We start from the raw sequence: 45,395 nt of genomic DNA, 5'->3' as shown, positions 1-45,395 counted from the left end.
GTCGACAACGCATACGGCGACAGAAACCTCATCTGCACATGCCCTCCAATGTCAGAATACGAAGAAGCCGCTGAGTGAAAGATAAAACCCCGCCAGCAAACTGGCGGGGTTTTTCGCCAATCGGAAACCTGCGTTCCAATTTGTGCCCTTTTTGGATGTCGTTTTCACCCAACGAAGCGTCTTTTCTGCTTGCTGCGGGTGCAAACTGACCATACCTCTGTCCGTGGGACACCCCTCCCCAACGAGGGGCGTGTATCTGGAAGGGTAATACAGATGACTATCGAACAACCGGCGCCGCAAGACGCCGTGCGCAAACCCGAACTGCGGCCGGCGAACCCGCGTTTTTCTTCGGGCCCCTGCGCCAAACCCCCTACATTCGAACTTAACAAGCTGGCCGACGCCGCACTCGGTCGGTCGCACCGGGCCGCTGTCGGCAAGGACAAGCTCAAGGCGGCCATTGAGGGCACGCGCGAAATTCTGGGTATTCCCGCCGATTACAAGATCGGCATCGTTCCCGCTTCGGACACCGGCGCGGTTGAGATGGCGCTCTGGTCGCTGCTTGGCGAACGCAAGGTCGAGATGCTGGCATGGGAGAGCTTTGGCGCGGGTTGGGTGACCGATGTGGTCAAGCAGCTGAAGATCGACGCGGAGGTCAAGACTGCGGAATATGGTCAGATTGTTGATCTGGCGACGGTCGATTTTGCCAATGATGTGGTGTTCACTTGGAACGGCACGACTTCGGGTGTGCGGGTTCCGAATGGCGGCTGGATTGCCGATGACCGTCAGGGCCTGACGATCTGCGACGCGACTTCGGCAGCTTTCGCGATCGACCTGCCGTGGGACAAGCTGGATGTGACCACCTTCAGCTGGCAGAAAGTGCTGGGCGGTGAGGCGGCGCACGGCATGTTGATCCTGAGCCCTCGCGCTGTGGAGCGGCTGGAAAACTACAAACCGGCCTGGCCTCTGCCCAAGATTTTCCGCCTGACCAAAGGTGGCAAGCTGATCGAGGGCATTTTTACCGGTGCCACGATCAACACGCCGTCCATGCTGGCGGTCGAGGATTACCTGTTCGCATTGGACTGGGCGCGCTCGGTCGGCGGGTTGACGGGGCTGATGGCCCGTGCGGATGCCAATGCCGGTGCGGTGCACGCGTTCTGCAAACAGAATGACTGGATTGCCAATCTGGCCGAGGACGCGGCGACGCAGTCGAATACTTCGGTCTGTCTGAAGTTCACCGACGCGCGCATTCAGGACGGAGCGGGTTTCGCCAAGGCTGTGGCCAAGCGGCTTGAAGCCGAGAATATCGCGCTGGACATCGGGGCCTATCGCGACGCGCCTGCGGGCCTGCGCATCTGGTGCGGCGGAACGGTCGAAACCTCGGATATCGAGGCGATGCTGCCTTGGCTGGCATGGGCCTTCGAGGCTGAAATCGCGGCGCAATCTGAGGCCGCCTGATCTTATTCACCGGGCCACATCCGGCCCGGACATCCCATACAATTCAAGGACCAGAGAATATGGCTCCCAAAGTACTCGTCTCTGACAAACTCAGCGAAACCGCCGTGCAGATCTTCCGTGATCGCGGCATCGACGTGGATTTCATGCCTGACCTGGGCAAGGACAAAGACAAACTGGCCGAGGTGATTGGCCAATATGACGGTCTTGCCATCCGGTCGGCCACCAAGGTCACACCGACAATTCTGGAGAAGGCGAACAAGCTGAAAGTCATCGGCCGCGCCGGGATCGGGACCGACAATATCGACAAGGAAGCGGCCTCGAAAAAGGGCGTGATCGTGATGAACACGCCTTTCGGCAACATGATCACCACCGCAGAACATGCGATTGCGATGATGTTTGCGGTGGCACGGCAAATTCCCGAGGCCAGCACCTCGACCCATGCGGGCAAGTGGGAAAAGTCCAAGTTCATGGGGATCGAGCTGACAAACAAGACCCTGGGCGTAATCGGTGCGGGCAATATCGGCGGCATCGTCTGCGAGCGCGCGCATGGGTTGAAAATGAAGGTCATCGCCTATGACCCCTATCTGAGCGAGGAAAAAGCCGACGCGATAGGAGTCGAAAAGGTCGACCTGGATCAGCTGCTGGCCCGCGCGGATTTCATTACTCTGCACGTTCCGCTGACCGACCAGACACGCAATATCCTGAGCCGCGAGAATCTGGCTAAGACCAAGAAGGGGGTACGCATCATCAACTGCGCCCGAGGTGGTCTGGTCGACGAAGAGGCGTTGGCCGAAATGCTGCAATCGGGTCACGTCGCCGGGGCCGCGTTCGATGTGTTCAGTGCCGAGCCTGCGAAAGACAATCCTTTGTTCAACCTGCCCAACGTGGTCTGCACGCCGCACCTTGGGGCGGCGACAACGGAGGCACAGGAAAACGTCGCGCTTCAGGTGGCCGAGCAGATCTCGAACTACCTGCTGACCGGCGCGGTCGAGAACGCGCTGAACATGCCCAGCGTCACCGCCGAAGAGGCCAAGGTCATGGGGCCGTGGATCAAGCTGGCGGGTCATTTGGGCAGCTTCATTGGCCAGATGACGGATGAACCGATCAAGGCGATCAACATCCTTTACGATGGTGTCGCGGCGGAAATGAACCTGGCGGCGCTGAACTGTTCGGTGATCGCTGGGATCATGAAGAAGTTCAACCCCGAGGTGAACATGGTGTCTGCACCCGTGGTTGCCAAAGAGCGTGGTATCAAGATCTCGACCACCAATCAGGACAAATCGGGTGCCTTTGACGGGTACATCAAGGTCACTGTCGTCACCGAAAAGCGCGAACGCTCGATCGGCGGAACGGTGTTCAGCGACGGCAAGCCGCGATTTATCCAGATCAAGGGCATCAATATCGATGCCGAGATCGGGTCGCACATGCTCTATACCACCAACGAGGACGTTCCGGGCATCATCGGTACGCTGGGACAGACCATGGGCGAGCATGGTGTGAACATTGCCAACTTTACGCTCGGCCGGTCCGAAGCTGGCGGCGAGGCGATCGCCTTGCTCTATGTTGATGAACCCGTCCCGGCCGAGGCGCGGGCCAAACTGGCGGAGACCGGATTGTTCACGCAGATCAAGCCGCTGGAATTTGATGTGGCCTGACACCTGTTGAGAATCTGAGACGCACGGATACCCGCAGGTGCATTCCCGCGGGTATCGGCTTTATGAAAGTCGTCAATTGCGCCAGAACGTTCCCTGTGGTCGTCACCGGAGGATACCAATGACAATGCCAGTTTACGCAGTCGGCGATCTGCATGGGCAAGTGGCCGAGTTTGAACGGGCGATGCAACTGGTCGAGCGAGATGGCGGGCCGGATGCGCGCACCGTGTTTCTGGGGGACTATGTCGATCGCGGCCCGGACAGTCGGGGTGTGATCGAAAGGCTCATTGCGGGCCGCGGTGAAGGCCGGGACTGGATCACGCTGCTGGGCAATCACGATCGCATGTTTGCCTGGTTCATGGAGGATGTTCCCCGCCACGACCCCCATCTGCTGGTCGGGTACCACTGGCTGCACGAGCGCCTTGGCGGCATCGAGACCTTGCGCAGCTACGGGGTGGAGTTCGAGGATCGCATCCGACTTGAAGATCTGCACGCAATGGCCCGTGCGTCGGTTCCGAAGTCGCATGTAAATTTCCTGCGTGATCTTCTTGCCATGTACCAGACCCAACAGGTTGCTTTCGTGCATGCCGGCGTCCGCCCCGACGCGTCGCTGAGCGATCAGAACGAAAACGATCTGGTTTGGATCAGGCAGGCCTTTCATGCGCACAAGAAGCCGTATTCAAAGCTGATTGTGCATGGCCACACACCGGTAGACGGGGCGACCCATTACGGAAACCGGGTCAATCTGGACAGCGGCGCGGGCTATGGAAAAAGCGTGAGTGTCGCGGTGTTCGAAGGTCGAAGATGCTGGTTGCTGACGGATCAGGGACGCGTGGAACTTCTGGCACCTGTCGGATGACGGGCGGGCACGACCTGACCCAGCGGGGCGTGTTTTCGCAACAGCCTCTGGCCGAAACACTGTACCCGCGATTCTTCGCAGGTGAGCTTGCAGGAGATCGATTATGTTCATTGCCACTCTGTTGACCAGCCCCGAGACACGGACGCTGGACCAGGCTTTGGTCGAGTCGTTGCGAAATGCCTGGGGCGGCGGCGAGATTCTGTGGCTCAGCCCGGATGACGTGGCGGAATTCCCGCTGTCAGAGATGCCCGGAAATCGCTGGGACGTCTGGGCGGATTTGCAGCAGATGGGGGTCGATCTGATCGTGCAGCCAGCGGAAGGGCGGCGCAAAAGGATGCTGCTGGCGGACATGGACAGCACCATGATCCAGCAGGAGTGCATTGACGAGCTGGCAGATGAGGCGGGTGTCGGTGAACGGGTCAAGGATATCACGGCTCGGGCTATGAACGGCGAACTGGATTTCGAAGGCGCGCTGACGGAGCGGGTCGGCCTGCTGAAAGGTCTTGATGTCGGCGTCATAGAGAAAGTTCTGGATGAACGTATTACACTGATGCCCGGTGGTAAGACCTTGTTGAGCACGATGCGGACAAATGGCGGTTATGCAGCGCTGGTCTCTGGCGGGTTCACCGCCTTCACCGCACGGGTCGCTGAACTGTTGGGCTTTGACGAAAACCGGGCCAACACGCTGCTGTTCGAAAACGGCAAGCTGACCGGAAAAGTCCAGCACCCCATCCTGGGGCGTCAGGCCAAGATTGAAGCCCTGGAGCAGGTCACCAGCCGCCTGGGCCTGGCCGAGGCCGATGTTATTGCGGTGGGCGACGGGGCCAACGATCTGGGCATGCTGAGCCGCGCCGGAACCGGCGTCGCGCTGCACGCCAAACCCTCGGTCGCTGAGCAGTGCGAGGTTCGCGTCAACCATGGTGATCTGACGGCGCTGCTTTACCTGCAGGGCTACACACGCGCGGAATTCGTCTCGATCTGATCGAGGCTTTCCTTTATTTAACGCATGTGTTAATTATTGGTCATGAACACGCTTCTGACCGCTTTTTCTGCCCTGTCCGACGCCACCCGCTTTTCGATCGTTGAACAACTGATGGAGAAAGGTGAGCTGCCCGCCGGTGATCTGATTGAAGGCCGGGGCATGTCCGGTGCCGCGATCTCTCGTCATCTCAAGGTTCTGCGGGAAGCCGGACTGGTGCGGCAACGGGTGAACGGCACTCAACGGATTTACTCAATCCAGCCCGATGGCCTGCGCGCGATTGCGGAATGGACCATTTCCAAGCGGCAGTTCTGGGAGGCCAGCCTCGACCGTTTGGGCGACATACTTGAACAGGAGAATTCATGGCCGACCTGAAACTCGAACGGGAATTTCCCGTCAGCCCCGAAACCCTGTTTGCCTGGATCAGCGACGGCGCAAAGCTGTTGCGATGGTGGGGGCCGGAAGGCGTACACGTGCCCGAGCATGATCTGGACTTTTCACGAACCGGACCATGGTTCTCGGTCATGCAGAACGATGAGGGCAAACAGTTCAAGGTGTCCGGTCACGTGACCCATGTTGATCCGCCGAAGTCAGTTGGCTTCACCTGGGCCTGGCATGACGATCAGGACAAGCGCGGAGCGGAAAGCCACGTGACCTTTTCCGTTGCAGCGACGCAAACCGGGGCGCGACTGACCGTGGATCACCGCGAGCTCGCGGATGCCGAGGCTGCGGCCAATCACGAGATGGGCTGGACTTCGTCCCTGCGCAAATTGCATGCCCAGTGCACGTAGGTTTTCAAAAAGGGAGGAGCGATATGCCCCAATATTTGTTTGTCTATCACGGGGGAACAACCCCAACCGACCCCGCCGAGATCGAGGCGACCATGGCCGCATGGGGTGCCTGGTTTCAGGGCATGGGCGATTCGCTGGATATCCCCGGCAACCCGGTGGGTCAGTCCTATACGGTCAGCAACAATGGCGTTGCCGATAATGGCGGCACCAACCCCGCCTCGGGGTTCACTGTGGTTCGGGCCGACAGCATCGATGCCGCGACAGAAATGGCCAAAGGCTGTCCAATGGTCGTTAATGGCTCGGGCTCGGTCGAAGTGGCCGAGGTGCATGAGATCGAGATGTAGCGGGCTTAGCCGGGAAACTCCGGTGCAGGTCTGATCACGCCGCATTCCAGCCCACGGCGGCTGTATTGAATGGCGTTCATGAACTTGCGGGTGGCCGGGTGATCGGCCTCCAGCACACCGAGGCTGACCAGAATCGCGGCGATGGCGCACTCGCTGGCGCGGGTTGTGCCATCGGTGATTTTCAGCGCAACGCCCATTCGTTTCTCGGGGATGATGGCGACAAAAACCGCCTCGGCCCCGGTTTTGATTGCAGCGCGACCATTCATGGCGCGCATCAGTTCGGTACAGGCCCGGGTTTCGCCGGCAACCAGTTCAGGGTGCGCGAGCATGGCCTCGGTCAGTTGGCGCGCGGCATCGCTGGCCCGGTCAGATCGGTCCGCCGCCGAGGCGAACCACGCCATCGACCGCGCCAGACCCGAAAGTGTTGTTGCGAAATTCGGGGCGGAACACCCGTCAATTCCAAAGGTCGGGCTGGATTCACCCGTGGTTTCTTCAAAGGCCGCCAGGCAGGCCTGCTGAACCGGGTGATCGATTTCAAGATATTCCGGCCCGGCGCCCATATGCTGCGCCACCGAAAGGAACCCGCAATGTTTGCCCGAGCAGTTGTTGTGGATCTGGCACGGCGTATCATCGGCCAGGATCAACCCATCCCGCGCGGCCATGTCCTGCGGCTCTTGCGGGCCGCAGCGCAGGTCAGGCTCGGCCAGACCCAGATGATCCAGCCACGCCGACACACGATCAGTGTGAATCGCGGCACCGCTATGTGACGCGCAGGCCAACGCCAGATGTTCGCTGTTCAACCCGTATCTGGCTGAAGCACCCGAGGTGAGCAGCGGCAGAGCCTGGATCATCTTCGCAGACGACCGCGGATAGATAACCGCCTGCGGATCGCCCCAGCTTTTTACGATCTGGCCACTGTCGTCACAGATCACTGCATGGCCCAGATGCAGGCTTTCCAGCAGCGAGCCGCGCCACAGTTCTGTCATTGCCACGGGCTGCGTCATGTTATCCTCCGAAATTATGCGCAAATTTCTGCCAATCGCCCTTTCGCCTGTGGCGAAACCTGCGTTAGTGTGTGTATGTCGGCAATTATCGGAATGCGCAACATACGAGAGACGGACCATAAGGGTTCGCGGGCGCGTCCGATCGGTTTGGGGTATGGGTCGGGCTAGGAGGCTGGACAAATGGGATCAAGACTAGTCCGCGCAGTTGCGGGCTTGTGCATGGCCGGGATGGCAACAACCGCAACGGCCCAACAGGCAAGCAGCACCAACAGGGTTGCGGCAAAAACCGACTGGAGCGTTTTTGTCGAAAGCGATCCGACGGAATGCTGGAGCGTTTCTGCGCCAAGGGAAACGGTCAACACACGCGGTGGCCGAGTGGTTTCGGTGCGCCGCAGCGATATTCTGCTGTTTGTGTTCTTCCGCCCCAATGCCGAGGTTAAAGGGCAGGTCACGTTTACCGGCGGCTATCCCTTTGCGCCTGGATCGACGGTCAATCTGAATGTCGACGGGACCGAGTTTGAACTGATCACCGAGGGCGAATGGGCCTGGCCAGCAACTGAAGGCGAAGACCTTAAGGTGGTTGCAGCCATGAAGCGCGGCACCGAGGCGGTTCTGACAGCCCGCTCGGAACGCGGAACTCAGACCAAAGACACGTTCTCGCTGCTGGGGTTCACCGCAGCGATCGAAGACGCCGAGAAGCGCTGCACCAACTAAGCGCTCACTTCACGTTCATGCGGCCCCGTCATCCGGCGGGGCTTTTTCGTGAAAAGGTGCAATGCAGTCTTTTCCTTGACGCAACGTTCGATCCTGAACTTGATCCGCATCAAGGCAGGCTACCCGCTTTTTCTGAACTAATCGGTTCAGGAATTGAGAAGGAACCTGCCAATGCTGAACAAATCACTTGCCGCGCTGATGATGGCCGCGATGTTGCTGAGCGCGTGTGAAAAGACCGCCGAAACATACCCTGTGACCGGTGAACAATGTGGCCCGGAAGATCCCGTACAAACCCTGGACGCTGCGGATTGCGATATCCTTCCCCCGGGCGTTTGACGTATTCGCCTGATCTGAAACCCTGAAAGCGAAATGTACTTGTTTCGGTCGCATCGACATGGTCTTTGCGACCGAACTGCGATTGGGACGCCGGGAAAACACGTGCTACTGTGCCCTGATGTAAGGGTTCACATGTGGAAACGATGATGCGTTACGTCTTGATAGCAGTGCTATTCTCATCCGCAGCGTTGGCCGACCCCAGCCTGGAATGCTCTGACGCGGGTTCGCAGGTTGAGATCGGGTCTTGCGTCGGGAAAATGGAAGAACGCGTAAACATGGCAGTGAAGGCCAGTTACGATTTTGCCATGCAGACAGCGGCAGAGTTGGATGAGGTGACAGGCCGCGTGGCCGCGCAACCCGCACTTGAGGCCGCACAAAAAGCTTGGACTACGTATCGCGATATGCAGTGTGACGCCGTAGGTGCGTCGTATGGCGGGGGGTCTGGAACCGGGATTGCCATCGCGTCCTGCCGCATTGATCTGGGTCGGGCGCGCGTGGACGAATTGCTGCGCATGGCAAATTAAGCCGCACGATTCCTTTTGATCTTTGCGCGCAATCCTATATAGAGGCGCATCCCAAGCCAGAATTCTTCGAGATAGCCACATGTCGCCCAAAGCGCCGATCACTCAGGATGTCATGACCATTCCCCGCAAATTGCCCGAGGGGAAGGTGAACCTTGTCGGTCTGACCCGTGACCTCTTGCGCGAGGTTCTGATCGAACACGGGACGCCGGAAAAGCAGGCCAAGATGCGCACCGGCCAGATCTGGCAGTGGATCTATCAATGGGGCGTGCGCGACTTTGCCGAGATGACAAATCTCGCCAAAGCCTATCGCGCGCAACTGGCCGAGCATTTCGTCATCGAGATTCCCGAGGTCGTGACCCGTCAGGTGTCCGAAGACGGCACCCGCAAGTACCTGTGTCGCATCGCCGGCGGGCATGAGGTCGAAGTGGTCTATATCCCCGAAGAAGACCGGGGGACGCTGTGCATCTCGTCTCAGGTCGGCTGCACTCTGACCTGTTCGTTCTGTCATACGGGCACTCAGAAACTTGTGCGCAACCTGACGGCGGCCGAGATTGTAGGTCAGGTAATGATGGCCCGCGACGACCTCGAGGAATGGCCCGTCCCCGGCGCGCCCAAGGACGAAACCCGTCTGCTGTCAAACATCGTTCTGATGGGCATGGGTGAGCCGCTGTATAATTTCGACAACGTGCGCGATGCGATGAAGATTGCCATGGATCCCGAAGGGATTTCCCTGTCGCGCCGTCGCATCACGTTGTCCACATCGGGCGTGGTGCCGGAAATTGCACGGACTGCCGAGGAAATCGGATGCCTGCTTGCGATCTCGTTCCACGCGACCACGGATGAAACGCGCGATGTGCTGGTGCCGATCAACAAGCGCTGGAACATCGAGGAACTGTTGGCAGCGCTGTCCAGTTATCCGAACGCGTCGAATTCCGAGCGGATCACCTTTGAATACGTCATGCTGGATGGTGTCAACGACAGTGACGAGGACGCGCACCGCCTGATCGACCACATCAAGCGCCATAACATACCGGCAAAGATCAACCTGATCCCGTTCAACGAGTGGCCCGGCGCGCCGTACAAGCGCAGCTCGAACAACCGTATCCGGGCGTTTGCGAATATCATCTATCAGGCGGGCTATGCCTCACCCATCCGCAAGACGCGGGGTGAGGACATCATGGCGGCCTGCGGGCAGCTGAAATCGGCGACCGAACGCGCGCGGAAGCCCCGCAAGCAGATCGAGGCCGAGGCCGGTCTGGGAACCTGACCCTGACACTTGCAACCCTGCCGGTCGCGAGAATTAATGTTCCCGCGCCTGTTCTTTATATGCGCGATTTGTTATGTTTCATCTTGTCAGCGCCCGGGGGGTTCACGCGTGTGCACAAGGCGGTGAAAGCCATGGACCGGTTGTGGCAGGTTTATTTGCGCCTGTTATGATCGAATCTGATGCAGGTGCGCTGAAACAAGGCAAGCCTTTTTCAACTCAGGTGGGTCATCCAGTATGATTGCACGTTACCAGATTCAGTTTTTGAAACCCCTCGTTTTCCTGATCATGGCAACGGCCCTGCCATCTTTCTCGGCGGCTCAGTCCAGTGATGCAGACGCGCATCTGGCCATCGAGAACCCGGCGGATTTGTCGAAAAAGGATGCGCGCAAGTTCTATAAGTCCCTGCAAAAGCGTCTGGCGCGCGGGTACGCGGCTGCGCAGATGGATTTGATCCGGAACTATCAAAGCTGGCCGCTGTTCAACGATGCGCCTTATATCTCGGCCACACACGGTCAGCGCTACGTGAACAGCTACGCCAATCGCATGGCGCATAATTACGGAACCCTTCAAGAGGGCGAAGAGTTGCCGATGGGGTCGGTTCTGGCCAAAGACAGCATGACGGTCACTGATACCGGCAATCTGCACCCGGGTGCCATGTTCGTAATGGAAAAGCTGGCCAAAGGCGCCAGCCCTGAAACCGGCGACTGGCGCTATATCATGGTTATGCCGGACGGATCGCTCTTTGGGGACACGATGGGCACCCGGTCAGAAGCTGTTTCCTATTGCCACGACTGCCACGAGGCCGTGGCGGATCGGGATTACACGTTTTTCGTGCCGGAAGACTACCTTGTGAACAACTGATCGCCGATCACCTGCGACCAAACCGGGCCGACCCGATGACCTCGATCAGGGTTTGGCGCACCGGTTCGGGCTGGGTATCGACGGCATTCAGAACCTCGCGCAGTTCGGCGCGCAGACAGTGCATCTGGTCGATCAGGGAAATCATCATCGACAGCGCGTCGGGCTCCATCTCGTATTGATCATGCAGTTCGCAGGCCAGTTCCAGACGGGCGACGTCGATGCTCTGGTAGACAAGCCCTTGCTCGGTTTGCTCGGGGATCACAATTTCAGCGGCCAGATAAACGGACAGCCGGTCCGGGGTCAGGCGGGCAATAGTTGCGAGCACTTCGTCTTCGGTCAGGTGTCGGGTCATGACGGTATCCCCTCGCGAGGATCGTAGCGATGCATTTCACGCCAGGTTTCCATGAAGGCCCTGAGGTCATCATCGACCTTGTCCGGCAGGGTCACGATCAGTTCGATCAGCTGATCCCCGCGCTCGGACGCACCCCGCTTTTTGACACCCTTGCCGCGCAGGCGCAGGGTCTTGCCGCTGCTGGTCCCCGCCGGGACGCTGACGTTCACGCCACCGTCAATCGTCGGGGCGGGAACCTTGCCGCCCAGAATTGCCTCGTCGATCGAGATCGGCAGAGTGATGTGGATGTCGTCGCCCTGCCGGTCAAAGACCGGATGCCTGGCGACCGAGATGGTGACAAGCGCATCGCCCGCAGGCCCCTGTCCATATCCGGGCGCACCCTTGCCGCGCAGCCGGATGGTCTGACCATCGGTGATGCCAGCGGGGATTTTGACCTCGATCCGATCACCATCGGGCAGGGTCAACTTCTGGCTGGCCCCGAACACCGCGTCCAGAAAGCTGACCTGAAGCGAATAGTTCAGGTTGTGACCGGGCGCGTGAAATTCATGACTGCGGTGTTGGCCGCGCCCGCCGCGCCCACGCATGAACTCGGCAAAGATGTCGGACATATCCTCGGGGTCGCCATAAGACGCACCCGAACGATAGGGATTTCCTGCCGCCTCGGCATAGTCGCGGTAATATTGCTGTTGGGGTCTCTCCTGACCCGATGCATCAATTTCGCCATTGTCATAGCGCGCCCGCGTTTCGGGGTCTTTCAGCAGATCATAGGCTGCTGCGGCAGCTTTGAACTTTGCCTCGGCTTTGGCGTCACCCGGTTTCAGGTCCGGGTGGCAATCCTTGGCAATGCGCCGGTAGGCTTTCTTGATATCAGCGGCGCTGGCGTCTTTCTGGACGCCAAGGACCGAATATGGATCGTCGCTCATCTCACTCTCGCGGGTCACGTCTGATCGTTGGGCATGTTTTTATCATGCGATTTCAATGCCCCGATTGGAAGAGGCTTTTGAAACCGCTCGCAAATTCCCGCAGGTCTGATAACATATGCATATTTCAGCTTGTTTTCTGACGGAGCCCCCATGACACGCAGAATAAAATCCGCACTGGCCCTTCTGGCGGGGAATGCCATCGGGTTGTTGATCGCTTCACTTCTGTTGTCCGGTTTCGCGATCCGGCCAATCTCGTTCATTGTCGTGGTGATCGTATTCACCCTTGTTCAGGTCGTGGCCGAACCGCTGATCCTGAAGCTGGGAGAGAAGAAAGCGCCCGCGCTGAAAGGCGGGATTGCGCTGATCGTGACCTTTGTAGGCCTTTTGGTAACTGATCTGGTGACGACGGGCCTGACCGTCGGCGGCATCTCCAATCTGCTGGCTGCAACTTTGCTGGTCTGGTTGGGGGCTTTGATCGCCAGCGTGGTGCTGCCGATCTACGTGTTCACAGAACTGCGTGAGCCCAAGAAGTAATCACAGCGCGTTCAGGCTGGCCTCGATGGCCTGCCACAGTTCCTCCACCGGCTCGCATCCGACCGACAGGCGGATGAAGGCAGGATCGACCGCGTCGCCCCACCGTGCGCGACGCTCGGCCGAGCTGTGGATGCCTCCGAACGAGGTGGCCGGGCGCAGCAATGGGCAGGCGTTGATGAAGGCTTCGGCCTTGTCCTCGCTGTCCAGTGTCAGAGACAGCAGAAAGCCGAACCGCGCTGTTTGGGCCTGTGCCAATGCGTGTGACGGGTCATCAGGCAGACCGGGGTAACGGACTTTTTTCACGGCCGGGTGCGCCGCTAGCCGTTCCGCCAGAACCTGTGCCGACGCGCACATGCGGTCGAACCGGACGTCCAGCGTTTCCAGCCCGCGGTGCAGCAGCCATGCCTCATGAGGTCCGGGGATCGAGCCGGAGATCTTCCGCCATTCCTCGACCCGCTCCATGATCTTGGCGTCGCGGCTGGCCACATGGCCCATCAGCATGTCGGAATGCCCACCCATCGCCTTGGTGTCGGAAGACACGACAACGTCGATGCCCAGATCCAGCGGGCTCTGTCCCAATGGTGTCAGGGTCGTATTGTCGGCAATGGTCAGCCCCCCGGCGACGCGCACCTGTCCGGCTACGGCCGCCAGATCGATCATGTCCAGTCCGGGGTTCGAAGGGCTTTCGACGAAGACCACATCGAACCCGTCAAAGCCGCCTTCGGCAAAGGTGGTGGTGGGACGTTCCTCGATCTTCACGCCAAGGCGTGAGAGGAACCTGTCCGCCAGCAGGCGCGTGACATAATATCCGTCCGATGGGATCAGCAGGCGCGATCCGGCTTGTACGGTTGCAAATAACGCCGCCGATATTGCCGCCATGCCCGACGGAAAGCTGAGGCAGGGCGCGTCTTCCAGATGTGCCAGCACGTGCTCAAGATGCACCCATGTTGGATTGTCGACGCGTCCGTAAGTCGCGTGACCATCCGGCGGGCCCGGCAAGTGGAACATGCTGCTTTGCGTCAGCGGCAGCGCCACCGGCTCGCCCATTTTCAGGGCATTCCCGCGCAGGTGAAGCATTTCCCCGGTCTTGGGCGCCGTCATCCGTCAGCGCCCCGGAATTTCGTCGCGGGGCGGGGCGGGTTCCCAGTTCTCGATAATCCCGACCGCCTCTTTTGCCGTGTCGACGAAGCGGAAAAGGTCCAGGTCTTCGTCCGAAATGGTGCCAGCGTCCGCCAAAGCTTCCCAGTTGATGACCTTTTCCCAGAATGCGCGGCCAAACAGCAGGAAGGGGACGCGTTCCATACGACCGGTCTGGATCAGGGTCAGCGACTCGAACAGCTCGTCCATCGTGCCGAACCCGCCGGGGAAGATGGTGATGGCGCGCGCGCGCATCAGGAAATGCATCTTGCGGATCGCAAAATAGTGGAAATTGAAGCTCAGGTCCGGTGTCACGTAAAGGTTTGGTGCCTGTTCGTGAGGCAGCACGATGTTCAGACCGATCGAGCAACCTTCGGCATCCTGTGCGCCGCGGTTTCCGGCCTCCATCACGCCGGGACCGCCGCCGGTGACGATCACGTTTTCGCGGCCGCCGGTTTCCTTCGACTTCAAGGTCATCAGCCGTGCAAATTCGCGCGCTTCGTCGTAATATTGCGACAGGCCGGCCAGCGTTTTGGTCCGAGCGGTGTGCTTTTGTGACGGTTCAGGAATGCGGGCCCCTCCGAACATCACGATGGTAGAGGTGATCTCGCGCTCGGTCATGATCATCTCGGGTTTCAGCAATTCCAGTTGCAGGCGCACCGGACGCAGTTCTTCCCGGCACATGAAGTCCTCGTCGGCAAAGGCCAGACGATAGGCGGGCGACCGTGTCTGTGGCGTGTCCGGCACCTCGCTTGCGGTCGACCGGTCGGTCTGCGCGTCGCGGAAGGGGCTGAGGCGGTCTTCTCTCATGGGTGAACGATCCCTGCTTGCGTGTTTTTCAAACAGCTATAGGGTTCGCGGACAGAGTGCCAGCCACGGAAAGACAAGAATGAACTGGAAGAGTGAAATATCGGCGGCGCGGGATCGCATTGCCGGCTATGCGCAGGTCACGCCGGTGATGGAAAGCCGCATTCCGGGGATTCCGGTTGAAATGAAGCTGGAGCATTTGCAGCACACCGGCAGTTTCAAGGCACGCGGGGCATTCAACACGCTGCTCAGCCTGGATGTGCCCGAGGCGGGCGTTGTTGCAGCATCAGGCGGCAACCACGGTGCGGCGGCGGCCTATGCGGCGCAGTCGCTGGGTCACCCGGCCAAAATTTTTGTACCGGAACTGGCGGGGCCGTCCAAAATTGCGCTGATCGAGCAGACCGGCGCCGACCTGAGCGTTGTTTCCGGCGAATACGCCAATGCGCTGACCCTGGCCCGGGCTCATGAAGAAGAAACCGGGGCGATGCAGATCCATGCTTACGATGCACCTGCGACGGTGGCCGGGCAGGGCACCTGTTTCGCCGAGTGGGAGGCGCAGGGCCTGCAGGCGGATACTGTTCTTGTCGCGGTCGGTGGCGGTGGTCTGATCGCCGGGGCTTTGGCCTGGTTTCAGGGTGCGCGAAAGATTGTGGCGGTCGAACCGGAAACCTCCTGCGCGCTGCACGCCGCGTTGCAGGCCGGGGAACCGGTGGACGTGTCCGTATCAGGGGTTGCGGCAAACGCATTGGGCGCGCGGCGGATCGGATCGATCTGTTTCGATCTGGCGCGCGGCATGTCATCGGTTCTGGTCCCGGATGCGGCCATCACCAAGGCGCAGCGCGCATTTTGGCAGGCCCATAGGCTTCTGGTAGAACCGGCAGGGGCAACGGCTTTGGCGGCCTTGATGTCGGGTGCCTATCAGCCGGAACCGGGCGAGAAAGTGGCCGTTCTGATTTGCGGCGGCAATATTGCCCCGGACCCGTTCGCGGGCTGAATTATCTGCTTGTGGAAGGCGGGCTTCATTTTTATCTACAATCTATGACCGCGACCATTGCCGATACGATCTATCAGAAACTCAGCCAGCAAATCGTCACCGGCGACCTGATCGCCGGTGAAAAACTGCGTCAGGACCATATCGCCCGCGCATTCGAGACCAGCCACGTTCCGGTGCGCGAAGCGTTGCTGAGGCTGGAGGCGCATGGGCTGGCCAAAAGCGAGCCGCGACGCGGGATGCGGGTCACCGCGCTGGACCCATCAGAAGTACGCGAAGTCATCGAAATGCGCGTGGCACTGGAATCGCTGGCGATGCAGCACGCGGTTCAGAACCTGACGCCAGCCGCTTTGCGGAAAATTGATGAAGCCCGCCTGGCCTGCGACGCCGCCCGGACCATGCCGGAGTGGGAGGCGGGAAACCGTGCTTTTCACCGGGCCATCCTGACACCCTGCGGATTGTCGCGCCTGCTTCACACTATTGACGATCTGCATATCGCCAGCGCGCGCCATCTGTTTGCCTATTGGCGTCCCCGGTGGAAGCAACGCGCAGACACTGATCATGCCGCCATCGTGCGCGCGATGAAAGGCAGGGACGCAGCCGCCGCTGTCTCGATACTGGTTCGGCACATTCGCCGGGCCAGCTGACAAAAGCCGCGAAAGGCTGCGGATAACCACCCGGGCGATTGTCTTTGTCCCATCAGTGACGCAAAACCGCCCGCCTACGCCGCATTGCGCCCTGTGTGTGGCTTGCTTATAGGCAAAAACAACGTGAACAGATTCAGCAGGGAGTGATCTCATGTCCAATGCGCAACTGGAAGCCGCAATCGAAGCCGCCTGGGAGGTTCGCGACACGATCTCGCCCGCCAGCACCGGCGAGCAGAGAGAGGCGATTGAGGAAACACTGAACGCGCTGGACAGCGGATCGCTGCGGGTTGCCGAGAAGCTGGAAAACGGCGATTGGCATGTGAACCAGTGGGCCAAAAAGGCAGTTCTGCTGGGCTTTCGCATCAAAGATATGGAAATCCACACTGGCGGACCACAAGCCGGTGGCTGGTGGGACAAGGTCGACAGCAAGTTTGCCGGTTGGGGTGAGAGCCAGTGGCGCGCCGCCGGCTTCCGCGCCGTGCCCAACTGTGTTGTCCGCAAGTCAGCCTATATCGCACCGGGTGCGGTTCTGATGCCGTCGTTCGTGAACCTTGGGGCCTATGTCGACGAAGGCACCATGGTCGACACCTGGGCCACCGTCGGATCCTGCGCGCAGATCGGCAAGAACGTGCACCTGTCGGGTGGCGTCGGCATCGGCGGGGTGCTGGAGCCCATGCAGGCCGGTCCGACCATCATCGAAGACAACTGCTTTATTGGTGCCCGCTCGGAAGTGGTCGAAGGCTGCATCGTCCGCGAAGGTTCGGTTCTGGGGATGGGTGTATTCATCGGTAAATCCACAAAGATCGTGGATCGCGAAACCGGCGAGGTCATGTATGGCGAGGTTCCGCCCTATTCGGTGGTCGTTGCGGGTTCTATGCCGTCGAAGAACAATATCAGCCTCTATTGCGCTGTAATCGTGAAGCGTGTGGACGAAAGAACCCGTTCGAAAACCAGCATCAACGAGCTGCTACGCGACTGAAGATATCGCACAGAGTTGAAAGGCCGGCGCGGGACAGCACCGGCCTTTTTTATTGAACTTTCCCGAAGGATTTTGATCCTGAGCTTTGAAAGCTCTGATCATTCGGCTTTTCGGGTAATACCAACCGTGTTTGGTTAGCGATCTTCGCCCGGCCGTTCTACGTCATTCTCGGTGGATCCTTCGTCATCTCCCGAATTGCCTTCGGTGTCTCCATCGTCTTCGGTCTCGCTGCCGCCTTCATCACCGCCCGAGTTGCCATCGGGTTCACCACCGCCATCGGTTTCGCCACCGCCACCGCCATCGGTTTCGCCACCGCCATCGGTTTCGCCACCGCCATCGGTTTCGCCACCGCCATCGGTTTCGGCACCGCCATCGGTTTCGGCACCGCCATCGGTTTCGCCACCGCCATCGGTTTCGCCACCACCTTCAGTTTCACCACCACCCTCTGTCTCGCCTTCGCCTTCCTGGGCATAAGAAGAGGTTGCGACAAAGCCGGTCAGAACAGCCGCCACTGGGGTCATTGACAATACAAGAACACTTGCAGTGGTCGACAGCAGTTTGGACAAAATGCTCATTTGATTCCCCTTTTGATGAAATTAAGTATGCAGTGACGTCATTCTATTGACGGGGTTGATGGCTTCGAAACAGCTTGACTCTGCATCATTCTGATAGGCCATTACCCGCGTGACTCAGTGCAGGTAGTTGGCAGTTTGATACCCAATACAACCAAATAGAGACTCATCACTGAGCGCGACACTTTTCAGGTGTGGATTCGATTCGCCCAGCCGGTGAACTGCCCCAGAGTACCAAGGACGGTTTCAAACTTTCTGACTGGCCGGGCAATGTCGCACAGACAGAACTAGTGACGCTCGATGAGGTGTAGCGCTACGGCTCGTTGGCCTGCGATGGTCCAGTCGAACAGGCCTCCGGTCTTGCGGCTTTTGCGCGGTCTGAACTTTTGCTGGCAAGGCCGCCGCAGGTTGCGACAGGTGGAAATCCACGCGCAACAAGCCCGCCCTAGTTCAAGGGCGGGCCGGATCCGCCATAAAATCCTGTGTCTTTAGGGTCAGCCCATCATCTGATAACTGACGGAGACAAACCGGAACCCTTCACCCCGGGTTTCGACAAACCCCGCTGCGGGAAATGGCATGTGATAACCGATCATCGGCACCTTGTCGGCGGCCAGAAGCCCAAGCACGTTGCGTCGTGCTGCGGTGGCTGCAGCCTTGTCCATGTCAAACCGGACTTCCCATTCCGGATGGGCGAATGACCAGACATAATGGTTCGCCAGATCTGCCGTCAGGATCAGACGCCGGCCGTTGCTTTCCAGGTGATAGACCGTATGGCCGGGCGTGTGGCCAAAGGCAGACATGGCCGTGATGCCGGACGCAACATCGCCGCCGTCTTCGATAAAGGTCATCTTGTCCGCCAGTGGCGTCACCTTGGCCGCAACCAGATCGCCGACCCGGTTTCCTGCCTCCTGCGCGGCCCAGAAATCGTATTCGTTCGAAGCGGTCACATAGCGTGCATTCGGAAAGGTCGGTGCGTCATTGGTTGTCATACCGCCGATGTGATCGGGGTGCATGTGGGTGATGACCACCACGTCGATCTGATCAGGTGTCACACCAGCATCGGCCAGTGCCGCCTGAATACCACCTTTTCCGAGGCCTGTGTCGAACAGCACCATTTCGGACCCGGTATTGACCAGCGTTGGCGTGAAGAAGAACTGGGCCATGTCGTCTGGAATAAAGTTCTCGGCGGAAACCCTCGCGAATTCCTCGTCCGATGCACCGCCGCCGAATATTTCCTTGGCGCCGTCGCGCGGTAGGCTGCCATCCAGCAATGTTGTAACAGTGAAATCACCAAGCGCGAACGATCTGGCGGTTGTCGGGTTTGCGCCGGTTTCAGCATCATTGGCCAGAACCGGAGTTGCAGCCGATGCAAATGGCAATGCTGCGGCAGCGCCGAGCGCTGCTCTTCTCGTCAAATTGATGGTCATTATGTTTCTCCCTGTCAGGACTCCAGCCCGGGAACTAGCCCGCTGTGGGTCGTTTGCCATATTTTACCCGCCTGACATGGGCTGCATGGATAAACATTACGTGTTAATTTTTGCTAATGTCCCGATCCGAAAACAAAACACAGCCGACAGGGCAGGCCGTTAACGGATTTTTGTCATCCGTCCTGCCAACGCGAAAGGCAGACGAGGCGCGGGTGCTGGATGCGCTGTTTCGCGAAGCCACCGGATTTGAACCGGTGATGTGGGGACCTTCGATCATCGGGTATGGCCGCTATCACTATCGCTACAAATCCGGGCGCGAAGGAGGCTTTCTGGCAACCGGATTTTCTCCGCGCAAGGCGGCGCATTCCATCTACATCATGCCCGGTTATGCTGATTTCAGTGACATCCTGTCCCGGCTGGGAAAACACAAACTTGGGAAATCCTGTCTTTACGTGAACAAACTGGCGGATATCGATACTGCGGTTCTGTCCGAGCTGATCGTCGCGGGGCTTGAAGATCTGGGTCGGCATTGGCAAGTCGAGCCGACCTGAGCCTTACTGGCACGCTCAATCCTGTCCGGGGCCTCATTCGCTTGCTGGACAAAACGCCCTTCATGTGACAAGAGCCGCGCCAACAGGAGATATCCATGACCACCACCCGCTTCGCCCCGTCGCCCACCGGTTACATCCACGTGGGCAACCTGCGCACTGCCCTGATGAACTATCTGATTGCCCGCAAAAACGGGGGTACGTTCATCCTGCGTATCGACGACACCGATCCTGAGCGGTCGAAGGAAGAATATGTCGATGCCATCAAGCAGGACCTTGAATGGCTGGGCCTGCACTGGGATCGGGTCGAACGTCAGTCTGAGCGTCTGGACCGTTATGCCGAGGCCGCCGACAAGCTGCGCGAGATGGGGCGGTTCTACGAGGCTTTCGAGACGCCGACCGAACTGGACCTGAAGCGTAAGAAGCAACTGAACATGGGCAAGCCGCCGGTCTATGACCGCGCCGCGCTGAACCTCAGCGAGGCCGAGAAAGACGCGCTGCGCGCCGAACGTGGCAACGGGGTCTGGCGCTTCAAGCTGGATCACGAGCGGATCGAGTGGACCGACGGTATTCTGGGCGACATCTCGATCGATGCAGCCTCGGTTTCCGATCCGGTGCTGATCCGTGGTGACGGCCAGGTTCTTTATACGATCGCTTCTGTTGTGGATGATACTGAGATGGGCGTGACCGACGTGGTCCGCGGCTCGGACCATGTAACCAACACGGCGACCCAGATTCAGATCATCAAGGCACTGGGTGGCACCTGCCCGCGCTTTGCCCACCATTCTTTGCTGACCGGTCCGCAGGGCGAGGCGCTGTCAAAACGTCTGGGCACGCTGGCGCTGCGGGATCTGCGTGAACAGGGCGTGCAGCCGATGGCCTTACTGAGCCTGATGGCACGTCTGGGATCGTCCGACCCGGTCGAACTGCGCGCGGATATGGTCGAATTGATTGAGGGGTTCGACGTAAGCCGCTTTGGTGCCGCGCCCACCAAGTTTGACGTGCAGGACCTGTTCCCGCTGACCGCGAAGTATTTGCAATCACTGTCGCTTGCCGATGTGGCTGATGCTGTTGCCGATGCCGGTGTTCCGGCGGATCTGGCCGAGCCGTTCTGGGCCATGGCGCGCGAGAACATCACCACGCTCGGCGATTTGAAAGGCTGGTGGGAGCTGTGCCGCGTAGGGGCGGAACCACTGATCGCCGATGAGGATCGCGCGTTCATCGCTGAGGCGATGGCGCTGCTGCCGGAGGGCCCGTTTGACGGTGAAACCTGGGGTAAATGGACCAGCGCCGTGAAAGAAGCGACCGGCCGCAAGGGCAAAGGTCTGTTCATGCCGTTGCGCAAGGCGCTGACGGGGATGGAACGCGGGCCCGAGATGGCGGCCCTGTTGCCCCTGTTGCAGGTGATCCGCGCGCGGGGGTGATGAAACGCGCCTTGCGGCGCGTGCCTTCGGCGAGAGTATTTTGAAAAAGATGAAGAGGGCTGATTGATTCCGGCCCCTTTTTTATGCGTTTTGAACGATGTTTGCCGAGATACTGCGCAGGCGGTCGTCGACGAAGTCTGTTTCGTCGGGGCGGAGCTGTTGATGGCGCGGATAGCGGGGTTCGGAGCGGTCATTCAGGATCGGTGCGTCCCAACCGTCCGTGGTGGCGAAGAAACGATCTGCTCCGTCCGGACCGAAAGCGCGCAGATAACCCTGCACCACCACGTCGATATAGCTGAGCAGCAGCGGATGTTTGTTGCTTGGCGCATTGTGCCGATCCTGCGGAACGGCATAGACGGCGATTTCAACTTCATGCGCCAGGGGGTGGGTCACTGATTGCGTCGCAGTCACGCGATCGTAGGCCCATTCGCGCTGATCCAGCGCTGCCCAGTCGTTCTTTGGAACATGCGCGATCATGCCTTCGATTTCGGCATCGGGGTCAGGTACGGCTGTCAAAAACGCCACTTCGCGCAGGTCGGTATGTCGCCATGCGCGCCGCCAGCCCTTCAGCCGGGCCGGATGCGGATCGGGAAAGTCATGGGTGGCCAGATTGACCAGGCTGCCATAACCGAAGAAATACGGGTCTTTCATGCGCTGTGCCGTCCTGGATCTCGATTGATGTATGTCAAACCGCTTTTTTGCGGAACATGCAATAAGACTGCATCTTGATATTTGGGAGGCCTGTGATGCGGATTACCAAACGGACGAATATTGCAGTGCGCCTGCTGATGTATTGCGCGGCGCATCAGGATCGGCTGGTGACAAAGGCCGAGATTGCCGAAGTGTGCAACATCTCGGAAAACCATCTGGCGCAGGTGATTAACCAGCTCAGCCAGCTGAACTATCTGAACACGCAACGCGGGCGCAACGGCGGCATGATGTTGGCCCGTCCGGCGGAACAGATCCGGATCGGGTCGGTGTTTCGCCATGTGGAAGGCAACCTGCCGATTACGGAGTGCTTTGCCGATGCGGACAACACGTGCCCGCTGACCGATGCCTGTCGATTGCGGCTGGCCCTGCGAGATGCAGCCGAAGTGTTTTATGCGTCGCTGGATGAAATCACACTGGACGCGCTGGTCTGTGATAATGATCGCTTGTTGCAGATTTTGCAGCCGGTGGCCTGTGTTCGCTGAGACCTAACCGGCGGCGCGCAGGATGCGCGCCGGCCTGACAGCCAGAGGGCGCAGGGCAAAGACCAGGCCGGCTCCTGTGGTCACGGCGATTCCGGCCAGAACGATGGCAAGCGCGGATGGCCAGATGATCGTGAAGCCGGTGTCAAAAATGAACGTTGCCACGGCCCAACCGCCGGTGATGCCGGCCAGCAGGGCCACGCCTCCGGCTGCCGTGCCAAGAAGTACGGCGCGCAATGCAAAGCTGAGAAGAATGCGGCGGCGGCCAGCCCCGAGCGTTTTCAGGATCGCGGCCTCGTAGCGGCGCGCGGGCTCTCCGGCGGCGGCCGCGCCGATCAGCACGAGAAACCCGGTCAGCAAAGATACCCCGGCCCCGTAAGACGTGGCCGATGCCAACCCGGCAAGCAGGCCGGAAACCCGGTCGATCGCGTCCCGCACACGGATCGCGGTGATGTTGGGAAATTGCCCTGCCAGATCGCGTAATATGGCGGCCTCGGCCTGTTCTTCGGCATAGACCGTTGCGATGAAACTGTGCGGTGCCCCGGCCAGCGCGCCGGGGTTCATGGACATGACAAACCCCATTCCGGCGGTTGAGAAATCAACCTCACGCAGAGAGGTCAGCCGGGCCGTGATGTCCCGGCCGAGAATGTTAACCGTCAACTCATCGCCCAGCTTGAGACCCATCTCAGCAGCTTCTTCCGCGGCAAAACTGACCTGCGGCGCGCCGGAATAGTCATCTGACCACCATTCCCCTTTGGTGATGCGCGCGTTCTTGGGGGGACGTTCGGAATAGGTGATCCCCCGGTCTCCGTCCAGCACCCAGTGATCGCCAGCCACCTCGCGCGCAGGCTGTCCGTTGATCCCGGTTATGATTCCGCGCAGCATTGGCGCACTTTCGATGCGGCTGACCGCCGGGTCGGTTTCCAGCCGTTCCATGAACCCGGGCATCTGGTCTTTCTGGATGTCGACAAAGAAGTATGACGGCGCCACGTCCGGCAGATTGCCCGAGATTGCGTTGCGCAATGTTCCGTCAATCTGCCCGACGGCCGCCAGCACCGACAGCCCCAGCCCAAGCGACAGCACGACGGGACCAGCACCTTCGCGCGGGTCAGAGATGGCCGACAGGGCCCAGCGCAAGGCGGGCCGCCCGCGTGTTGCCGAAGCCCCGGCTCGGGCAACCCGTCGAATGATCCACGCGGTTGCGGCCAGCAAAGCCATCGCTCCGGCCAAACCGCTGCTGGCCCACAGGGTCAGGCGGGCGGAGCCGCTGAACCATGCGGCGGCTGAGATCAGGAGAGCAAGGCCCACTGCGGTGGCGAGCACGTAAGCAGAACGGGGAAAGAACCGCGCCGATGTCAGGGCGTCGCGAAACAAGGTTGCGGCGCGGACCTCTTCGGTTCTGGCCAGCGGCCAGAGAGTGAACAGGAACGCCGTCAGAACGCCATAGAGGGCTGCCTCGGCCAATGGCTGGGGATAGATCGAGAATACAGCGGGAACAGGCAACCGGCTTTCGATCAGCGATGAAAGCACCAGGGGGGCAGCGCCGCCCAGGGCTAGGCCCAGCGCGATGCCGATGACAGACAAAATGCCGATCTGGAACATGTATGTCTGAAAAATCGTGGTACGGTCGGCGCCAAGAGTGCGCAATGTGGCAACCGTTTCCGTCTTTTGTGACAGGTACGCCCGTACCGCTGCCGAGATGCCGATGCCGCCTACGGCCAGACCCGACAGACCTACAAGCACCAGAAAGGCGCTGAGCCTTGCGACGAACTCAGCGATGCCAGGGGCACCGTTGCGAGCATCTGTCCAGCGCATGCCGGTGCCGTCAAAGGCTTCTTTTGCTTCAGTCGACAGGGTGGCAAGATCTGTGGCGGGCGGCAGGTCCAGCCGGTATTTCGTGGAGAACAGCGTGCCGGGTTCCAGCAAACCCGATTTGCTCAGGTCTTGAGTGCGCACCAAGGTACGCGGCCCCAATCCGAATCCGTCAGCGGCCCCGTCCGGCTCGAACATCAGCGCGGCCATTACGACAAACTCCTGCGTCCCGAGCGTGACGGTGTCCCCTGCCTCCAGGTTCAGCCGATCCATCAGGGCGGGGTCCATCACCACTCCGGGCAGATCGTCCTGACCGTTCAACGCAACTGGCAGGGGCATCGCGGGCTCCAGCGTGACGGAGCCAAGCAATGGGTAGGCGTCATCGACCGCCTTCACCTGTGTCAATGCGCGATCCGGACCGTCATCGTGTTGCGTGACAGCCATGGACCGGAAGTCGACGATTTCGGATACCTGCCGGGCTGACGCGTTCATCCAGCTGCGTTCTTCGTCGCTGGCATAGCGGTAGGTGAATTCCAGCTGCGCGTCCCCACCCAAAAGGGCGGCGCCCTCTTGGGCCAAGCCAGCCTGAATCGCATGCCGGACTGAACCCACTGCGGCGATCGCGGCGACACCCAGCGCAAGGCAGGCCAGAAACACGCGAAATCCCTGCAATCCGCCGCGCAGTTCACGGCGCGCCAACCGTCCGGCCAGCCGCAGGCTCATTCAGCGGCCTCCTGTTGGGCATCCCCGGCAATGCGGCCATCCCGCAAGCGCACGACTCGGTCGCATTTCCGGGCCAGTGCGTGGCTGTGCGTTACCAGAACAAGGGTGGCACCGTGTTTGTCCCGCAACCCAAACAACAGCTCGACAATGGCGGCGCCATTGCTTTCGTCCAGATTGCCGGTCGGTTCATCCGCCAGCAGGATCTGAGGCCGGGGGGCCGATGCGCGGGCAAGGGCAACGCGCTGCTGTTCCCCGCCCGACAACTGCGCCGGGTAGTGATTGCGCCGGTGCGACAGTCCAACGGCTTCAAGCTCGGCCTCGGCGCGGATGAACGCATCCTTGTGACCAGCCAGTTCCAGTGGCGTGGCGACGTTTTCAAGCGCGGTCATTGTCGGGATCAGGTGAAAGTTCTGAAACACAACACCCATGTAGTCGCGCCTGAAACGCGCCAAAGTGTCTTCGTCCAGCCCTGTCAGATCGCGCCCAAGCGCCGAGACGGTCCCACGGGTCGCCTGTTCAAGCCCACCCATCAGCATCAGAAGTGAGGATTTGCCTGACCCGGACGGTCCGACCAGGCCTATCGTTTCACCCTGCCGCACAGTCAGGTTGATACCATGCAGGATATTCACCCGACCGGCATTGCCATCCAGCGACAATGAGGCATCTTGGAGCGTGAGAACTGGTGACGTCATCAGTCTTTCCGAAAAGGAGCGGTCATTTGGGATATGGAGCGGTTGGGACCTTGCGCAAGACCTTGATGTCGGGCCTGTTTGTCTTTTGCGGCTTTGCGGCCACAGCCGAACCGGTGGTCATCGCGGCGGTAGGGGATTCTCTGACGCATGGCTATGGCTTGCCCGAGCAGGAGGGATTTGTCCCTCAGCTCGGCCGCTGGCTTGAAGATCGCGGCGCCGAGGTGACGCTGATCAACGCAGGTGTGTCGGGGGACACAACAGCCGGTGGCGCGGCGCGTATCGAATGGACGCTGACACCGGAAGTCGATGGCGTAATCGTTGCCCTCGGGGCCAATGATCTGTTGCGCGGTGTTGATCCTGCGGTGTCGCGTGAGAACCTCGATACCATCCTGCAGACCGCCAAAGCGGCCGATGTCGAGGTCTTGCTGATCGGGATGGAAGCGCCGGGAAACTTTGGCCCTGACTACAGACAGGCCTTTGACGCCATCTATCCTGAATTGGCGCAGAAACACGGAGCGCTTTATGCAGAAAGCTTTTTCGCCGGCCTTGATGCCGGTGGCGATCCGACTGCCGCGCTTGGGTTCATGCAGGCTGATGGCATTCATCCCAATGCACAGGGCGTGGCCCTGATTGTCGAGGCGCTTGGGCCAGATGTTCTTAAGCTGGTCGGAAACGCAAACCGATAGGAGCGCATCATGCCGGGGCGGTTTTTTCTGACGCGGCCCATATCCGAGATTGCCCGGTTTCTGGGTGTGCCCGCTGAGGTGGCCGCTCAGCCGCCGCGTCATAACATTCAGCCGGGGCAGGAGGTGATGACCCTGACAAGCGCGGGGCTGGCGCCGATGCGCTGGGGCATGATCCCGGTGGGGCGGGTCAACGCGCGGGGCCGCCCGGTGATGGAGACGATCATCAACGCAAGATCCGAAACGGTGTTTGATAAGACGGCGTTTCAGGGTGTGGGCAGGGCTGTGATTCCTGTCGACGGCTGGTACGAATGGACCGGAGAGAAACGGCGCAAGACAGCGTGGCGCATTTCCTCGGTTGACGGCGCGCCGCTGATATTTGCGGCGATTACGGACACCTGGCAGGCCCCCGGCGGACTATGCGTCAATCAGGTTGCCGCAGTGACCTGCGAACCGAACGCCGACGTCCGGCCGATCCATCATCGCATGGGGGTTTTGCTGAACCTGTCCGATGTGCCGGGATGGCTGACCGGAACCGAGGCTGAAGCGCAAAGCCTTGCACGCCCGTGGTCAGAAGGGCGGTTAAGGATCGAGCAGGCTGCGGATGTGGATTGGTCAGCGCCCTGATCGGATTAAACCACACTGACCACCGTGCCCAATGGTACGCGCTGGTAAAGGTCGATCACATGCTCGTTCAGCATTCGGATGCAGCCGTTTGACACCGCCCGTCCAATGGTCTGCGGCTGTGTTGTACCGTGAATGCGGAAATAGGTGTCGACGCCGTTTTGGAACAGATAGAGCGCCCGGGCCCCCAGTGGATTGTCTCCTCCGCCGGGCTGGACATAATCGTTGTCCTTGAACTTGGCGTAAGTCACCGGTTCCCGCTCGATCATTTCGTCCGTTGGCCGCCACGTCGGCCATTCCTTCTTCACGTCGATTGTCGCGGTGCCGGTGAATTCCAATCCGGCTTTGCCGACCCCGCAGCCATAGCGGATCGCCTTGCGCGGCTCGGTCACGAAATACAGATAGAACGAGCGTGGCACGACCAGCAACTGACCAGGCTGAAACTGTTTCTTGATCCGGACCACCTGCGGCGTGGGGTCGTATTCGACGGCTTTCTTCTTGGCCAGGCTCATTCCCGGTGTGAGGCTGGCTGCTGCTGTCGATGCAAGAAATACACGGCGCGTGAACATGGTGGGCTCACCTATCCTTCATGAAAAACATGAATTCAGTCTCGGAAGGATACACGATCCGGTCAATCGCTGCGCACTGATAAAGGGATTGTGATGTATTTTGCGCGCCACAGTTCAAGGGCGCGGCAAGAAAAAGGGCGGAGAGATTCTCCGCCCTTTTTTACTGGTCAGGCCAGTTCGATATTGTCCGCGCTTTCGCGGCCGTCACGACCCGAGCGCAGCTCGTACGTGACTTTCTGGTTGTCGGCCAGACCGGTCAGGCCGGAACGTTCCACGGCCGAGATGTGTACGAAGATGTCTTTGCCGCCATCTTCGGGTGCGATAAAGCCGTAGCCTTTGGTGGTGTTGAACCATTTTACGGTGCCTGCTGGCATGTCCGTTGTCTCCTGTTTTGATGCTGCCCACGGGGTTGCGGCAGCCTGGCGTCGTCGGTCTGGATCGATAGACTGAGCGCCGGAAACGGAGACAGTAGGTCGAAATAGAAAAACGTAAGCAACCGGGATATGGCAGCGCACAGGGCGTGTGACAAGGGAGTTTTTTTGCTTTGTACAACGGTTTAGGGGCCTGCAGCACGTTTTGAACGGTTTCCCGCCGAAGGGGTTGGTGCGAATCCCGCGCATGTCGAACCTGATACGGGGACCGCGATTTCAACAACCTGAGCAGGAATGAAGGATGCGCCTACCACCATGGACCGTGCCCGAGCAATCGTCAGTTGAGTCCCGAGTCGCAGAGCACCCGAAAAACTATAGGGTAGAGAAGCAAGGTCGCCTACAACCCTCGGATTTTATTCAGATATTTCGATGTTTTGAAAAGCAGAATTTTGGTGCTATAGTAACGTACATAACCGTGGGGGCGGACATGAGACTTGTTTGTACATTTGCGGTCCTTTGTTGGGCTGGTTCTACCGATGCATTGACTGTTACAGTTGATTGGGAAAGTCCGTTGCCTGATGGTATCGAACGGGAAACCAACCGATTGTCCACGTATTCGAGCGAAAAATCCCGTGAGGATATGGAATGGGATATGTTTCGAATCATCCAGTCGGCAGCAACCTCTGATCGCCATCTCGAAGAAATTCGACATCTTGAAGAGCTGGAGTTGGAGCAGGAGCAGGAGCCAATCGAACAGGATGAAGAACTGACGGAAGTTACAGAGCCCGACTTCTGTGAATTGTGGTGCGAAGAGCCCGGGTCGGAAGGTACCGTGACAGAAGTGAATGTCTCTGCCGTCCCAATTCCGGCCACTGGGTTGTTGCTGATCGGTGCTTTGGCGGGATTGTTCGGGTTCAGACGGATGGGTGGCAGCCGGTCCGGGTAGGCCCGGCAACGAACGACCCCTTGGTATTTCGAAAGTGAATTATGTAATCCGATGGAGCGGTGCTTTGGCGTCTCGCCATCGCGTATGCAATGAGTCGCTGGATGGGTGGAACCGCCCGTCCTTCCGGTCTCTTACGGTTTCAGTCCACCCCTTTACGAATTGGTCGTCATAGCTGCCGTAAACCGGATGCATGTCCATCTATCGGCGTGTCCGCATTCCCGGCGCCAGTTATTTCTTCACCGTTTCTTTGGCCGATCGTTCGTCGGACCTGTTGACGCGTGAAGTGGCGCATCTGAGGGCGGCCTTTGCAATGACGCAGAGGGAGCGGCCATTCTGGTGCGATGCGTTTGTTGTGTTGCCAGATCATCTGCACGTGGCCTGGACCCTGCCGCTGAGGGATGCGGATTATTCGATGCGGTGGGGTGCGATCAAGGCGCGGTTTACCATGCGTGTGAATAAGGCCAGTTGTAGGCCGGGCTTCAGCCCGGCACCCGTCCCGTCGAACCTGCCTGTTGTTCAATCCGGCCTACGCGCCAACAAGCGCGAAGCACCTGTTTGGCAACACAGGTTTTGGGAGCATTGCATTCGAGATGAACAAGATTACCGCAATCACATGGCGTATTGTTGGGGGAATCCGGTCAAGCATGGGTATGTAGAGCATCCGACCGATTGGCCGTATTCGTCAATCCATCGCGATATTCGCGTGGGTCGGGTGGGCCCGGAATGGAGTGGCGGCATCACCGAGCGGAAGTTCGGGGAGCCGTAGGATGGGTAACTTGATCCATCATTTGATGTGGTTTTGTTTCGGAGCACTGAGGAGAAATGGGTGCGAGCACCCATCCTGCGCTTTCTAAAACTTGCCCACAACATCGTTGGACAAGAATATAGCAATGTCTCGGTCATCGTCTATGGGGCTAAGTATAAAGTACCCAATCCCATTGTATTCGGGCCAGTACTTGGGTGAATTGTACGGGTGGGTGTTCCGGCTTTCGTAACGAATTACGTATTGCTTACCAGGTAAAGCATCTGCAATTCTATAAGCAACTTGTTCGTTTCTTGCGCCATTTTCCTTTGCGCCGTTAAAGTAGATTCTAGTGTACTTGAATTGCCGTTTTCCAATCCACTTGTTTGCCCAGCTAGTATCAATCAATGATCCTGAATTCCTAGCTGCAACGTGGCGATAGAAATCGTTTGCTAACCCCTCGGTTTGGCTAGAATTAAACAAAATTATGTTTGTGCCACTAGGGATAAAATCCAGATCTACTTTGCCGCTCACATTAATTGTTGACCGGGAGGCGATACCAACATCTGAATCTGGAACTTTTGCTGCCTCAGTTGTGAACATGGTTGGGAACTCACGGTTAACTTTCTTTACGAAGTCTAACCAGTCCGGCGGCCAATTGAAGGCGAGAGCACTAATGGTAAAAAATACTGATGCCATTAATGTAATGACTATCGACCAAACCAAAAGAACGCCGGCCCAAGCAACGGCTTTTTCACCATGAGCCACCATCATTGCAAAAACAAAGACTGCAGTAGAACCAGCTAATACAAGAGCTATAGACACGACACCTTTAAAGTCGGGTTCAACAAACCCCATGACAATAGTGGAAACCGCAGCTAATCCAGCTAATCCGTACGCGTACCTAAGCGCAGGCACTTTCCGAACCGCTTGATTTAGGATGCCTATTTCAGTGTCAATATCCTTGTCTTGAGACATTGGCAGCTCACAAGAAATAAAAAATATTTAGATAGATTATCAGCAAATTGCAAAAACTCAAAGCTGGTGGTCAAGTGACCACCAGCTTTTTTGCAAAACGTCTTGGTTTCTATTCGAGGGTACTACCGCGCAAACTTCTTATGCTTCAATCGCTTGGGCTCCAGCGCGTCCGGTCCCAGACGGCGCTTTTTGTCCTCTTCGTAATCCTCGAAGTTGCCCTCGAACCACTCCACGTGGGCATCGCCTTCGAACGCTAGGATATGCGTGCAAATCCGGTCGAGGAAGAAGCGGTCGTGTGAGATGACAACGGCGCAGCCGGCGAAATCGACCAGCGCGTCTTCGAGTGCGCGCAGGGTTTCGACGTCCAGATCGTTGGTCGGTTCATCCAGCAGCAGTACGTTGCCGCCCTCTTTCAGCAGGCGGGCCATGTGGACGCGGTTGCGCTCACCCCCTGACAGCAATGAGACCTTCTTCTGCTGGTCACCGCCCTTGAAGTTGAAGGACGAGCAATAGGCGCGGGAATTGACCTGCGCGTCGCCCAGCTGGATGATCTCGGCACCGCCGGTAATCGCCTCCCACACGGTGTCGTTGTCTTTCAGGTCATCGCGGGACTGGTCGACATAAGACAGCTCGACCGTGTCGCCCAGCGTGATGGTGCCGCTGTCGGGCTGTTCCTGACCGGTGAGCATCTTGAACAGGGTCGATTTACCGGCGCCGTTGGGGCCGATGACGCCGACGATGCCGCCGGGGGGAAGGGCGAAGTCCAGCCCTTCGATCAGTTGCTTGTCGCCCATGTGTTTCGACAGGCCCTCAACCTCGATCACCTTGCCGCCAAGGCGCTGGCCGTTGGGGATGACGATCTGGGCGCGGGTCAGCTTTTCGCGCTCGGACTGTTCGGCCAGCTCATTATAGGCATTGATCCGGGCTTTGGATTTGGCCTGACGGGCCTTCTGACCCTGACGCATCCATTCCAGTTCGCGCTGCAGGGTCTTTTGCTTGGACTTGTCCTCGCGGGCTTCCTGCTCCAGCCGTTTGGCCTTTTGTTCCAGCCACGCGGAGTAGTTGCCCTCGTAAGGAATGCCGCGACCGCGGTCGAGCTCCAGAATCCAGCCAGTAATGTCATCCAGGAAATACCGGTCGTGGGTGACGATCAGGATGGTGCCTTTGTAGTCGATCAGGTGCTGTTGCAGCCAGGCGATCGTCTCGGCGTCCAGGTGGTTGGTCGGTTCGTCGAGCAGCAGCATGTCGGGCGCTTCCAGCAGCAGCTTGCACAGCGCCACACGGCGTTTCTCACCCCCCGAGAGGTTTGCGATGTTGGCGTCGTCCGGCGGGCAGCGCAGCGCCTCCATCGAGACGTCGATCTGGCTGTCGAGGTCCCACAGGTTTTCCGCGTCGATGGCGTCCTGCAGGGTGGTCATTTCCTCCATCAGCTCGTCCGAGTAGTTCTCGGCGATCTCCATGGCGATTTCGTTGAACCGGTCGACCTTGGCCTTTTTCGCGGCCACGCCCAGCATGACGTTTTCGCGGACCGTCAGCGATTCATCCAGCTGCGGTTCCTGCGGCAGATAGCCGACCTTGGCACCCTCGGCGGCCCAAGCCTCACCGGTGAAATCGGTGTCGAGGCCGGCCATGATCTTCATCAGCGTCGATTTACCCGCGCCGTTGACGCCGACAACACCGATTTTCACGCCGGGCAGAAAGCTCAGGTGGATGTTTTCAAAGCACTTCTTGCCACCGGGATAGGTCTTGGAGACACCCTGCATGTGGTAGACATATTGATAGGCGGCCATGTCGCGTCCTCTGGGTCGGGAAATTGGGTTGGAACGCTAGATATCCAAGCGGGACGGGCGGGGCAAGCTGGTGGTTTCGTGAATTTCGTTCACGGATCGCGACGGGTATTGTGGCCATGATCGAATGGGAGAGTGTTTTGTCGGAACTGGCAGGTTTGATAGCTGGATGGGCGCAGCCGGGGCACGTTGAATGGATCGGGTTGCGGCCGGACAGGCGGGCCGCGATGATCCCTGTGAAACAGGTTCTGGTATCCGAGGCCGGAGCCGAGGGCGATCGGGGCCGTGCAGGTAAACGCGCAGTGACGCTGATCCAGCAGGAACATCTGGCGGCAATCGGTGCGTATCTGGGGCAGGGGCCTGTTTTGCCAGAAACCCTCCGACGCAATCTGGTGGTTTCGGGGATCAATTTGGCCGCGCTCAAGGGGCGCGAGGTGCAGGTGGGTGAGGCCATTTTGCGGTTCACCGTGATTTGTGCGCCCTGCAGCCGAATGGAGGAGGCGCTGGGCAAAGGTGGCTACTCAGCCGTGCGCGGACATGGCGGCTGGTGTGCCGAAGTGGTGCGATCCGGGCAGGTCCGCCTGGGCGACGCGGTGCAACCAGTTGATTGACAAGCCCGACCGAATTTGAACATCAGCAAAGAATGAAGCGGTATTCGATCCCTTTTGCGCGGCCCGGGCAGGTCGTGGGGCTGTTCGGTGGATCCTTTGATCCGCCGCACCAAGGCCATGTGCATGTGACGCTTGAGGCGATGAAGGCGTTCGGGCTGGATCGGGTGTGGTGGCTGGTTTCACCGGGCAATCCGCTGAAAGAGCGTGGCCCCGCGCCGCTGAAACAGCGGGTTCGGGCGGCAAGGGCGGTCATGCGGCACCCAAGGGTTAAGGTCACGGATATCGAGGCGCTGACAGGAACGCGGGCGACGGCGGATACTCTGGCGGCGTTGCAGAGGCTCTATCCGCAGGTCAGGTTTGTCTGGCTGATGGGTGCGGATAATCTGGCGCAGTTTCACCGCTGGAAAGACTGGCGGAAGATCATGGACAGTGTGCCTGTGGGTGTGGTCGCGCGGCCCGGCGACCGGATTTCGGCGCGGATGTCTCCGGCAGCGCGGGCTTACGCAAGATATAGGATTGACGGGCAGGCGCGGCATTTGCTGGGGCGGGCCAGCGCCCCGGCCTGGTGTTTCGTGAATGTGCCGATGGTCGATGTCAGCTCGACCGAAATACGCGGGCGCGGTGAATGGGCAAATCAGGTGTTGCCGGAATAGCCCCCATGGCCACATAATCCAGTGCGGGCGGTTGTTTGGGCGAAAACTCTGGGATTTTAATTGACCTATGGTTGATCGTTATTCGCGTCGATTCATTCTTGGCGGGCTTGGGGCCGCGCTGATCCCCGCTACCGGACTGGCTGGGGCGCCGCTGGTGTCACTGCGCCCACAGATGCGCGGGCCGGAGCTGAACGGTGTCGAGCGGATTGTCCGCGCAGCCGGACTGCAGGGTGAGGTCGTCTTTGCCGTCGCCGATGCGGAAACCGGGGCGCAGCTGGAAGGATATGGCGCGCAGGACGGATTGCCGCCAGCCAGCGTGGCCAAGGCGCTGACGGCATTGTATGCGCTGGATGTGCTGGGGCCAGAGCATCGGTTTGAAACCAGATTGATGGCGGACGGACCGGTTGAGAACGGTATTCTGAAGGGCGACCTGATCCTTGTGGGCGGCGGCGATCCGCTGCTGGATACGGATGCGCTGGCCAGTATGGCGGCCAATCTGCGCGATGCCGGGATCACCGAGGTGCGCGGCGCGTTCAAAGTGTATGATGGCGCGCTGCCCTACGTGAACAGCATCGACCCGGGCCAGCCGGATCATCTGGGCTACAGCCCGGCGATCAGTGGCATATCGCTGAATTTCAACCGGGTTCATTTCGAATGGAAGCGCGACGGCAAGGGCTATGATGTGGCCATGGATGCGCGCAGTGCACGGTATAACCCGGCCGTCGACATGGCGACGATGCAGGTCGAAGCCCGCAGCTTGCCGATTTACACCTACCAGCCCAGTGCGCGGCAGGACCGGTGGACTGTTGCCAAGGCGGCGTTGGGCAATGGCGGCGCGCGGTGGCTGCCCGTTCGAAAGCCGGCGCTATATGCGGGCGATGTGTTCCGCACGCTGGCGCGGGTCAACGGCATCGTTCTGGGCCGGGTTCAGGTCACACGGCAGGCGCCTGGGGGTGCGGTTCTGGTGGTGCACCAGAGTGACCCGCTGGAGAGCATCCTGCGGGGAATGCTGAAATATTCGACCAACCTGACGGCCGAGATGGTCGGGTTGGCGGCCTCACGGGCGCGGGGCGCGCGACCGCAGACCCTGGCCGAGTCCGCGTCCGAGATGAACCGATGGGCGGCTGAAACCTATGGTGTCGAGCGGATCGCCATGGTGGATCATTCGGGTCTGGGCGATGCCTCGCGCATGGCGCCCGGCGATCTGGTCAAGGCGCTGGTAGCGGCGCGCAAGACAAATGTGCTGCGCCCGTTGTTGAAGCCCTTCACTCTGACCGACAGCAAAGGACGCGCCGTGCGGGATCACCCCGTCAAGGTAGCCGCCAAAACCGGTACGCTGAATTTCGTTTCCGGCCTGGGCGGGTTTTTGACCACGGTTGACGGAACCGATCTGGCCTTTGCCATCTTTACCGCCGACGTGGAACGGCGCGCCACAATTCCACGTGCGCTGCGCGAACGCCCCGAGGGTGCGCGCAACTGGAACAGGCGTTCGCGCAAGCTGCAGCGCACGCTGATCGAGCGCTGGGGGTCACTTTACGGCAGTTGAACTCAGACGGTGTGGCGGGCGCGGGCCCCCCGCTCGATTGCGGCGGCGTGCAGACGGTCAACGTCCAGTTCGTACCGGATTTCCTCGAGCAGGCGCAGTTCGGTTTCCGCAAGAGTGCCATCGGCGGCCGCCACGTCGCAGGCCAGCGCGTAGGCGGTTTCGTTCAGCCGCTCGGGCAGGTTTTCCCGGATCAGGCCAAACAGGGCGTCCAGGCCGTCTTCCTGTTCGAACAGGTCAAACACGATCTGTGACACCCGGCGGGTACGGTCGATGTCGTAATCGGCAAAGACCGGCAGCATGTTGACGGCGGTTTCTATCTTGACCAATTCGGCAGTGCGAATGTTTTCGTCCGAGGCCGAGACCGCAACCATGATCGCCACGAGGCAATCCTGCGGGGACATGGGATGTGCGATTTGGTCGGTCATGGCCTGTTCCTGACTGGTTTTTCTGAGTGGGCACGATAGGAGGGCACGCAGGCAGGTTCAACACCTTGTTTTCTGTGACTTGGTCGGGGAATGCCCGCGGTTCGTATCCGGAATGCCGCTCCGGACGGTCAGCTTGTGTTCACCCGGCCGCCGACATCCTGAGGTGCCAGAGCCACGGTTTTGATTACGGCGTAACAGGTGCGTCCCGGGGCCAGGCCCAGGGCCGACACCGACCGGCGGGTGACGCGGGCCAGAACCGGGCCCGCGGGGGTTTGCACCGATACGATGGCCCCCGGACCGTCACCGGCGCGGATCGTATCGACCGTGCCTTCCAGGACGTTCAGGGCCGACAGACCTTCGGGTTTTCGGTCTGACAGGATGACTTCCTGCGCCGGGATTCGAATGCGCAGGTTTTCTCCGACCCGGTGCGGGATGCGCGGCAGGAACAGGCGTGCACCGCCCGCGTCCAGTTCGCTCAGCCCGTCGGCGTGGTGATCGTGTACACGAACCCGCAGCACCGCGCCGACCGCGCGCACACCGGCAGGTGCAACAGAAGGGTCTGCCAGCACGTCCGATGCGGGACCGTGCCGCACGACCTTGCCGTCCTGCAAGGCCACAACCGAGGTCGCCAACCGGGCCACCTCGGCGGCGGAGTGCGTGACATAGAGGATAGGCACCGATACTTCGTCCCGCAGCCGCTCGAAGTAGGGCAGGATTTCCGCCTTACGGGCGTCATCCAGCGCGGCGAGCGGTTCGTCGGCCAGTATCAGACGGGGGCTGGCCAACAGGGCTCTGCCGATGGCAACACGTTGCTTTTCGCCACCCGACAGGCCCGACGGGCGGCGATCTAGCAGATGACCGACGCCCAGCATTTCGATCACTTTGCCGGGATCTTCACGGTGCGCCCTGCGGGGAGCAAACCAGCGGCCGTAAGCCAAATTCTGGCGGACGGTCAGATGCGGAAACAGGCGGCCTTCCTGAAAGATATAGCCAAGACGCCGCCGGTGGGGCGGCAGCCACAGGCCCTGATCCGTGTCGAACAGAACCCAGTCATCGACGGCCACCCGCCCCGCCCGGGGACGCAGCAGACCGGCCACCGCATTCACAACGGTGGTCTTGCCGGAGCCCGATCGCCCGAACAGGACGGTCACACCGGGCGGTGCGTCAAAGCTGAGGTCCAGATCGATCCCCGGCAGTTCCTGTTGCAGACGGACAGAAAGGCTCATGACCCGGCCACCCGTTCCGCCGCACGGCGGCCGACATATTCGGACAGAAGCAGCGCGCCCATGGCAATGATGATGGACACGATGACCAGCCGGGTTGCGGCGGCCTCACCGCCGGGAACCTGCAGAAAGGCATAGACTGCGGATGGCAGCGTCTGTGTCTGACCGGGAATGTTGGACACGAATGTTATGGTGGCCCCAAACTCGCCCATTGCCTTGGCAAAGGCCAGAATTGCCCCGGCGATGACGCCCGGAAGGATCATCGGCAAGGTCACGGTGGCAAACACCATGGGCCGTGAGGCCCCCAAGGTCGCACCTGCCTGTTCCAGTTTGGGGTCCACCGCCTCAATCGACAGTCGGATGGCGCGAACCATCAGGGGAAAGGCCATGATACCGGCGGCCAGCGCCGCGCCGGTCCAGCGAAAGGCAAACACGATGCCGAACTCGGCCAGGAAGCTGCCCAGTGGCCCCTGAATGCCGAAGGTCAGCAACAACAGATATCCGGTCACGACAGGTGGCAGGATCAGGGGCAGATGCACCAGCCCGTTCAGCACCTGCCGCCCCGGAAAGCGCCAGCGGGCCAAGGCGTAGGCCACAAAAATGCCAAACGGCAGCGTGGCCAGTGTGGCCCAGAACGACACCCGCAGGGACAGTTTCAGCGCCTCAAGCTCTTCTGGTCCCAACCAGCCCATCGGCGTTACCCGTTCGGCAGGGAAAAACCCTGCGCGGCAAAAACGCCCTGAGATGGCGTAGATTGCAAGTGTTCGAGAAAGGCCCGACCTGCCGGATTGGCGGTTGCGGTCAGGGCGGCGGGATAAACGATGGGGGGATGCAGGTCACCCGGTATCGCGGCGACCACGCTGACCCGGGCTTCGGCCTGCGCATCGGATCGGTAGACGATCCCCAGCGGGGCTGCGCCGCTTGCGACCAGCGCAAGTGCGGCACGCACATTGTCGGTCTGTGCAACCTGTTCCTGCACATCGTCCCACAGGCCGAGGCTTTGCAACGCGGCCTTGGCATAGACGCCCGCAGGGACGGCATCGACCAGCGCCGTGGCCAGATACCCGCCGTCCAGCGCGGTCACCAGATCGAAATCAGCGGACAGGTCTAGCAAGGGTGCCTGACGGGATGGGCCTATCAGCACAAGACCGTTGCCCAAAAGTTCGACACGGGAATCGGGCGCAATCAGCCCCATGTTCTGCAACTGATCCATCCAGTCCTGATTGGCCGAGATGAAAAGATCCGCCGGTGCGCCCTGCTGAATTTGCCGCGCCAGAACTGAGGATGCGGCATAAGACACCGTCACCTGATGCCCGGTCCGGTCTTCAAAAACAGGGACGATTTCATCCAGCGCCGTCTTGAGGCTGGCCGCCGCAAAGACCAGAACACCCTCGGCCGTGGCCCGCACCGGAGCCAGTGTCAGGGTGCCAAGGACCAGGGCCGTAATGAGAAAACGGCAGGCGCGGGTCAGGATCATGCGCATTCCTGTGGTTTCAGTCCTTTCGGGAATATCGGAGGCAGCAGGGAACACGCAAGCGCCTTTCCCTGTGGTGAATGAAATTGTGGGGAAGTGGTCTGACGAAATCGCTGATCTGATCCGGTCCGTTCCTGTCCTTTGGCGCAAGAATTTGTTCCAGACCCTCTTGCGCCCGCGCGCGGGCTTGGCTACATGCACCCTCACGGGTGATTAGCTCAGTTGGTAGAGCGCTTCGTTTACACCGAAGATGTCGGGAGTTCGAGTCTCTCATCACCCACCATTCTTCAGCCCTGATGTTCTGGCGCCTATCAAAATAAAGACGCGACAACGCCACTTTGCGTTCATCGCGGGTGTTTGTTGTTGGTCTAACGTGAATAGAACCCGTCACGAAGCTCTTGTCGCAAGCGCAGACGCTCGGGGTATTCTTTCAGAAACTGTTCGGGTGGCTTGCCCTCCCAGACCTGCGCGTAGACCCGCATCTTGTTGCCGCCATAGATCTTTTCGAGATCCTCGTTGGAATACCCGCGCGCCCAAAGATCATCCGTGATGGCCGCCAGGATCTTGGCGAGTTCACCGTTGCCGGTGGCTCCTTTGTTGAAGGCGTCGATCATGTATCCGCCATCATCGTACATGCTTGCGTTTGCAGTCGCCCACTGCACGACGAGTTCGAGCGAGAACATGTCATCCGTTGCGATCCCGACATGGTCGACACCCACAAGCTGGACGTAATAATCGATCATATCTGCGGCCTGTTTGGGCGAGATATCCTCGGGCCAGATGCCGTCCATCATCCATTCCGTAAACGTGGGCGAGATATAGCCGCCTGACTTGGCGGCCCGCAGCGCCTCGTCGTCGGGAATGGTGCGATAACATCCGCGCGCGGTTGCGTTGGGTTCGTTCTTGTAAAGCCCCGCAGGCACAGAATGCGTGTAGACATAAGGCACGCCGGGGTAATTCTCGTCCATATAGTTCATGGCGTCGTTGGCGGTCTTGGAACCAGTATGGCTGAGGTCCAGCAGGATGCCGAACCGCACCATTTCATCGATGACGGATTTGTCCCAGGGCGTAAGGCCGATGTCACGTCCGTTGTAGGCTGCTAATTGTCCCGAACCCGTTCGGAAAATATCGTTGTAGGCCAGGATCATGCTCTTGATGCCCATGTCCTTGAGCAATGCCATCTTCCTGAGGTCACCATTCAGGATTGTGGCGGTCTGGCTGTTCCAAATGACGGCGGTTTTGCCTTGTAGGGGGCGGCTTCGATATCCCGGGTTTCATTCACGACAAGGTAGTTTTCGGGCTGCTGCGTCATGGCGGCGCGGAAGTGATAATGCTGTTCCAGAAGGGTTTCGAAGGACATGTCCGCTGCGGCCAGTGTCATCTCATGACCTGTGGTGCCATTGTCCCGTGCGCGTTCGAAATATGTGTGCAGCTGGTCGTACCCGGTCCAGCCGGTGCGATAAGGGCTGGCCAGAATACCCAGAACGATTGTGTCCTTCACGGACTGCCTGGCTTCATCTGACGCGTCCCATGTCTTGCTTTCTTCACTGGCATGCAACGCGCCGCCAAAGACTATCGCCAGGGCGCTTGCAGCCAACTGGGTCTTCATTTCGGAAGCTCCCTTGTTATTGTTGCTCAGGACGTCGGTCGTGCCTCAGAAAACGATCCGGGTTCGCAGACTGAACAGTGTGATACTATCCTGATTTGGGTTCAGCAGTGGATTGGAAATGAACTGCACCGATGGCGTGATTTGCAGGCCGGGCGAAATCGAAAAGCGATAGAAAGCCTCGACTGTGAACTGGTCTCCGTCGATGCCGCGGGCTTCGGCCCAATTGAGGCCAACTCCGGCCAGATCGGTGTTTCGGCCGTAATATCCCACGCCGGCCGAAACCGACCGCTTGTACAGCGCGGCCGTCCCTTTCGCGGCCCCGGCACGCAGGAACGGCATCCATTTGTTGTCCACAAACCAAGCGGCGGAGAACGCACCGCCATAGTCTTCGGGGCGGCTGCCGTCGTCGGCGGCATCCGCGTGCCAGATGGTAAGATGGACATTGTCAAAATAGATGCGGTCGAAGCCGGATGTGTAACCAAGTTCGAGCGATTTGAAGAGATTGCCATCGCTGAAAACATCAAAATCCGGGTCGGACGGGTCGGCATTGGCATCGGCGACACTGGCGACCAAATAAAGGTTGCTGTTGAGCTTGAGGCCCCCGGCAATACCAAGCCCAGGATTTGGGGCATTGATGGTTGGATTGGTGTTGAACGCCAGGTTCTGAAACCCGCTATAGGGGCTGACCAGACCGTAGATATCAACGAAGTCGGTCACATCGATCTGACCAAACTGTAAGGTCCACGCCCCGTCGTCGGCCCTTTGCGTCCAGAACAGATTGGTCAGCAGCAGCCCGGTGTCGTTGAAAGCCGTCCCGGTGATCGACAGGGCGCCGCCGTCCAGTCCAAGAAACTGCGGCGCAATATCCGTATAGCTGTGCCGGTGCTCGATCTTGAATGTCAGAGAGCCACGCTCGGTCGCTTGCCAGTTTCCGTAAAAGCGCGCGATGCCGCTGGCCGCCTCGCCGGTTCCCAGATCTGCATTCGTGGTTTGGCCCAACGCCAGATAATCCAGGTTGAACCGAACCCCGTTTTCGGCCAGCCGATCTTTCCAGTTGAACCAACCCGGCGCGATGTTGCGCGGAAAATCCGAGCGGTATTGCGGGTCGGTCAGCCCGTCCCCGGGTTCAAGATCGGCCTCAACAGATGAAGGTCCTGACAGCCCCTGCGCATTGGCTGCAGCAGCGGTCGCGATGACAAAAGCGGCGGCAATCAGGTGCCTGATCATTCGGAAATCCTTGCCCCTCCGGTCTTGCGGTCACCCGCCGCGCGAAGACGATCTGCTGCCTGCTTTTTCCACTCCAGCCTGTCTGCCTCTGTTTCCAAAGTTTCAACGCTGTCCGTCTCCAACTGGAACGTTGCGCGCATGGGCACAAGTCCATCGACAACCATCAGTTCCTGATCCGAAGGGTCAATTGTCAGCTTTCCAGTCAGTCGCACAGGTTCATGAACATAGCTGGGCGTCCAATCGCCGTTCAGCCGCACCCGGATCATCTGATTGGGCACAGGTGGGGGCATGTGGCTGCACATTCCGCGTTCCGGCACCAAATAGGCCACGGGCTGGCCGTCCGGGTCGCTGGGTGCGGGAATTGCAAAACCCGCCAGCGTAATTGTCTGACCGTCGAATTGCGGGTTACCGGCAGTCCCCGCCTTTCTTCGGCGTTCAGTCACGACTTCCCGCTGATCCAGCAGCCAGTCGACATCCACACCACCGGCCAGCAAGGCATCCTCGGTCTCGGTCAGAAGCTCTTGCCAGTTCTGCCGTTCTTCGGCGCTGCCATTGTCCTCCTGCAGCCTGCCGCGCAACCGCACAACAAACAGAACGTCGTCGAATTGTTCGGGGCTGAGGTCCCGGTACGGGTCCTCGAATTCCTGCACGGACGGGTCGGGCAAATCAGCCCAGTCCAGCGCTGTGCCTGACATCGCCACCGCAGATTGAGCGCACCAGGACATGGCTGCGACGACAGCGAGGAAAAACCAGTGACGCATTAAGAACCTCCGGGTGATTTCTGCGGTCAATCCAACGTGTTTTTGTAAATTACACCGTCTTTCATGATCAGGCGAATGGTTTCCGGGCTGTCGGGTCTGGGATCAGCGCCGAACCATTGATCCCCGGTACCAACCACCGAGAAATCCTCTAGCGGGTTGCCATCGATCAGCAGAATGTCGGCATAGGCGCCTTCTTCGATCACACCCAGCTTGCCGGCGGTATACGGGTTCATGAAATCGCCCGACAGCGCCACAACCTCGCCACCGGTCGAGGTCAGCGTCACCAATGACGTGTAGGGACCGAAGAATTCGTTATTGAGGTGCTTCTCGTAGGCGATCTGGATGTTGCACGCTTCGACCGAGCCGACACAATCTGTCTGGAACCCGCGCTTGACCGGGCATTCTTTCATGTTGTCGATGTAGCCGGCGAAAGTGGCCGAGGCCGATTTCGCCTTGGCAAGGCTGGACGGCACATTGGCAACCGCCGGAATATCCAGCAGGCCGGGATCGAAGGCTGTCAGGTTCGTGGTGATGTAGGCCCCTTTTTCGTTCATGACCTGGGCGATTTCGCAGTCAAACGAGAAGCCATGTTCTATCGACATTACGCCTGCGTCGAGCGCACCCAGGATCGCTTCCTTACGATAGGAATGCGCCATGACGTAGCTGCCGTACTCATTTGCCACCTGCACTGCGGCTTTGATCTCTTCAGGGGATCCCGCCAGCAATTGCCAGGGGTCGAATGCCGAAACCACACCGCCGGACTGCATGAATTTCAGTTGCGTCGCACCCATGCGAAAATTGTTGCGCGCGAATTTGTAGACGTCGTCAACTCCGCTGACCTCCTGCGCCAGGTTCAGGCGGCTCATATTGGTTTCCGAACCCGGCGGCGCGGTGAAATTGGCAAAGTCGGCGTGGCCACCCCGGGTTCCGATGAACGCACCGGACGGATAGTAACGGGGGCCCTCGATTTGACCCGAGTCGATTGCCCTGCGAAGTCCTCCATTGGCCCCGCCCGCATCCCTGACAGTGGTGAAGCCCTGCATCAGGTACATCTCGGCCATCCGGGCGCCGTGAATGGCGAAGTCTTCCCACGTCGTGTTGGCCTCCATCGCCGGAAGCGTCGGGCCCATCAACATGAGATGCGCATGGAGCTCGATAAAGCCGGGGGTCAATGTCCGTCCTCCGCCATCGATCACGGTGGCATCCGGTGCCTCAATCGCATCAGTCGAAACGGATTTGATGAGGTTTCCCTCAACCAGAACGCTGGCATTCTCGATGCGCTGCTCATTCACACCGTCGAAGACATGGACATTGGTAAACAGCGTCTGGGGCGCTTTTTCGTCTTGCGCCTGTGCGGCCAGAGAAGAGGAAAACGTTACCGTGACAACGGCCGCTGAAAGAAGGAAGTTTTGTAAGCCGGACATGAGAAACCTCGTCATATTCAGATCCTTTTAAACTAGCCCGAAAGGGCTTGGACCGGTTGCCACTTTTTCAGTAGGATGTTCGAATGTGGCAAGAAAAGTGGCTACTCGCCTAAACTTGCCGCTTGAGCCGAAGGGGACGATCGTGCCTGTCAATTCTACCACCGGGGACCATAGCGAGGGCTTTATTCGGCTGGCATTGGCCGCGCCGTTTCTACGGTACCTCACCGACCGCAGGATCGACCCGCGGCCGGCCCTGGATCAGGTAGGCCTCAAGGCCGAATTGTTGTCCGATCCATCCGTATATGTGCATTCCGAGCTGGTTTTCGGACTTCTGAATGCGTTTTCGGAATTGGCGGGCGATCGGTATCTCGGGCTTCATGTCGGCGAAACCTTCGATTTGCAAGGCTGGCCGCCTTTTGCGCAGGCGCAGCAAGCCTCAAAGACGCTTTTCGAGTTTTTCGCCCATTTCGTGCGGCTTGTGCCGCAGGAATCCAGCTCGGTTCGGCACAGGCTGATCGTGGATGCGAACAAGGCAACCTATCGGGTCGAGCGGCAACAAGAGCCCGCGGTTCCACCGATCCAAGTCACCGGTTTCGGCGCCGCAATCTATGTGAGGCTTCTGCAAACCGTTGTTGGCAACTCGTGGGATCCAACTGTCGTGCGATGGGAAAGCCGATACATCAATGGCTTGCCGATCGCCTACAAGGGGATCGAGGTTGGTCTTGGGGCCGACCCCGGAATGCAGCTAAGTTTCCCTGTCGAGTGGTTGTTTTTGCACCATGTTTCAGGGGGTTCTGTCGTCGCCAAAGTCTCGGAACGGCAAGAGGAAGAAGTAACCGTGGTCGCCGCATTGCGATCTGTCTTGCGCGATAAACTGGATGAAACGGATTTAGGGCCGGATGTGGTGGCCGGGTTGCTCGGCATACAGCCGGATCGGTTTCTGAAGGCACTTCAGCAACAACGCACAACACTGCCGCGCGAAATCAAACGGCTGCGCATCGATGTAGCAAAGGAACACCTGAAGGACGACAAAAAGACAATCGCAGAGATTGGTCTGATGCTGGGCTACTCGGACAAGTCTCACTTCACACGCTTTTTTCGAGGCCAGACTGGCGTGACACCAACCAAATTCCGGCTTGGATCTGGCTGAAGCGCAAAAGTCCGGACTGGCGGTTCGCGGCCTTTCATAGGCATTTCCGTCAAAAGCCGACAAGAATTCGTAACACATTCTCTCAGAAGGCATGTTAGGGTTGTGGGGTCTCGAGTTCTGCTCGCTATCCCGTCAGAAACCGCCCCCCAACAGGACCAAAGCTGTTTGCGCCGGAGAAATTGAACTTTGTATTTGTGCGATTTGACTGCGGGCCAGATACCTGTCGGTCAAAAGGCCAACGGCATCCGAATTTGAGAACTGAGACAGATCGTCGGAACCGGTCAGGCGGGACAACTTGTCTTTGAAAACCTCAAGCTGTTTGTCGATATCAAACTGTGCGAAACTTGGTGGCAGGCCCAGAGCCTTTTCCATCATCTTGCGCAGGGGCGGCAGACTCATCAGATCAAACCACTTGGTGTCTGCGCTCCCGCCGCTTGCCGCCAGATCGGCCAGCGCGTGCTGCGCGTAAAGCGAGATTCGCAACGTTTCGTCGCTTTCGCCCACCGCAATCTCGAACCGGGACACCACGTTGTTGCGTGCTATCTCTTCCATGTTCGCGATTAGGCCGGTTTTTCTGATTTCTCCTAGCCCCAGGCCAAAGGCTTCGGAGAACGCGCGATACCTTTTGTCGGACAAACGATTGGACAGCGCATCATCGGCCTGGGTGCCGTTTGACAGGATCTTCTGAATGAAAAACCGATTGTTCAGATCGTTCTCCAGCCCAAACGCCCCGAGCGCAACCTGTAACAGGCGGCGGTCAGACCCCAGATCCTCTGCCGCTTTCACTTTGCCGATGTTGTCCAGAAAATACGGGGCCTCGCGGTCATTGACGTTGGACGTGCCGAAGCTTTGCAACTGCGCGTCATAGGTACGCTGCAGGAAGCGCCAACCGACCAATCCGCCCGATGGTATGACCGGCTGAAAGCTCATCACTGATACGCCATCAGCCGCGCTTCCCGCGGCAGCAGGGATCTGAGCGCTTTCAGGCATTTGTAGTGCTGTCCGGCGACAAGGGCCTGCGTTGCCTCGGCCAGAACACGTCGGCTGT

The 45,395-nt window shown here is 59.4% G+C and carries 52 protein-coding genes and 1 tRNA gene (1 of these 53 cut by a window edge); 28 read left to right on the top strand and 25 right to left on the bottom strand.

Annotated features, from left to right (window positions below):
• The first annotated feature begins 273 nt into the window (after positions 1-273).
• The 7 genes from ACR0JW_RS10820 to ACR0JW_RS10790 all read left to right on the top strand — a co-directional run bounded on the left by ACR0JW_RS10820 (position 274) and on the right by ACR0JW_RS10790 (position 6,080).
• Complete coding sequence (locus ACR0JW_RS10820) at positions 274-1,455, top strand: phosphoserine transaminase (protein WP_170679251.1); 1,182 nt, start codon at positions 274-276, stop codon at positions 1,453-1,455.
• Positions 1,456-1,514: 59 nt separating this feature from the next.
• Positions 1,515-3,110: a phosphoglycerate dehydrogenase gene (gene serA / locus ACR0JW_RS10815; protein WP_170679253.1), complete on the top strand. Its 1,596-nt coding sequence runs from the start codon at positions 1,515-1,517 to the stop codon at positions 3,108-3,110.
• A gap of 118 nt (positions 3,111-3,228) precedes the next feature.
• The gene (locus ACR0JW_RS10810; protein WP_480713890.1) at positions 3,229-3,966 is read left to right on the top strand and encodes a metallophosphoesterase family protein; all 738 of its coding nucleotides are present in this window, start codon (positions 3,229-3,231) and stop codon (positions 3,964-3,966) included.
• 103 nt (positions 3,967-4,069) lie between these two features.
• A complete protein-coding gene (gene serB / locus ACR0JW_RS10805) occupies positions 4,070-4,948 on the top strand; it encodes a phosphoserine phosphatase SerB (RefSeq protein ID WP_170824861.1) in 879 nt (292 codons plus the stop codon).
• 42 nt (positions 4,949-4,990) lie between these two features.
• The gene (locus ACR0JW_RS10800) at positions 4,991-5,320 is read left to right on the top strand and encodes an ArsR/SmtB family transcription factor (RefSeq protein WP_170614139.1); all 330 of its coding nucleotides are present in this window, start codon (positions 4,991-4,993) and stop codon (positions 5,318-5,320) included.
• Positions 5,308-5,736 (top strand): SRPBCC family protein, encoded by a 429-nt coding sequence (locus ACR0JW_RS10795; protein WP_170679259.1) that lies wholly within the window; start codon positions 5,308-5,310, stop codon positions 5,734-5,736. Before ACR0JW_RS10800 ends, ACR0JW_RS10795 begins: the two co-directional genes overlap by 13 nt.
• A 23-nt stretch (positions 5,737-5,759) precedes the next feature.
• Positions 5,760-6,080, top strand: coding sequence for a YciI family protein (locus tag ACR0JW_RS10790; RefSeq protein ID WP_170679261.1), 321 nt, complete (start codon positions 5,760-5,762; stop codon positions 6,078-6,080).
• 5 nt (positions 6,081-6,085) lie between these two features.
• On the opposite strand, the gene ACR0JW_RS10785 is transcribed toward ACR0JW_RS10790, so the two are convergent.
• Complete coding sequence (locus ACR0JW_RS10785; protein WP_170679263.1) at positions 6,086-7,084, bottom strand: asparaginase; 999 nt, start codon at positions 7,082-7,084, stop codon at positions 6,086-6,088.
• 180 nt (positions 7,085-7,264) lie between these two features.
• Between ACR0JW_RS10785 and ACR0JW_RS10780 the strand changes: the two genes are divergently transcribed.
• The 5 genes from ACR0JW_RS10780 to ACR0JW_RS10760 all read left to right on the top strand — a co-directional run bounded on the left by ACR0JW_RS10780 (position 7,265) and on the right by ACR0JW_RS10760 (position 10,786).
• Entirely contained in the window at positions 7,265-7,798 is a 534-nt protein-coding gene (locus ACR0JW_RS10780; protein ID WP_170614143.1) for an invasion associated locus B family protein, read from the top strand.
• 171 nt (positions 7,799-7,969) lie between these two features.
• Entirely contained in the window at positions 7,970-8,134 is a 165-nt protein-coding gene (locus ACR0JW_RS10775) for a hypothetical protein (protein ID WP_170679265.1), read from the top strand.
• Between the two features lie 146 nt (positions 8,135-8,280).
• The gene (locus ACR0JW_RS10770; protein ID WP_170808390.1) at positions 8,281-8,658 is read left to right on the top strand and encodes a lysozyme inhibitor LprI family protein; all 378 of its coding nucleotides are present in this window, start codon (positions 8,281-8,283) and stop codon (positions 8,656-8,658) included.
• 79 nt (positions 8,659-8,737) lie between these two features.
• On the top strand, positions 8,738-9,925 hold the full coding sequence (rlmN, locus tag ACR0JW_RS10765) for a dual-specificity RNA methyltransferase RlmN (RefSeq protein WP_170679267.1): 1,188 nt from the start codon (positions 8,738-8,740) through the stop codon (positions 9,923-9,925).
• A 285-nt stretch (positions 9,926-10,210) separates the two neighbouring features.
• Positions 10,211-10,786 (top strand): cytochrome P460 family protein, encoded by a 576-nt coding sequence (locus ACR0JW_RS10760; protein WP_480713889.1) that lies wholly within the window; start codon positions 10,211-10,213, stop codon positions 10,784-10,786.
• Between the two features lie 7 nt (positions 10,787-10,793).
• Here ACR0JW_RS10760 and ACR0JW_RS10755 read toward each other — a convergent pair whose 3' ends face one another.
• Complete coding sequence (locus ACR0JW_RS10755; protein ID WP_170614147.1) at positions 10,794-11,138, bottom strand: hypothetical protein; 345 nt, start codon at positions 11,136-11,138, stop codon at positions 10,794-10,796.
• A complete protein-coding gene (locus ACR0JW_RS10750; RefSeq protein ID WP_480713888.1) occupies positions 11,135-12,061 on the bottom strand; it encodes a DnaJ C-terminal domain-containing protein in 927 nt (308 codons plus the stop codon). The genes ACR0JW_RS10755 and ACR0JW_RS10750 overlap by 4 nt, the downstream gene beginning before the upstream one ends.
• 150 nt (positions 12,062-12,211) lie before the next feature.
• Between ACR0JW_RS10750 and ACR0JW_RS10745 the strand changes: the two genes are divergently transcribed.
• The gene (locus tag ACR0JW_RS10745; protein ID WP_170679273.1) at positions 12,212-12,595 is read left to right on the top strand and encodes a hypothetical protein; all 384 of its coding nucleotides are present in this window, start codon (positions 12,212-12,214) and stop codon (positions 12,593-12,595) included.
• Here the strand turns inward: ACR0JW_RS10745 and ACR0JW_RS10740 are convergent, their stop codons facing one another.
• Together ACR0JW_RS10740 and ACR0JW_RS10735 are read right to left on the bottom strand one after the other, a co-directional pair.
• On the bottom strand, positions 12,596-13,696 hold the full coding sequence (locus ACR0JW_RS10740) for a cystathionine gamma-lyase (RefSeq protein ID WP_170679275.1): 1,101 nt from the start codon (positions 13,694-13,696) through the stop codon (positions 12,596-12,598). It abuts the gene before it with no gap.
• A 3-nt stretch (positions 13,697-13,699) separates the two neighbouring features.
• Positions 13,700-14,542 (bottom strand): LOG family protein, encoded by an 843-nt coding sequence (locus ACR0JW_RS10735; RefSeq protein WP_170679277.1) that lies wholly within the window; start codon positions 14,540-14,542, stop codon positions 13,700-13,702.
• Between the two features lie 79 nt (positions 14,543-14,621).
• Between ACR0JW_RS10735 and ACR0JW_RS10730 the strand changes: the two genes are divergently transcribed.
• The 3 genes from ACR0JW_RS10730 to dapD all read left to right on the top strand — a co-directional run bounded on the left by ACR0JW_RS10730 (position 14,622) and on the right by dapD (position 17,156).
• Positions 14,622-15,533 (top strand): threonine/serine dehydratase, encoded by a 912-nt coding sequence (locus tag ACR0JW_RS10730; protein WP_480713887.1) that lies wholly within the window; start codon positions 14,622-14,624, stop codon positions 15,531-15,533.
• Between the two features lie 44 nt (positions 15,534-15,577).
• Entirely contained in the window at positions 15,578-16,177 is a 600-nt protein-coding gene (locus ACR0JW_RS10725; protein WP_480713886.1) for a GntR family transcriptional regulator, read from the top strand.
• 151 nt (positions 16,178-16,328) lie between these two features.
• Positions 16,329-17,156 carry a 2,3,4,5-tetrahydropyridine-2,6-dicarboxylate N-succinyltransferase gene (dapD, locus tag ACR0JW_RS10720; RefSeq protein WP_170679281.1) on the top strand — a complete coding sequence of 276 codons (828 nt, stop codon included), beginning with the start codon at positions 16,329-16,331 and terminating at the stop codon, positions 17,154-17,156.
• 134 nt (positions 17,157-17,290) lie between these two features.
• On the opposite strand, the gene ACR0JW_RS10715 is transcribed toward dapD, so the two are convergent.
• Positions 17,291-17,731 carry a hypothetical protein gene (locus ACR0JW_RS10715; RefSeq protein WP_480713885.1) on the bottom strand — a complete coding sequence of 147 codons (441 nt, stop codon included), beginning with the start codon at positions 17,729-17,731 and terminating at the stop codon, positions 17,291-17,293.
• A gap of 491 nt (positions 17,732-18,222) precedes the next feature.
• Positions 18,223-19,155 (bottom strand): MBL fold metallo-hydrolase, encoded by a 933-nt coding sequence (locus ACR0JW_RS10710; protein WP_480713884.1) that lies wholly within the window; start codon positions 19,153-19,155, stop codon positions 18,223-18,225.
• A 116-nt stretch (positions 19,156-19,271) separates the two neighbouring features.
• Between ACR0JW_RS10710 and ACR0JW_RS10705 the strand changes: the two genes are divergently transcribed.
• The gene (locus tag ACR0JW_RS10705; RefSeq protein ID WP_170679288.1) at positions 19,272-19,706 is read left to right on the top strand and encodes a DUF1801 domain-containing protein; all 435 of its coding nucleotides are present in this window, start codon (positions 19,272-19,274) and stop codon (positions 19,704-19,706) included.
• Between the two features lie 95 nt (positions 19,707-19,801).
• Entirely contained in the window at positions 19,802-21,127 is a 1,326-nt protein-coding gene (gene gltX / locus ACR0JW_RS10700) for a glutamate--tRNA ligase (RefSeq protein WP_170679290.1), read from the top strand.
• Positions 21,128-21,208: 81 nt separating this feature from the next.
• Here the strand turns inward: gltX and ACR0JW_RS10695 are convergent, their stop codons facing one another.
• The gene (locus ACR0JW_RS10695; RefSeq protein WP_170679291.1) at positions 21,209-21,778 is read right to left on the bottom strand and encodes a gamma-glutamylcyclotransferase family protein; all 570 of its coding nucleotides are present in this window, start codon (positions 21,776-21,778) and stop codon (positions 21,209-21,211) included.
• Between the two features lie 95 nt (positions 21,779-21,873).
• Between ACR0JW_RS10695 and ACR0JW_RS10690 the strand changes: the two genes are divergently transcribed.
• Positions 21,874-22,320 (top strand): RrF2 family transcriptional regulator, encoded by a 447-nt coding sequence (locus tag ACR0JW_RS10690; RefSeq protein WP_170614159.1) that lies wholly within the window; start codon positions 21,874-21,876, stop codon positions 22,318-22,320.
• A gap of 3 nt (positions 22,321-22,323) precedes the next feature.
• Here the strand turns inward: ACR0JW_RS10690 and ACR0JW_RS10685 are convergent, their stop codons facing one another.
• Both ACR0JW_RS10685 and ACR0JW_RS10680 read right to left on the bottom strand, forming a co-directional pair.
• The gene (locus tag ACR0JW_RS10685; protein WP_170824865.1) at positions 22,324-24,852 is read right to left on the bottom strand and encodes an FtsX-like permease family protein; all 2,529 of its coding nucleotides are present in this window, start codon (positions 24,850-24,852) and stop codon (positions 22,324-22,326) included.
• Positions 24,849-25,544 (bottom strand): ABC transporter ATP-binding protein, encoded by a 696-nt coding sequence (locus ACR0JW_RS10680; RefSeq protein WP_170679295.1) that lies wholly within the window; start codon positions 25,542-25,544, stop codon positions 24,849-24,851. The genes ACR0JW_RS10685 and ACR0JW_RS10680 overlap by 4 nt, the downstream gene beginning before the upstream one ends.
• A 65-nt stretch (positions 25,545-25,609) precedes the next feature.
• Here ACR0JW_RS10680 and ACR0JW_RS10675 point away from each other — a divergent pair, with 65 nt between their 5' ends.
• A complete protein-coding gene (locus ACR0JW_RS10675) occupies positions 25,610-26,230 on the top strand; it encodes an arylesterase (protein WP_170679297.1) in 621 nt (206 codons plus the stop codon).
• 9 nt (positions 26,231-26,239) lie between these two features.
• A complete protein-coding gene (locus ACR0JW_RS10670; protein ID WP_170679299.1) occupies positions 26,240-26,854 on the top strand; it encodes an SOS response-associated peptidase in 615 nt (204 codons plus the stop codon).
• A gap of 5 nt (positions 26,855-26,859) precedes the next feature.
• Here ACR0JW_RS10670 and ACR0JW_RS10665 read toward each other — a convergent pair whose 3' ends face one another.
• Positions 26,860-27,420: a L,D-transpeptidase gene (locus tag ACR0JW_RS10665; protein ID WP_170679301.1), complete on the bottom strand. Its 561-nt coding sequence runs from the start codon at positions 27,418-27,420 to the stop codon at positions 26,860-26,862.
• Positions 27,421-27,587: 167 nt separating this feature from the next.
• Positions 27,588-27,794: a cold-shock protein gene (locus tag ACR0JW_RS10660; RefSeq protein ID WP_170378838.1), complete on the bottom strand. Its 207-nt coding sequence runs from the start codon at positions 27,792-27,794 to the stop codon at positions 27,588-27,590.
• Positions 27,795-28,443: 649 nt separating this feature from the next.
• Here ACR0JW_RS10660 and ACR0JW_RS10655 point away from each other — a divergent pair.
• Both ACR0JW_RS10655 and ACR0JW_RS10650 read left to right on the top strand, forming a co-directional pair.
• Complete coding sequence (locus tag ACR0JW_RS10655) at positions 28,444-28,737, top strand: hypothetical protein (protein WP_170824868.1); 294 nt, start codon at positions 28,444-28,446, stop codon at positions 28,735-28,737.
• A gap of 190 nt (positions 28,738-28,927) precedes the next feature.
• Positions 28,928-29,503 carry an REP-associated tyrosine transposase gene (locus ACR0JW_RS10650; protein WP_480713883.1) on the top strand — a complete coding sequence of 192 codons (576 nt, stop codon included), beginning with the start codon at positions 28,928-28,930 and terminating at the stop codon, positions 29,501-29,503.
• Between the two features lie 84 nt (positions 29,504-29,587).
• On the opposite strand, the gene ACR0JW_RS10645 is transcribed toward ACR0JW_RS10650, so the two are convergent.
• A complete protein-coding gene (locus ACR0JW_RS10645) occupies positions 29,588-30,457 on the bottom strand; it encodes a hypothetical protein (RefSeq protein ID WP_170824870.1) in 870 nt (289 codons plus the stop codon).
• A gap of 122 nt (positions 30,458-30,579) precedes the next feature.
• Complete coding sequence (gene ettA / locus ACR0JW_RS10640) at positions 30,580-32,247, bottom strand: energy-dependent translational throttle protein EttA (RefSeq protein ID WP_010442471.1); 1,668 nt, start codon at positions 32,245-32,247, stop codon at positions 30,580-30,582.
• Between the two features lie 116 nt (positions 32,248-32,363).
• On the opposite strand from ettA, the gene ACR0JW_RS10635 reads away from it, so the two are divergent.
• From ACR0JW_RS10635 to dacB, 3 genes are all read left to right on the top strand, one after another.
• Positions 32,364-32,855 carry an MOSC domain-containing protein gene (locus ACR0JW_RS10635; protein ID WP_170824871.1) on the top strand — a complete coding sequence of 164 codons (492 nt, stop codon included), beginning with the start codon at positions 32,364-32,366 and terminating at the stop codon, positions 32,853-32,855.
• A gap of 32 nt (positions 32,856-32,887) precedes the next feature.
• Positions 32,888-33,508, top strand: a complete 621-nt coding sequence (locus ACR0JW_RS10630; RefSeq protein ID WP_170679308.1) for a nicotinate-nucleotide adenylyltransferase — start codon at positions 32,888-32,890, stop codon at positions 33,506-33,508.
• A gap of 67 nt (positions 33,509-33,575) precedes the next feature.
• The gene (dacB, locus tag ACR0JW_RS10625) at positions 33,576-35,054 is read left to right on the top strand and encodes a D-alanyl-D-alanine carboxypeptidase/D-alanyl-D-alanine endopeptidase (protein WP_170679311.1); all 1,479 of its coding nucleotides are present in this window, start codon (positions 33,576-33,578) and stop codon (positions 35,052-35,054) included.
• Positions 35,055-35,056: 2 nt separating this feature from the next.
• Here dacB and ACR0JW_RS10620 read toward each other — a convergent pair whose 3' ends face one another.
• The 4 genes from ACR0JW_RS10620 to modA all read right to left on the bottom strand — a co-directional run bounded on the left by ACR0JW_RS10620 (position 35,057) and on the right by modA (position 38,179).
• Positions 35,057-35,479 carry a tellurite resistance TerB family protein gene (locus tag ACR0JW_RS10620; protein ID WP_170614169.1) on the bottom strand — a complete coding sequence of 141 codons (423 nt, stop codon included), beginning with the start codon at positions 35,477-35,479 and terminating at the stop codon, positions 35,057-35,059.
• 128 nt (positions 35,480-35,607) lie between these two features.
• Entirely contained in the window at positions 35,608-36,705 is a 1,098-nt protein-coding gene (gene modC / locus ACR0JW_RS10615) for a molybdenum ABC transporter ATP-binding protein (RefSeq protein ID WP_170679313.1), read from the bottom strand.
• On the bottom strand, positions 36,702-37,394 hold the full coding sequence (modB, locus tag ACR0JW_RS10610) for a molybdate ABC transporter permease subunit (protein WP_170614171.1): 693 nt from the start codon (positions 37,392-37,394) through the stop codon (positions 36,702-36,704). Before modB ends, modC begins: the two co-directional genes overlap by 4 nt.
• 5 nt (positions 37,395-37,399) lie before the next feature.
• Positions 37,400-38,179: a molybdate ABC transporter substrate-binding protein gene (modA, locus tag ACR0JW_RS10605; RefSeq protein WP_170679756.1), complete on the bottom strand. Its 780-nt coding sequence runs from the start codon at positions 38,177-38,179 to the stop codon at positions 37,400-37,402.
• A gap of 204 nt (positions 38,180-38,383) precedes the next feature.
• Between modA and ACR0JW_RS10600 the strand changes: the two genes are divergently transcribed.
• Positions 38,384-38,459 (top strand) — tRNA-Val (locus ACR0JW_RS10600).
• A gap of 85 nt (positions 38,460-38,544) precedes the next feature.
• On the opposite strand, the gene ACR0JW_RS10595 is transcribed toward ACR0JW_RS10600, so the two are convergent.
• Genes ACR0JW_RS10595 through ACR0JW_RS10575 form a run of 5 tightly spaced genes read right to left on the bottom strand, consistent with a single transcriptional unit; the run spans position 38,545 to position 43,212 of the window.
• The gene (locus tag ACR0JW_RS10595) at positions 38,545-39,378 is read right to left on the bottom strand and encodes a membrane dipeptidase (protein WP_480713893.1); all 834 of its coding nucleotides are present in this window, start codon (positions 39,376-39,378) and stop codon (positions 38,545-38,547) included.
• Positions 39,375-39,785: a hypothetical protein gene (locus ACR0JW_RS10590; RefSeq protein ID WP_480713882.1), complete on the bottom strand. Its 411-nt coding sequence runs from the start codon at positions 39,783-39,785 to the stop codon at positions 39,375-39,377. The genes ACR0JW_RS10595 and ACR0JW_RS10590 overlap by 4 nt, the downstream gene beginning before the upstream one ends.
• A gap of 45 nt (positions 39,786-39,830) precedes the next feature.
• Positions 39,831-41,012 (bottom strand): carbohydrate porin, encoded by a 1,182-nt coding sequence (locus tag ACR0JW_RS10585; RefSeq protein WP_170679315.1) that lies wholly within the window; start codon positions 41,010-41,012, stop codon positions 39,831-39,833.
• Positions 41,009-41,773, bottom strand: a complete 765-nt coding sequence (locus tag ACR0JW_RS10580; protein ID WP_170679317.1) for a DUF3299 domain-containing protein — start codon at positions 41,771-41,773, stop codon at positions 41,009-41,011. The genes ACR0JW_RS10585 and ACR0JW_RS10580 overlap by 4 nt, the downstream gene beginning before the upstream one ends.
• A 26-nt stretch (positions 41,774-41,799) precedes the next feature.
• Positions 41,800-43,212, bottom strand: a complete 1,413-nt coding sequence (locus ACR0JW_RS10575) for an amidohydrolase family protein (RefSeq protein ID WP_480713881.1) — start codon at positions 43,210-43,212, stop codon at positions 41,800-41,802.
• A 127-nt stretch (positions 43,213-43,339) separates the two neighbouring features.
• Here ACR0JW_RS10575 and ACR0JW_RS10570 point away from each other — a divergent pair, with 127 nt between their 5' ends.
• Positions 43,340-44,347, top strand: a complete 1,008-nt coding sequence (locus ACR0JW_RS10570; RefSeq protein ID WP_480713880.1) for a helix-turn-helix domain-containing protein — start codon at positions 43,340-43,342, stop codon at positions 44,345-44,347.
• 132 nt (positions 44,348-44,479) lie between these two features.
• Here the strand turns inward: ACR0JW_RS10570 and ACR0JW_RS10565 are convergent, their stop codons facing one another.
• Together ACR0JW_RS10565 and flbT are read right to left on the bottom strand one after the other, a co-directional pair.
• Positions 44,480-45,277 (bottom strand): DUF1217 domain-containing protein, encoded by a 798-nt coding sequence (locus ACR0JW_RS10565; protein WP_170679321.1) that lies wholly within the window; start codon positions 45,275-45,277, stop codon positions 44,480-44,482.
• On the bottom strand, positions 45,277-45,395 hold the final stretch of the coding sequence (flbT, locus tag ACR0JW_RS10560; RefSeq protein WP_170679323.1) for a flagellar biosynthesis repressor FlbT. It continues 280 nt past the right edge of the window; only the last 119 of its 399 coding nucleotides appear in the window; the start codon falls outside the window, past its right edge; it ends in the stop codon at positions 45,277-45,279. The genes ACR0JW_RS10565 and flbT overlap by 1 nt, the downstream gene beginning before the upstream one ends.

The organism is Ruegeria sp. BG6 (assembly GCF_056538465.1).
This window is presented reverse-complemented; position numbering and strand designations above follow the sequence as displayed.

Bases quoted from the DNA above. Each gene is read 5' to 3' on its own strand.
- ACR0JW_RS10785 (WP_170679263.1), bottom strand. From the start codon at position 7,084: ATGACGCAGCCCGTGGCAATGACAGAACTGTGGCGCGGCTCGCTGCTG.
- ettA (WP_010442471.1), bottom strand. From the start codon at position 32,247: ATGGCCGCCTATCAATATGTCTACCACATGCAGGGTGTCTCCAAGACC.
- ACR0JW_RS10750 (WP_480713888.1), bottom strand. From the start codon at position 12,061: ATGAGCGACGATCCATATTCGGTCCTTGGCGTCCAGAAAGACGCCAGC.
- modA (WP_170679756.1), bottom strand. From the start codon at position 38,179: ATGATCCTGACCCGCGCCTGCCGTTTTCTCATTACGGCCCTGGTCCTT.
- gltX (WP_170679290.1), top strand. From the start codon at position 19,802: ATGACCACCACCCGCTTCGCCCCGTCGCCCACCGGTTACATCCACGTG.
- ACR0JW_RS10725 (WP_480713886.1), top strand. From the start codon at position 15,578: ATGACCGCGACCATTGCCGATACGATCTATCAGAAACTCAGCCAGCAA.
- serA (WP_170679253.1), top strand. From the start codon at position 1,515: ATGGCTCCCAAAGTACTCGTCTCTGACAAACTCAGCGAAACCGCCGTG.
- ACR0JW_RS10730 (WP_480713887.1), top strand. From the start codon at position 14,622: ATGAACTGGAAGAGTGAAATATCGGCGGCGCGGGATCGCATTGCCGGC.
- ACR0JW_RS10745 (WP_170679273.1), top strand. From the start codon at position 12,212: ATGACACGCAGAATAAAATCCGCACTGGCCCTTCTGGCGGGGAATGCC.
- rlmN (WP_170679267.1), top strand. From the start codon at position 8,738: ATGTCGCCCAAAGCGCCGATCACTCAGGATGTCATGACCATTCCCCGC.
- ACR0JW_RS10680 (WP_170679295.1), bottom strand. From the start codon at position 25,544: ATGACGTCACCAGTTCTCACGCTCCAAGATGCCTCATTGTCGCTGGAT.
- ACR0JW_RS10635 (WP_170824871.1), top strand. From the start codon at position 32,364: ATGATCGAATGGGAGAGTGTTTTGTCGGAACTGGCAGGTTTGATAGCT.
- ACR0JW_RS10715 (WP_480713885.1), bottom strand. From the start codon at position 17,731: ATGAGCATTTTGTCCAAACTGCTGTCGACCACTGCAAGTGTTCTTGTA.
- ACR0JW_RS10705 (WP_170679288.1), top strand. From the start codon at position 19,272: ATGTCCCGATCCGAAAACAAAACACAGCCGACAGGGCAGGCCGTTAAC.
- ACR0JW_RS10660 (WP_170378838.1), bottom strand. From the start codon at position 27,794: ATGCCAGCAGGCACCGTAAAATGGTTCAACACCACCAAAGGCTACGGC.
- serB (WP_170824861.1), top strand. From the start codon at position 4,070: ATGTTCATTGCCACTCTGTTGACCAGCCCCGAGACACGGACGCTGGAC.
- ACR0JW_RS10670 (WP_170679299.1), top strand. From the start codon at position 26,240: ATGCCGGGGCGGTTTTTTCTGACGCGGCCCATATCCGAGATTGCCCGG.
- ACR0JW_RS10790 (WP_170679261.1), top strand. From the start codon at position 5,760: ATGCCCCAATATTTGTTTGTCTATCACGGGGGAACAACCCCAACCGAC.
- ACR0JW_RS10770 (WP_170808390.1), top strand. From the start codon at position 8,281: ATGCGTTACGTCTTGATAGCAGTGCTATTCTCATCCGCAGCGTTGGCC.
- ACR0JW_RS10760 (WP_480713889.1), top strand. From the start codon at position 10,211: ATGGCAACGGCCCTGCCATCTTTCTCGGCGGCTCAGTCCAGTGATGCA.
- ACR0JW_RS10580 (WP_170679317.1), bottom strand. From the start codon at position 41,773: ATGCGTCACTGGTTTTTCCTCGCTGTCGTCGCAGCCATGTCCTGGTGC.
- ACR0JW_RS10590 (WP_480713882.1), bottom strand. From the start codon at position 39,785: ATGAAGACCCAGTTGGCTGCAAGCGCCCTGGCGATAGTCTTTGGCGGC.
- ACR0JW_RS10755 (WP_170614147.1), bottom strand. From the start codon at position 11,138: ATGACCCGACACCTGACCGAAGACGAAGTGCTCGCAACTATTGCCCGC.
- modB (WP_170614171.1), bottom strand. From the start codon at position 37,394: ATGGGCTGGTTGGGACCAGAAGAGCTTGAGGCGCTGAAACTGTCCCTG.
- ACR0JW_RS10620 (WP_170614169.1), bottom strand. From the start codon at position 35,479: ATGACCGACCAAATCGCACATCCCATGTCCCCGCAGGATTGCCTCGTG.
- ACR0JW_RS10780 (WP_170614143.1), top strand. From the start codon at position 7,265: ATGGGATCAAGACTAGTCCGCGCAGTTGCGGGCTTGTGCATGGCCGGG.
- ACR0JW_RS10800 (WP_170614139.1), top strand. From the start codon at position 4,991: ATGAACACGCTTCTGACCGCTTTTTCTGCCCTGTCCGACGCCACCCGC.
- ACR0JW_RS10575 (WP_480713881.1), bottom strand. From the start codon at position 43,212: ATGACGAGGTTTCTCATGTCCGGCTTACAAAACTTCCTTCTTTCAGCG.
- modC (WP_170679313.1), bottom strand. From the start codon at position 36,705: ATGAGCCTTTCTGTCCGTCTGCAACAGGAACTGCCGGGGATCGATCTG.
- ACR0JW_RS10735 (WP_170679277.1), bottom strand. From the start codon at position 14,542: ATGAGAGAAGACCGCCTCAGCCCCTTCCGCGACGCGCAGACCGACCGG.
- ACR0JW_RS10630 (WP_170679308.1), top strand. From the start codon at position 32,888: ATGAAGCGGTATTCGATCCCTTTTGCGCGGCCCGGGCAGGTCGTGGGG.
- ACR0JW_RS10645 (WP_170824870.1), bottom strand. From the start codon at position 30,457: ATGTCTCAAGACAAGGATATTGACACTGAAATAGGCATCCTAAATCAA.
- ACR0JW_RS10795 (WP_170679259.1), top strand. From the start codon at position 5,308: ATGGCCGACCTGAAACTCGAACGGGAATTTCCCGTCAGCCCCGAAACC.
- ACR0JW_RS10585 (WP_170679315.1), bottom strand. From the start codon at position 41,012: ATGATCAGGCACCTGATTGCCGCCGCTTTTGTCATCGCGACCGCTGCT.
- ACR0JW_RS10690 (WP_170614159.1), top strand. From the start codon at position 21,874: ATGCGGATTACCAAACGGACGAATATTGCAGTGCGCCTGCTGATGTAT.
- ACR0JW_RS10675 (WP_170679297.1), top strand. From the start codon at position 25,610: ATGTCGGGCCTGTTTGTCTTTTGCGGCTTTGCGGCCACAGCCGAACCG.
- ACR0JW_RS10665 (WP_170679301.1), bottom strand. From the start codon at position 27,420: ATGTTCACGCGCCGTGTATTTCTTGCATCGACAGCAGCAGCCAGCCTC.
- ACR0JW_RS10740 (WP_170679275.1), bottom strand. From the start codon at position 13,696: ATGACGGCGCCCAAGACCGGGGAAATGCTTCACCTGCGCGGGAATGCC.
- ACR0JW_RS10565 (WP_170679321.1), bottom strand. From the start codon at position 45,277: ATGAGCTTTCAGCCGGTCATACCATCGGGCGGATTGGTCGGTTGGCGC.
- ACR0JW_RS10810 (WP_480713890.1), top strand. From the start codon at position 3,229: ATGACAATGCCAGTTTACGCAGTCGGCGATCTGCATGGGCAAGTGGCC.
- ACR0JW_RS10655 (WP_170824868.1), top strand. From the start codon at position 28,444: ATGTTTCGAATCATCCAGTCGGCAGCAACCTCTGATCGCCATCTCGAA.
- dapD (WP_170679281.1), top strand. From the start codon at position 16,329: ATGTCCAATGCGCAACTGGAAGCCGCAATCGAAGCCGCCTGGGAGGTT.
- dacB (WP_170679311.1), top strand. From the start codon at position 33,576: ATGGTTGATCGTTATTCGCGTCGATTCATTCTTGGCGGGCTTGGGGCC.
- ACR0JW_RS10685 (WP_170824865.1), bottom strand. From the start codon at position 24,852: ATGAGCCTGCGGCTGGCCGGACGGTTGGCGCGCCGTGAACTGCGCGGC.
- ACR0JW_RS10710 (WP_480713884.1), bottom strand. From the start codon at position 19,155: ATGACCATCAATTTGACGAGAAGAGCAGCGCTCGGCGCTGCCGCAGCA.
- ACR0JW_RS10695 (WP_170679291.1), bottom strand. From the start codon at position 21,778: ATGAAAGACCCGTATTTCTTCGGTTATGGCAGCCTGGTCAATCTGGCC.
- ACR0JW_RS10820 (WP_170679251.1), top strand. From the start codon at position 274: ATGACTATCGAACAACCGGCGCCGCAAGACGCCGTGCGCAAACCCGAA.
- ACR0JW_RS10775 (WP_170679265.1), top strand. From the start codon at position 7,970: ATGCTGAACAAATCACTTGCCGCGCTGATGATGGCCGCGATGTTGCTG.
- ACR0JW_RS10650 (WP_480713883.1), top strand. From the start codon at position 28,928: ATGTCCATCTATCGGCGTGTCCGCATTCCCGGCGCCAGTTATTTCTTC.